55 protein-coding genes (1 of these 55 running past the window's edge) are annotated in these 57,089 nt (G+C 68.3%); 42 read left to right on the top strand and 13 right to left on the bottom strand.

Annotated features, from left to right (window positions below):
• On the top strand, window positions 1–995 hold a 995-nt coding region (locus MSZK_RS16990), incomplete at its 5' end, for an AAA family ATPase (protein ID WP_158230597.1).
• 21 nt (window positions 996–1,016) lie between these two features.
• On the opposite strand, the gene MSZK_RS16995 is transcribed toward MSZK_RS16990, so the two are convergent.
• Window positions 1,017–2,021 (bottom strand): B12-binding domain-containing protein, encoded by a 1,005-nt coding sequence (locus MSZK_RS16995; RefSeq protein WP_233211356.1) that lies wholly within the window; start codon window positions 2,019–2,021, stop codon window positions 1,017–1,019.
• Window positions 2,009–3,268 (bottom strand): PP2C family protein-serine/threonine phosphatase, encoded by a 1,260-nt coding sequence (locus MSZK_RS17000; RefSeq protein WP_099249983.1) that lies wholly within the window; start codon window positions 3,266–3,268, stop codon window positions 2,009–2,011. Before MSZK_RS17000 ends, MSZK_RS16995 begins: the two co-directional genes overlap by 13 nt.
• A 145-nt stretch (window positions 3,269–3,413) precedes the next feature.
• On the opposite strand from MSZK_RS17000, the gene MSZK_RS32645 reads away from it, so the two are divergent.
• The 13 genes from MSZK_RS32645 (at window position 3,414) to MSZK_RS17065 (ending at window position 19,280) form a co-directional block, all read left to right on the top strand.
• The gene (locus MSZK_RS32645; RefSeq protein ID WP_199203377.1) at window positions 3,414–3,755 is read left to right on the top strand and encodes an STAS domain-containing protein; all 342 of its coding nucleotides are present in this window, start codon (window positions 3,414–3,416) and stop codon (window positions 3,753–3,755) included.
• Between the two features lie 68 nt (window positions 3,756–3,823).
• Window positions 3,824–5,152: a signal recognition particle-docking protein FtsY gene (gene ftsY, locus MSZK_RS17010; RefSeq protein WP_099249855.1), complete on the top strand. Its 1,329-nt coding sequence runs from the start codon at window positions 3,824–3,826 to the stop codon at window positions 5,150–5,152.
• A gap of 236 nt (window positions 5,153–5,388) precedes the next feature.
• On the top strand, window positions 5,389–6,720 hold the full coding sequence (locus MSZK_RS17015) for an ammonium transporter (RefSeq protein WP_099249856.1): 1,332 nt from the start codon (window positions 5,389–5,391) through the stop codon (window positions 6,718–6,720).
• 36 nt (window positions 6,721–6,756) lie between these two features.
• Window positions 6,757–7,095: a P-II family nitrogen regulator gene (locus MSZK_RS17020; protein ID WP_005148837.1), complete on the top strand. Its 339-nt coding sequence runs from the start codon at window positions 6,757–6,759 to the stop codon at window positions 7,093–7,095.
• 74 nt (window positions 7,096–7,169) lie between these two features.
• Entirely contained in the window at window positions 7,170–9,653 is a 2,484-nt protein-coding gene (locus MSZK_RS17025) for a [protein-PII] uridylyltransferase (protein WP_099249858.1), read from the top strand.
• 443 nt (window positions 9,654–10,096) lie between these two features.
• Window positions 10,097–11,065: a CehA/McbA family metallohydrolase gene (locus tag MSZK_RS17030; protein WP_099249860.1), complete on the top strand. Its 969-nt coding sequence runs from the start codon at window positions 10,097–10,099 to the stop codon at window positions 11,063–11,065.
• Entirely contained in the window at window positions 11,062–12,735 is a 1,674-nt protein-coding gene (locus MSZK_RS17035; protein WP_099249862.1) for an ABC transporter substrate-binding protein, read from the top strand. Before MSZK_RS17030 ends, MSZK_RS17035 begins: the two co-directional genes overlap by 4 nt.
• Window positions 12,735–13,715 (top strand): ABC transporter permease, encoded by a 981-nt coding sequence (locus tag MSZK_RS17040; protein ID WP_099249863.1) that lies wholly within the window; start codon window positions 12,735–12,737, stop codon window positions 13,713–13,715. The genes MSZK_RS17035 and MSZK_RS17040 overlap by 1 nt, the downstream gene beginning before the upstream one ends.
• Window positions 13,693–14,634 (top strand): ABC transporter permease, encoded by a 942-nt coding sequence (locus MSZK_RS17045; protein WP_099249865.1) that lies wholly within the window; start codon window positions 13,693–13,695, stop codon window positions 14,632–14,634. Before MSZK_RS17040 ends, MSZK_RS17045 begins: the two co-directional genes overlap by 23 nt.
• Window positions 14,631–15,599 carry an ABC transporter ATP-binding protein gene (locus tag MSZK_RS33495; RefSeq protein WP_099249866.1) on the top strand — a complete coding sequence of 323 codons (969 nt, stop codon included), beginning with the start codon at window positions 14,631–14,633 and terminating at the stop codon, window positions 15,597–15,599. Before MSZK_RS17045 ends, MSZK_RS33495 begins: the two co-directional genes overlap by 4 nt.
• Window positions 15,596–16,582, top strand: a complete 987-nt coding sequence (locus MSZK_RS17055; RefSeq protein WP_099249867.1) for an ABC transporter ATP-binding protein — start codon at window positions 15,596–15,598, stop codon at window positions 16,580–16,582. Before MSZK_RS33495 ends, MSZK_RS17055 begins: the two co-directional genes overlap by 4 nt.
• A gap of 45 nt (window positions 16,583–16,627) precedes the next feature.
• A complete protein-coding gene (gene ffh / locus MSZK_RS17060; protein WP_099249868.1) occupies window positions 16,628–18,193 on the top strand; it encodes a signal recognition particle protein in 1,566 nt (521 codons plus the stop codon).
• Between the two features lies 1 nt (window position 18,194).
• Complete coding sequence (locus tag MSZK_RS17065; RefSeq protein ID WP_099249870.1) at window positions 18,195–19,280, top strand: amidohydrolase family protein; 1,086 nt, start codon at window positions 18,195–18,197, stop codon at window positions 19,278–19,280.
• A 21-nt stretch (window positions 19,281–19,301) separates the two neighbouring features.
• Here MSZK_RS17065 and MSZK_RS17070 read toward each other — a convergent pair whose 3' ends face one another.
• Both MSZK_RS17070 and MSZK_RS17075 read right to left on the bottom strand, forming a co-directional pair.
• Entirely contained in the window at window positions 19,302–20,648 is a 1,347-nt protein-coding gene (locus MSZK_RS17070; protein ID WP_142389947.1) for a hypothetical protein, read from the bottom strand.
• 290 nt (window positions 20,649–20,938) lie between these two features.
• On the bottom strand, window positions 20,939–21,739 hold the full coding sequence (locus tag MSZK_RS17075; protein ID WP_099249985.1) for a D-alanyl-D-alanine carboxypeptidase family protein: 801 nt from the start codon (window positions 21,737–21,739) through the stop codon (window positions 20,939–20,941).
• A gap of 198 nt (window positions 21,740–21,937) precedes the next feature.
• Between MSZK_RS17075 and MSZK_RS17080 the strand changes: the two genes are divergently transcribed.
• A complete protein-coding gene (locus tag MSZK_RS17080) occupies window positions 21,938–22,567 on the top strand; it encodes a DUF1942 domain-containing protein (RefSeq protein ID WP_099249873.1) in 630 nt (209 codons plus the stop codon).
• Between the two features lie 9 nt (window positions 22,568–22,576).
• Here the strand turns inward: MSZK_RS17080 and MSZK_RS17085 are convergent, their stop codons facing one another.
• Window positions 22,577–23,449 (bottom strand): D-alanyl-D-alanine carboxypeptidase family protein, encoded by an 873-nt coding sequence (locus MSZK_RS17085; protein WP_199203372.1) that lies wholly within the window; start codon window positions 23,447–23,449, stop codon window positions 22,577–22,579.
• Window positions 23,450–23,530: 81 nt separating this feature from the next.
• Window positions 23,531–25,150, bottom strand: a complete 1,620-nt coding sequence (locus MSZK_RS17090; RefSeq protein WP_371411351.1) for a sulfite reductase flavoprotein subunit alpha — start codon at window positions 25,148–25,150, stop codon at window positions 23,531–23,533.
• A gap of 106 nt (window positions 25,151–25,256) precedes the next feature.
• Here MSZK_RS17090 and MSZK_RS17095 point away from each other — a divergent pair, with 106 nt between their 5' ends.
• Entirely contained in the window at window positions 25,257–25,673 is a 417-nt protein-coding gene (locus MSZK_RS17095) for a nuclear transport factor 2 family protein (RefSeq protein WP_099249875.1), read from the top strand.
• 120 nt (window positions 25,674–25,793) lie between these two features.
• Here the strand turns inward: MSZK_RS17095 and MSZK_RS17100 are convergent, their stop codons facing one another.
• Window positions 25,794–26,327 carry a fasciclin domain-containing protein gene (locus MSZK_RS17100; protein WP_304528958.1) on the bottom strand — a complete coding sequence of 178 codons (534 nt, stop codon included), beginning with the start codon at window positions 26,325–26,327 and terminating at the stop codon, window positions 25,794–25,796.
• A gap of 360 nt (window positions 26,328–26,687) precedes the next feature.
• Here MSZK_RS17100 and MSZK_RS17105 point away from each other — a divergent pair, with 360 nt between their 5' ends.
• The 7 genes from MSZK_RS17105 to MSZK_RS17135 all read left to right on the top strand — a co-directional run bounded on the left by MSZK_RS17105 (window position 26,688) and on the right by MSZK_RS17135 (window position 32,591).
• Window positions 26,688–27,251, top strand: coding sequence for a sigma-70 family RNA polymerase sigma factor (locus MSZK_RS17105; protein ID WP_099249878.1), 564 nt, complete (start codon window positions 26,688–26,690; stop codon window positions 27,249–27,251).
• Window positions 27,248–27,949, top strand: coding sequence for an anti-sigma factor domain-containing protein (locus tag MSZK_RS17110; RefSeq protein WP_099249880.1), 702 nt, complete (start codon window positions 27,248–27,250; stop codon window positions 27,947–27,949). Before MSZK_RS17105 ends, MSZK_RS17110 begins: the two co-directional genes overlap by 4 nt.
• Before the next feature lie 445 nt (window positions 27,950–28,394).
• Window positions 28,395–28,871, top strand: a complete 477-nt coding sequence (gene rpsP, locus MSZK_RS17115) for a 30S ribosomal protein S16 (protein ID WP_099249882.1) — start codon at window positions 28,395–28,397, stop codon at window positions 28,869–28,871.
• The gene (locus MSZK_RS17120) at window positions 28,868–29,110 is read left to right on the top strand and encodes an RNA-binding protein (protein WP_005148848.1); all 243 of its coding nucleotides are present in this window, start codon (window positions 28,868–28,870) and stop codon (window positions 29,108–29,110) included. The genes rpsP and MSZK_RS17120 overlap by 4 nt, the downstream gene beginning before the upstream one ends.
• A gap of 37 nt (window positions 29,111–29,147) precedes the next feature.
• Window positions 29,148–29,678, top strand: coding sequence for a ribosome maturation factor RimM (gene rimM / locus MSZK_RS17125; protein WP_099249883.1), 531 nt, complete (start codon window positions 29,148–29,150; stop codon window positions 29,676–29,678).
• 1 nt (window position 29,679) lies between these two features.
• Window positions 29,680–30,369, top strand: a complete 690-nt coding sequence (gene trmD, locus MSZK_RS17130; RefSeq protein ID WP_099249885.1) for a tRNA (guanosine(37)-N1)-methyltransferase TrmD — start codon at window positions 29,680–29,682, stop codon at window positions 30,367–30,369.
• Window positions 30,370–30,422: 53 nt separating this feature from the next.
• Entirely contained in the window at window positions 30,423–32,591 is a 2,169-nt protein-coding gene (locus MSZK_RS17135) for an MDR family MFS transporter (protein WP_142389948.1), read from the top strand.
• A 5-nt stretch (window positions 32,592–32,596) separates the two neighbouring features.
• Here MSZK_RS17135 and MSZK_RS17140 read toward each other — a convergent pair whose 3' ends face one another.
• Window positions 32,597–33,529: a hypothetical protein gene (locus tag MSZK_RS17140; protein ID WP_099249886.1), complete on the bottom strand. Its 933-nt coding sequence runs from the start codon at window positions 33,527–33,529 to the stop codon at window positions 32,597–32,599.
• A gap of 315 nt (window positions 33,530–33,844) precedes the next feature.
• On the opposite strand from MSZK_RS17140, the gene rplS reads away from it, so the two are divergent.
• The 4 genes from rplS to MSZK_RS17160 all read left to right on the top strand — a co-directional run bounded on the left by rplS (window position 33,845) and on the right by MSZK_RS17160 (window position 36,201).
• Entirely contained in the window at window positions 33,845–34,186 is a 342-nt protein-coding gene (rplS, locus tag MSZK_RS17145) for a 50S ribosomal protein L19 (RefSeq protein ID WP_099249989.1), read from the top strand.
• 78 nt (window positions 34,187–34,264) lie between these two features.
• Complete coding sequence (gene lepB, locus MSZK_RS17150) at window positions 34,265–35,131, top strand: signal peptidase I (protein ID WP_099249888.1); 867 nt, start codon at window positions 34,265–34,267, stop codon at window positions 35,129–35,131.
• A gap of 11 nt (window positions 35,132–35,142) precedes the next feature.
• Entirely contained in the window at window positions 35,143–35,847 is a 705-nt protein-coding gene (locus MSZK_RS17155) for a ribonuclease HII (protein WP_199203373.1), read from the top strand.
• A gap of 48 nt (window positions 35,848–35,895) precedes the next feature.
• The gene (locus MSZK_RS17160) at window positions 35,896–36,201 is read left to right on the top strand and encodes a DUF2469 domain-containing protein (RefSeq protein WP_099249891.1); all 306 of its coding nucleotides are present in this window, start codon (window positions 35,896–35,898) and stop codon (window positions 36,199–36,201) included.
• 1 nt (window position 36,202) lies between these two features.
• Here the strand turns inward: MSZK_RS17160 and MSZK_RS17165 are convergent, their stop codons facing one another.
• Window positions 36,203–37,381, bottom strand: coding sequence for an ROK family protein (locus MSZK_RS17165; protein WP_099249892.1), 1,179 nt, complete (start codon window positions 37,379–37,381; stop codon window positions 36,203–36,205).
• A gap of 175 nt (window positions 37,382–37,556) precedes the next feature.
• On the opposite strand from MSZK_RS17165, the gene MSZK_RS17170 reads away from it, so the two are divergent.
• From MSZK_RS17170 to MSZK_RS17200, 7 genes are all read left to right on the top strand, one after another.
• Window positions 37,557–38,777, top strand: a complete 1,221-nt coding sequence (locus tag MSZK_RS17170; RefSeq protein WP_099249893.1) for an MFS transporter — start codon at window positions 37,557–37,559, stop codon at window positions 38,775–38,777.
• Between the two features lie 60 nt (window positions 38,778–38,837).
• The gene (locus tag MSZK_RS17175; RefSeq protein ID WP_099249894.1) at window positions 38,838–39,446 is read left to right on the top strand and encodes a hypothetical protein; all 609 of its coding nucleotides are present in this window, start codon (window positions 38,838–38,840) and stop codon (window positions 39,444–39,446) included.
• Between the two features lie 77 nt (window positions 39,447–39,523).
• On the top strand, window positions 39,524–40,297 hold the full coding sequence (locus MSZK_RS17180; RefSeq protein ID WP_099249895.1) for an HAD-IIA family hydrolase: 774 nt from the start codon (window positions 39,524–39,526) through the stop codon (window positions 40,295–40,297).
• 107 nt (window positions 40,298–40,404) lie between these two features.
• Window positions 40,405–40,770, top strand: coding sequence for a YraN family protein (locus MSZK_RS17185; RefSeq protein WP_099249896.1), 366 nt, complete (start codon window positions 40,405–40,407; stop codon window positions 40,768–40,770).
• On the top strand, window positions 40,770–42,281 hold the full coding sequence (locus MSZK_RS17190; protein WP_099249897.1) for a YifB family Mg chelatase-like AAA ATPase: 1,512 nt from the start codon (window positions 40,770–40,772) through the stop codon (window positions 42,279–42,281). Before MSZK_RS17185 ends, MSZK_RS17190 begins: the two co-directional genes overlap by 1 nt.
• The gene (gene dprA / locus MSZK_RS17195; protein WP_099249898.1) at window positions 42,278–43,411 is read left to right on the top strand and encodes a DNA-processing protein DprA; all 1,134 of its coding nucleotides are present in this window, start codon (window positions 42,278–42,280) and stop codon (window positions 43,409–43,411) included. Before MSZK_RS17190 ends, dprA begins: the two co-directional genes overlap by 4 nt.
• A 78-nt stretch (window positions 43,412–43,489) precedes the next feature.
• A complete protein-coding gene (locus MSZK_RS17200; protein WP_099249899.1) occupies window positions 43,490–44,338 on the top strand; it encodes a siderophore-interacting protein in 849 nt (282 codons plus the stop codon).
• On the opposite strand, the gene MSZK_RS17205 is transcribed toward MSZK_RS17200, so the two are convergent.
• A complete protein-coding gene (locus MSZK_RS17205; RefSeq protein WP_099249900.1) occupies window positions 44,335–47,307 on the bottom strand; it encodes an RND family transporter in 2,973 nt (990 codons plus the stop codon). The genes MSZK_RS17200 and MSZK_RS17205 overlap by 4 nt on opposite strands.
• Window positions 47,304–47,735, bottom strand: a complete 432-nt coding sequence (locus tag MSZK_RS17210) for an MmpS family transport accessory protein (RefSeq protein ID WP_233211357.1) — start codon at window positions 47,733–47,735, stop codon at window positions 47,304–47,306. Before MSZK_RS17210 ends, MSZK_RS17205 begins: the two co-directional genes overlap by 4 nt.
• 118 nt (window positions 47,736–47,853) lie before the next feature.
• Here MSZK_RS17210 and MSZK_RS17215 point away from each other — a divergent pair, with 118 nt between their 5' ends.
• From MSZK_RS17215 to MSZK_RS17230, 3 genes are all read left to right on the top strand, one after another.
• On the top strand, window positions 47,854–48,147 hold the full coding sequence (locus MSZK_RS17215) for a metal-sensitive transcriptional regulator (RefSeq protein WP_099249902.1): 294 nt from the start codon (window positions 47,854–47,856) through the stop codon (window positions 48,145–48,147).
• Between the two features lie 266 nt (window positions 48,148–48,413).
• The gene (locus MSZK_RS17225) at window positions 48,414–48,812 is read left to right on the top strand and encodes a DUF5078 domain-containing protein (protein ID WP_233211365.1); all 399 of its coding nucleotides are present in this window, start codon (window positions 48,414–48,416) and stop codon (window positions 48,810–48,812) included.
• Between the two features lie 63 nt (window positions 48,813–48,875).
• A complete protein-coding gene (locus MSZK_RS17230; protein ID WP_099249904.1) occupies window positions 48,876–49,796 on the top strand; it encodes a tyrosine recombinase XerC in 921 nt (306 codons plus the stop codon).
• 12 nt (window positions 49,797–49,808) lie between these two features.
• Here the strand turns inward: MSZK_RS17230 and MSZK_RS17235 are convergent, their stop codons facing one another.
• Together MSZK_RS17235 and MSZK_RS17240 are read right to left on the bottom strand one after the other, a co-directional pair.
• On the bottom strand, window positions 49,809–51,236 hold the full coding sequence (locus MSZK_RS17235) for a YdiU family protein (protein ID WP_099249905.1): 1,428 nt from the start codon (window positions 51,234–51,236) through the stop codon (window positions 49,809–49,811).
• An 11-nt stretch (window positions 51,237–51,247) separates the two neighbouring features.
• Window positions 51,248–51,763: a M23 family metallopeptidase gene (locus tag MSZK_RS17240; protein ID WP_099249906.1), complete on the bottom strand. Its 516-nt coding sequence runs from the start codon at window positions 51,761–51,763 to the stop codon at window positions 51,248–51,250.
• Window positions 51,764–52,059: 296 nt separating this feature from the next.
• Between MSZK_RS17240 and rpsB the strand changes: the two genes are divergently transcribed.
• The 5 genes from rpsB to MSZK_RS17265 form a co-directional block, all read left to right on the top strand.
• On the top strand, window positions 52,060–52,884 hold the full coding sequence (gene rpsB, locus MSZK_RS17245) for a 30S ribosomal protein S2 (protein WP_099249907.1): 825 nt from the start codon (window positions 52,060–52,062) through the stop codon (window positions 52,882–52,884).
• Window positions 52,885–52,905: 21 nt separating this feature from the next.
• On the top strand, window positions 52,906–53,721 hold the full coding sequence (tsf, locus tag MSZK_RS17250; protein ID WP_099249908.1) for a translation elongation factor Ts: 816 nt from the start codon (window positions 52,906–52,908) through the stop codon (window positions 53,719–53,721).
• A 131-nt stretch (window positions 53,722–53,852) separates the two neighbouring features.
• Window positions 53,853–54,716, top strand: coding sequence for an LLM class F420-dependent oxidoreductase (locus MSZK_RS17255; protein ID WP_099249991.1), 864 nt, complete (start codon window positions 53,853–53,855; stop codon window positions 54,714–54,716).
• 41 nt (window positions 54,717–54,757) lie between these two features.
• Complete coding sequence (locus tag MSZK_RS17260) at window positions 54,758–56,194, top strand: amidase (protein WP_099249909.1); 1,437 nt, start codon at window positions 54,758–54,760, stop codon at window positions 56,192–56,194.
• An 86-nt stretch (window positions 56,195–56,280) separates the two neighbouring features.
• On the top strand, window positions 56,281–57,089 hold the 5' portion of the coding sequence (locus tag MSZK_RS17265; RefSeq protein WP_099249910.1) for an ABC transporter permease. The gene runs 370 nt beyond the window's last position; 809 of the gene's 1,179 nt are visible here — the first part of the coding sequence; its start codon is at window positions 56,281–56,283; its stop codon lies off the right edge, out of view.

Below are 57,089 nucleotides of genomic sequence, written 5' to 3' on the forward strand. Positions count from 1 at the left end.
GCGACGCCCTGGCGGCCGAACGGCAGGAGCGGGCCACTGCGATGGCCGCGGCCCGCGAAGAGGTCGGCGCACTGAACGCCCGGATCACCGCGCTGACGGATTCGCTGCACCGCGACGAGGTGGCCAAGGCGCAGGCCGCGATGCGCATCGAACAGCTCGAGCAGATGGTGCTCGAGCAGTTCGGCATGGCCGCCGACGATCTGATCGCCGAGTACGGGCCGGAGGTGACGCTGCCGCCCTCGGAGTTGGAGATGGCCGAATACGAACAGGCCAAGGAGCGCGGCGAGCAGGTCACCGCGCCGGCGCCGATGGTGTTCGACCGTCCCACCCAAGAGCGGCGAGCCAAACGGGCCGAGCGGGAACTGGCCGAACTGGGCCGGGTGAACCCGCTGGCGCTGGAGGAGTTCGCGGCTCTCGAGGAGCGCTACAACTTCCTGGCCACCCAGCTCGAGGACGTCAAGGCCGCCCGCAAGGATCTGCTCGACGTGATCGCCGACGTGGACGCCCGGATCCTGCAGGTGTTCGCCGAGGCCTACGCCGACGTCGAGCGTGAATTCGAGCAAGTTTTCGCCGCCCTGTTCCCCGGGGGCGAGGGCCGTCTGCTGCTGACCGACCCCAATGACCTGCTGACCACCGGCGTCGAGGTCGAGGCCCGGCCGCCGGGAAAGAAGGTCAAACGACTCTCGCTGCTGTCCGGTGGGGAGAAATCACTGACCGCCGTGGCCATGTTGGTGGCCATCTTCCGGGCGCGCCCGTCGCCGTTCTACGTGATGGACGAGGTCGAGGCCGCCCTCGACGATGTGAACCTGCGCCGGCTGATCGGGCTGTTCGAGCAGCTGCGGTCGCAGTCGCAGCTGATCGTCATCACCCACCAGAAACCCACCATGGAGATCGCCGACGCGCTGTACGGCGTCACCATGCAGGGCGACGGCATCACCACGGTGATCTCCCAGCGGATGCGCGGCGAAGAGCTGGTGTCCACCGCTACGTCGTAGCGTCGTCGAACTGGTTGCCGCTCAGTCGGTTTCGGCTGTGAAATGCTGCTGCACCAGCTGGCGGGCCAGTGGGGAGTCGTCCAGCACGTCGACCAGCAGGCCGGCCAGTTCGTGCACCGCCGCGGTTTCGACGTCGCGAGCGGCCAAGACCGCGGCGATCCACTGGGCGGTCTCCGAGACCGGCCGGGTGTCGCCGGTGAGCAGCGCCGCGGACAGCGCATGCAGTGCCTGATTCAACGTGTCGGCGGCCAGCGCCGCCGGCGCCGGGGCCAAATCGGCGTGGCGGGTCACCGACCAGCGCTCGGCAAGGTTCGCCACGAGCGCGCCGTGATGCAGATCCAGTAGCGCCTGTTCGGTCACCGCTGCCGCGGGTAGGTCGGGGAGCGGACCCACGACCGGGGGCAGCGCCATCATCGTCACCACCGCGGCATGGGCGTCCGAGGCCCACGCGGTCGCGCCCAGGGCGTGCGCCCGGGTGGCGTCCGAGCCGAACGCCGGACCTCCCACCAGCGTCGGAACCCCAGCCGCGGCGGCCGCCTCGATGAACCGGCGGGTGGTCGGCAGCGCCCCGAGCACCGAACAACTGATCGCCACCGCGTCGGGACCCAGGTCGGCAATGTGCTGGCTGAGTCGCATCGGCGAGGTCGCCGCACCCAGCACGGTGGTGTCCCATCCGTTGGCGCGCAACGCGCACGCGATGATCATGGCCGGCAGTTCGTGCCATTCGCGCTCCGCGCACGCCACCAATACCGATCCGTTGCCGGCCGGCAGCGACTCGACGTGGTCGGCCACCGCGCGGGTCGCGGCGACCGAGATCGCCGTGCAGGCGTGCTCGTCGGCCACCGTCCACTCGTCGCGCTGCCAGCGCAGGCCCACGTCACGCTGGGCGGCGGCCACCACCTCGGTCAGAATCGACACCGGGTCGACGCCGTCGGTGAGTAGCCGGGTCACCACGCGGGTGGCCGCGGTGCGGTCCCTGGCGGCCAGCGCCTGCTGATACTCCGAAAGCCGGCTCAGGTCTCGCACGTCACCGCCAGCAGCGCCATGTCGTCGTGGGGATCACCGTCGAGATACTCCAGCACGTCGCGTTCGACCGCCTCGCAGATCACGTCGCCGCCGGCACCGGCATAGGCGGGCAGCATCGCCAGCAGCCGCGGAACGCCGTAGAGGCGGTCGTCGCGACGGGCCTCCTCGACACCGTCGGTGAACATCAGCATGGTGTCGCCGCGCTGGAGTCGGACCGCGGTGGGGTGGTACGGCACACCAGGTTTCACTCCCGCGGCAATCCCGGCGACGTCGACCTGCTCGACGTGGCCGCCGGCGCGCACGATGATCGGGCCGGGATGTCCGGCCGCGGCGACGTCGGTGTCGGCCCACTGGCCGTCCGGCCCCGTCCGCACCCGGACACAGAGTGCGGTGACGAAGCCGCTGGCATTCTGCTCGCACAGCACCGAATTCAGCGCGCCGAGTACGCGGTCTGGGCGGCGATCGAAATAGGCTGCGGTGTGGACGGTTTGGCGAGCTTGTAACGTCAAGGCGGCGGAGTCCACGCCCTTGCCACACACGTCGCCGAGAACGGCGAGCACGTCCTCGCCGTCGCCGACGACATCGTAGAAGTCGCCGCCGACCTCGAGGTGTTCTACCGCGGGCCGGTAGCGTGCGGCGATCTGGAAACCTTGGAGGCGGGGAAGTTTCGGCGGCCGCAGGGTGCGTTTGAGCACGGCGGCCAACTCGCCGCGCTCTTCGTAGATCCGCGCGGAGTCCAGCGCGACGGCGGCCGTCGCCACCAGCCGTTCGGCCTCGCCGATGGTGGCGGGGTCGAACCGTCGGCCCGCTGTGCGGGCCAGGACCATCGCGCCCAGCGTCGTGCCCCGCGCCGTCATCGCCAACACCAACACGTCGACGGGGCGCAGCGAGGCGAGTTCCTCGGCCAGCCCGGGATGCCGCAGCCGGGTGGCGATGTCGTGTGCGGATTCGTCCATGCCGATGATGCGGTGGACCCGCTGTCCGGTGCGCAACACCTGATCCAAACCCCGCTCGGTGGCCGACGACCGCGGGATGACGGTACCGAATGACACGTTGTCGCCGCCGTAGAGCGCCAGCCCGCCGGTGCGGTGCTCGGGCATGGCCACCAGCCCCCAGTCCGCGAGCCCAGGCCGGACGGAGCGCAGCAGCTGCAGCACGGTTCGTTTTAGGTTCAGCGATCCGTTCAGCGCAAACTCGACCTCGTCGGCGTCGCGGTGCAGCACACCAGGTGCGGGCTCGTTTGCCATCGACTCCACGCTAGCGGCCGCTGTGTGGGCGCGTGCGGACCCGGGGCGATCCCGTGCCGTCGGCTACTGTGGACAGGGGTTCAAGCAGCAGCCTTTTCCGACATGTTCCTCGCCCGCCGGGGCGAACTTTCGTCGAAGGGCAGCTGTGGACGCATACGAACCCCACCAGCGGTGGCTGGGTACAACGGCCGTTGTCAGCGCGTCGGGGGCCCTGGACCTGCTGACCTCGCCGGCTCTGGGGAAACTTCTGACCAGCACCCTCGAGCAGAAGCCGGGTGGGGTGATCGTCGATCTGACCGATGTCCGCTTTCTCGGCTCGGCGGGCATGCAGGTGCTGGTGGACGCCCATGAGATGGCGACCCCGGACATCGGGTTCGTGGTCGTCGCCGACGGGCCCGGCACCAGCCGGCCGCTCAAGCTCGTCGGTCTGACCGAGGTATTCGACGTCGTCGCGACCCTGCAGGCGGCGACCGAGCTGCTCAGCTGACGGCCACCGGGTCACCCGGTTGTCCAGGGGTGGCGCAGACCGGCCGCGCGCCCTGAAACAATGGCACGGTGTCAGAGGGTCTCTGGATCGCCATCGCGGTCATCGCCGTCCTGGTCGTCACTGCGCTCGTCGTCGGTCTGGTTCGATTCCGGCGGCGTCAGATCAGTCTGCGCCCCAGCTCCGAGACTCCCACGCCGATCGACCGATCTGGCGGCTACACGGCGTCGTCGGGCATCTCGTTCAGCCAGTCCACCAGCCAGTCCACGGTGGACACCACGGGATTGCCGGGCGTCGGCGACGACGCGGCCGTGCCCCGCGATTCGGTCAAGCGACCGATCGCCGATGTCCGGCTGCCCGAGCCCCCGGTCGTCGAGGAGTCGCCGGCCGAGGATGTCGAGGTCGCCGAGCCCGAGGCCCCCGCGCCGGTCGAGCCTGAAGCTCCAGCGCAACCGCCGGCACCGGCGATCGAGGCCATCGCACCGGCCGAAGGCCGCCTGGAGCGGCTGCGCGGACGGCTGGCCAAGTCACAGAACGCGCTGGGCCGCAGCATGCTCGGCCTGCTCGGCGGTGGCGACCTCGACGAGGCGTCCTGGGAAGAGGTCGAAGACACCCTGCTGATCGCCGACCTCGGTCCGGTGGTCACCGCCTCGGTGATCGAACAGCTGCGCAGCCGGTTGGCCAGCAGCACCGTTCGCACCGAAGCCGATGCCCGCGCGGTGCTGCGCGAGGTGCTGATCGCCGAACTCAACCCTGGTCTGGACCGGTCGATCAAGGCACTGCCGCACGCCGACAAGCCGTCGGTCCTTCTGGTCGTCGGGGTCAACGGAACCGGTAAGACCACCACCGTCGGCAAGCTGGCCCGCGTGCTGGTGGCCGACGGGCGCCGGGTCGTCCTCGGCGCGGCCGACACGTTCCGCGCGGCGGCCGCCGATCAACTGCAGAGCTGGGCATCGCGGGTCGGCGCCGAGGTGATCCGCGGCGCCGAGGGCGCCGATCCGGCCTCGGTGGCCTTCGACGCGGTGGACAAGGGCATCGCCGCCGGCGCCGACGTCGTGGTGATCGACACCGCCGGGCGACTGCACACCAAGACCGGTCTGATGGACGAGCTGGGCAAGGTCAAGCGGGTGGTGAGCAAACGCGCGGCAGTCGACGAGGTGCTGCTGGTGCTGGATGCCACGATCGGCCAGAACGGACTGGCGCAAGCGCGGGTGTTCGCCGACGTCGTCGACATCACCGGGGTGGTGCTGACCAAGCTCGACGGTACGGCCAAGGGCGGCATCGTGTTCCGCGTTCAACAAGAGCTCGGAGTGCCGGTCAAACTGGTCGGATTGGGCGAGGGCCCCGATGATCTGGCGCCGTTCGAGGCGGGCGCATTCGTCGACGCGCTACTGGGCTGAGGGACCTGCAGATCGCAAGATACACCGGTTTGCTGTGACCGAAAAGTCACGGTTATGCCTGGTGAAACACGAGCGTAACACCTCTGGTGCGTCCGTTCACTTCACTGAAACGAAACAGAATCCTCGACGAAACCGCTGCCCACGAACCTTCTCGTGATGCCGACTAGTTCGGCGCACTTCCCAAAGGAGGTTCACACAAAGTGCTCTCAGCCTTACCCCTTGGATTACCCGATGACGTGTTCAAGCCGTTTGGTCCGGATGGCCTGAGCGCGGGCGATACGGCGTGGGTGATCGCCGCGACGGCCATGGTGTTGTTCATGACACCGGGCCTGGCGTTCTTCTACGGCGGGCTCTCGCGCCAGAAGTCCGTCCTCAACATGATGATGATGTCGTTCGGCTCCCTCGGGCTGGTCAGCATCATCTACGTGTTGTGGGGCTACTCGATGTCGTTCTCGTCGGCACACACCGGAGAAAAAGACATCGCCGGCATCTTCGACAATCCCTTCTCGTTGTTCGGTGTCTATCAATTGATGGAGACCAAGGACCTCGGGAATGACTCGACCGGATATGTGTCGGGTGGATTCGGCACGGTTCCGGCGATCATCTGGGTCGCCTTCCAGCTGACCTTCGCCGTCATCACCGTCGCCCTGATCAGCGGCTCGGTGGCGGAGCGGATGAAGTTCGGCACGTGGCTGGTCTTTGGTGGACTCTGGGTCACCATCGTGTACTTCCCGCTGGCCCACATGGTTTGGGGCGGCGGCCTGCTGTCGGGCTCGGGTGAGGGCATCGCGGCCAAGATCTTCGGTGTGAACGAGGAAGGCACGGCCAACGTCGCGCCCATCGACTTCGCCGGTGGAACGGTCGTTCACATCAACGCCGGTATGGCCGGGTTCGTCCTGGCGATCCTGCTGGGTAAGCGCCTCGGCTTCGGCAAGACCGCTTTCCGCCCGCACAACGTCCCGTTCGTCCTGCTCGGTGCGGCCATCCTGTGGTTCGGCTGGTACGGCTTCAACGTCGGCTCCGAAGGTGCCGCCGATGCGCTGGCAGGTCTGGTGTTCGTCAACACCACCGCGGCCACCGCCGCGGCCATGATGGCGTGGCTGCTGGTGGAGCGGATCCGCGACGGCCACGCCACGAGCGTCGGCGCGGCCTCGGGTATCGTCGCCGGTCTGGTGGCCATCACGCCCGCTTGCGGTGCTCTCTCGCCGATCGGGTCGATCGGGCTGGGCGCGGTCGCGGGTATCCTCTCGGCGCTGGCCATCGGACTGAAGTACAAGTTCGGTTACGACGACTCACTCGACGTCGTCGGTGTGCACCTGGTCTCCGGCCTGTGGGGCACGATCGGTATCGGGTTCCTTTCGGTGGAGAGCGGCCTGTTCTATGGTCACGACTACAAGCAGCTCGTGGTGCAGATCGTCATCGCCTTGGCGGCAGTGATCTTCACCGCAGTCCTTACCGCGATCCTCGCCTTCGTCGTGAAGCCGCTGGGTTGGCGGATCTCCAAGGAGGACGAGGATGCCGGCATCGACTCGACCGAACATGCCGAAACTGCTTATGAACTCGTCTGATCGGGAACAATCGACCGTGTCTTGGAAGGGAACGAAATGAAACTGATCACGGCGATCGTCAAGCCGTTCACGCTGGAAGACGTCAAGACCGGGCTCGAACAGACGGGTATTCTCGGAATGACCGTCAGTGAGGTCCAGGGATATGGACGTCAGAAGGGTCACACCGAGGTGTACCGAGGCGCGGAGTATTCCGTCGACTTCGTGCCGAAGGTCCGCGTGGAGGTCGTTGTCGATGACTCCGCCGTCGACAAGGTCGTGGACGTCATCGTCCAGGCCGCACGGACCGGCAAGATCGGTGACGGCAAGGTGTGGGTCAGCCCGGTGGAGACCGTTGTACGGGTCCGCACGGGCGAGCGGGGGTCCGACGCTCTCTGACGCATCCGATGTGACGTCTTCTTGCGGCCACACCGAATGAGCGTTAGTTGGCGTCGGTGAGTGGGAGGACTGAGATGACAAACCAATCAAGAGATTCCGCCGCCGGCGCTTCCCGATGGGAGGCACCGGCGGCGGGCTCCTTCAAACCCGCCAAGGATCTGGCGCGGGCCTCCCAGCAGCTGTTGGAAGGTGGTCAGCGCCAACTCGATTCGGCCGCTCTGCGCGACGCCCTGCTTGATCTGCACGAATTCTGGCTGTCCACCAAGGCCACCGAGATCGGCATCACCGCGACCAGTGGTTTCGCGATCGTCGCCACCGGCGGACTGGGCCGCCGGGAGTTCGTCCCATACTCCGACCTCGACCTGATGCTGCTGCACGACAACATGCCAGCCGACATAGTCACGCAGGTCGCCGAATTGCTCTGGTACCCGTTGTGGGACGCCAATATTCGCCTCGACCACAGTGTTCGCACCGTGCCGGAGGCCCTCACCGTGGCCAGCGAGGACATCTCGGCCGGGCTGGCCATGCTCGAGGTCCGGCACATCGCCGGCGACTCCGAACTGTCGCAGCTGCTGATCGGCGGGGCCCGGCGCCAGTGGCGCACCGGAATCGCCTCCCGGTTCGACGAACTGGTCGAACACACCCAGGCGCGCTGGCAGCGCAGCGGCCAGATCGCGCACCGCGCCGAGCCGGACCTGAAATGCGGGCGCGGCGGGTTGCGGGACGTCCAGCTGCTCAACGCGCTGGCGATCGCCCAGCTGGCCGACGTGTATCCGAGCCAGTCCCTGGCATCCCCGACCGGATCGCTGGGCGGTGCGCATCTGGCGCTGCTCAACGTGCGGACCGAACTGCATCGGACCTCCAAACGCGGTCGCGATCAGCTACTGGCGCAGTACGCCGACGAGATCGGCGCGGCGCTGCGGATCGGCGACCGATTCGACCTGGCCCGGGTGCTCTCCGACGCGGCGCGCACCATCAGCTACTACGTCGATGCTGGGTTACGCACCGCCGGCAATGCCCTTCCCAAGCGCGGACTTTCGGTGTTGCGCCGGCCGGCGCGCCGACCGCTCGACGAAGGGGTGGTCGAGTTCGCCGGCGAGGTGATCCTGGCCCGCGACGCCCGCCCGGAGCGCGATCCGGGCCTGATCCTGCGGGTCGCCGCGGCCTCGGCCACCACCGGCTTGCCGATCTCGGGCTCGACGCTGAGCCGGCTGGCCGCCTCCGCGCCCGAGCTGCGCACACCCTGGCCCCGCGACGCGCTCAAGGACCTGCTGGTGTTGCTGGCGGCCGGACCGACCACGGTGGCATGCGTCGAGGCGCTGGACCGCACCGGACTGTGGGGGCGGCTGTTCCCGGAGTGGGGGGCCGTGCGCGACCTTCCGCCCCGCGACGTCGTCCACATCTGGACCGTCGACCGCCACCTTGTCGAGACCGTCTCGCGGGCAAGCGCTTTCACCACCCGCGTGTCGCGGCCGGACCTGCTCGTGCTCGGCGCCCTGCTGCACGACATCGGCAAGGGCCGCGGCGGCGACCACAGCGTGATCGGCGCCGACCTGGCCGTGCAGGTCGGCACTCGGCTGGGCCTGTGGCCGTCGGACATCGACATCCTGTCCGCGATCGTGCGCTACCACCTGTTGCTGCCGGATACCGCGACCCGGCGTGATCTGCAGGATCCGCAGACCATCGCCGGTGTCGTCGATGCACTGGGCGGTGACCCGGTGCTGCTCGAGCTGCTCGACGCCCTGGCCGAGGCGGATTCGCTGGCGACCGGGCCCGGGGTATGGGGTGACTGGAAAGCCTCACTCATCGGCGACCTGGTCCGGCGGGTCCGGCTGGTGCTGGCCGGCGAGCCGCTGCCGCACGCGGATCCAATTGACCCGCATCACCTCTCGCTGGCCACCGATGGTGGGGTACACGTCGAGATGACGCCGGGGGACAGCGCCCACACCTACAACGTGGCGATGATCGCCCCCGACCGGCGGGGCTTGCTGTCAAAAGCGGCCGGTGTGCTCGCGCTCAATTCACTGCGGGTGCATTCGGCCTCGGTCAACAGCGCCGAGGGATCGGCGATCAACACCTTCGTGGTGTCGCCGCATTTCGGCGCGCCGCCGGCTGCGGAGCTGCTGCGCCAGCAGTTCATCCTGGCGCTGGGCGGTGAACTCGACGTGATCGCCGCGCTGGAGAAACGCGAGCGGGACGCTGCGCAGCAGGGCGCCGGGCGGGTCGGGGAGCACAAGCCGGCGGTGCCGATCAACGCCGTGCCTGCGCCGCCACGCATTCTGTGGCACGACGGCAGCGGGGAGGGACAGCTGATCGTCGAGATCCGCACCACCGACCGCACCGGCCTGCTGGCGCTGCTCACCGGGGTGTTCGAACGGGCCGCGGCCGACATCGCCTGGGCCAAGATCACCACCCTGGGCTCGTCGGTGGTCGACGCGTTCGGGATCTCGGTGCAGGCGCCGAACTCCGTGGCCGACGTGCGCAAACAACTCGAGCGCGAACTCTATGCGGTGCTGCCCGCTCCGCCGCCGGCCAAGCCGGTCGAAGAGGCCAGTTAGTCCCTGCGTCGAGCGGCGCGACCCGATGGCGCACAAGTTCACCACGGGTTCACGCGGGTGAACGCCGGTCGTGCACCGGGAGAACGCCGACCCGTGGTTTGCGTGGCGTATCAACTGTGTTCACCTCGCGGGGCGCCACGCTGAGCATCGTGAGCAAACGACCGGTGCAGACGGGGCGGAAACCCTTCCCGGCCCCTCGGAGCGCGAAACATGTTCTGCGCGTGCAGGAGCGGAGCGTTTCGGACGAAGGCGAGCACCGGTGTGTCGGCGCTACTGGTAACGACGACGACCAAGGGAGCCGTCACCTCGAGTTGTCGCAACGATCGGTGATCGGGCGGTTCATCGAGGCATCGAAAGCGGCTTCCGAACGGTTTGAACGCCGATTCAGGCCCAGGTAATCTCCGGTCGTCCGGGGGGAGGCACGGCGAAAAAGTTGGATGTGAATGTTGGCAGAGCTCAATGTGTTCGAGCGCGACGGCGAATGGTTGCGATGCGCTCTGCACGCACACTCCACCGTCAGTGACGGTGACCTGCCACCCAAGGCGGTGGCCCGCCAGTACGCGACCGCGGGCTTCGATGTCTTGGCCCTCACCGACCATTGGCGGCTGGCGACGGTCGACGGTGTCCCGGAGATCCTGACGGTTCCGGCGGCCGAGCTCACCGCCGATCTGGGCCCGGTGGGCTGGACCGCCGATGTGCTGGTGTACGGCATCAGCGACATCCCCGACGATCCCGGCGGTGACCGCCGCAACTGGTTGGTCAACACCGAGGAACACTGGGAACAGCGCACTTTCCCGTCAGTCGAGGCGTGCGCGGCCTGGGCCCATGACCAGGGCGGAGTGGCCTACCTTGCCCATCCGTACTGGACGGGAGCGGGCTCGGATGCCTTCGACGACGCCCCGCATCTGGCCGGTGTGGAGATCTTCAACGGGAGTGCCGAGTACGAGGGTGGCCGGGGTGACTCCTCACTGCTGTGGGACGAGGCGTTGCAGCGCGGGCTTGCGCTGCACGCCATCGCCACCGACGACTCGCACATGCCGCTGTTCGACATCGGGCTGGCGTGGACGTGGGTGAAGGTGGCCGAACGCACCCCGGAAGCGGTGGTCCGGGCTCTTCGGGCCGGCGACTCGTATGCCTCCAGCGGACCGGCGATCCTCGAGGTCCACACCGACGACGGCGGCGTCGAGGTCAGGTGCTCGCCGGCGCGCTCGATCCACGTCACCACCAGCAGGGAGAACGGGGCCAGCATCACCGCGGGCCGCGGCGGCAGAAAGACCGGCAAAGTTTTCCAGACCGACGGGACAGGCATGATCACTCACGCACGAATCGAATACGACTTCGACACAGTCGAATATCTCCGGGTACGCGTCGTGGACGCCGCCGGCCATCAGGCTTGGACGAACGTCCTGTGAGCGCGCGCCTCACTGCCATCGGGCGTCGCGTCGTCGCGGTGCTGGCCACCGCCGCGGTGCTGGCGACCGGATGTTCGTCGAATTCCGCGAAGGGTACCGACAGCGTGCTGACCATCGGCACGACGTACTACATCTCGTCGCTGAACCCGTTCGTGGGCATCGAAACCCAGGACAGCACAGCGTATTCGATGCTCTACCCCCAGTTGGTCCAATACGGCCCCGGCCTCAAGCTGGAGGGGGATTGGGCCAAAGACTGGACCGAATCGCCGGACGGGCACACCATCACCTTCACGCTGAAGGAGGGCAAGTGGTCCGACGGTCAGCCGCTGACCGCCGATGACGCCGTGTGGACCATCGACACCATTCGCAAGTACTCCCAGGGCGCCACCGCGTCGATGGCCAAAGTCCTTGCCGGAGTGGCATCCGCCGACGCTCCCGACCCGCACACCCTGGTCATCCACTATGAGCAGCCGATGGGCCCGGCGATGGCCAACCTCGAGCAGATGTATGTGCTGCCCAAACACATCTGGCAGACCCATGCGACCGGAGACGGCGGTTCGGGCCTGACCGATTTCAAGCCCGAACAGCAGCTACCGGTGGTCGCGGGCGGTCCCTTCACGGTCACCAAGTACGAAGACAAGGGCACCACGGTCTTCACACCCAATCCGAACTTCTACGGTCCCAAGCCGCATGCCTCGGCAGTGGCGTTGACCTACTACACCAACCCGACCGCGCTGATCGCGGACTTGAAGGCCGGCCGACTCGGGTTCGTCGACAACATCCCGTTCAAGGATGCCGCCCAACTGAAATCCGTCCCGGGCATCACCGTCGCGAGCCAGCCCGGCAACGAGGTGACCAATCTTGGCTTCAACTCCAGCGACGCCAGGAAGCTCAACCGTGAACTGCTCAACCCCACCCTGCGGGAGGCGTTCGAATACGCGCTGCCCCGCGAGCAGATCGTCGGCACCGTCTTCGGCGGCGAGGCCAAGCCGTGGGCCAACATCCTGTCCGGCTGGTCCGGTGACTGGGTCAATCCCGATGTCAAGCCGCTGCCCAACGACGTCGACAAGGCCAACCAGATCCTGGACTCGCTGGGTTACAAGCGCGGTCCGGACGGCGTGCGGGTGGTGCCGGCGACCACCGGTGACAAAGCGCAACCCGAGCATCCGATGCGCTACTCCGTCATCGTTCCCAACGACACCGACTACGACGGCCACCTGCAGTTCACGCTGCTCAAGAGTGCTTTCGAGAAGGTCGGTGTCGACCTCACCGAGAAGTCCGGTGGTGACGGCACACAGGCCTATGCGCTGATCACCGGGCCTGACGGTAAGTACGAGGACACCGACATGTTCACCTGGTACTGGCATCCCTACATCGACCCGGACTTCAACCTCGGTGTGGTCACCACCAGCGAGCTGGGCAACAACAGCGACACCGGATGGAGCAATCCCGCCTACGACGCCCTCTACGAGCAGCAGCGCACCACGGTCGACCCCGCCGCACGCCGGGCGCTGGTGTGGCAGGCCGAGGCCGAGATCGCCGGCGCCAGGCCCTACATCCAGATCGTGGAGACCAACCTGGTCACCGCCAGTTCGAACGGCTGGAGCGGATTCGAGCCGGAGCTGTTCACCCTGGGTAAGGCCTACTACACCAGCCCGAAACGGGATTGATGGCCGCACTGAACCGTGCCTGGTTCGCCCTGGTCACCGTGTTCGTCGCCGCGACGATCAACTTCTTCCTGTTCCGGGTGATGCCGGGCAACGCGGTCTCGGCGTTGCGCTGCCGCAGCTGCACTCCCCAGCTGCGCCAGGCCTTACTGGAGCGGTACGGGCTCGACGAGCCATTGCCGGTGCAGTTCGTCCGGTATTTGGCCCAGCTGGCACGTGGCGATCTCGGTATCAGTCTGGCGACCGGAAAGCCGGTGTGGCAGGCCATCATCGGGCCCTTGGTCAACACCTTGCCGATGCTGGTCGCGGGCACGCTCATCGCGCTGATTCTCGGTGTGGTCAGCGGCGTGGTCTCGGCCTGGCGGCGCGGCACCGTCCTGGACTCCGCATCGCAGTGGACCGGCCTGGCCTGTTACGCGATGCCGACCCAGTGGATCGGCTTGCTGGTGGTGTTCTACGTCGCGGCGGCGGTGGGGCTTCCGGCGGTGGGTATCCAGAGCGCCACACTCGACGTCCTCGGTGAACCGTCCACCTGGGATCTGTTGGTGGACCGCACCCAGCACCTGATCCTGCCGGCGCTGACCCTGGGGATCGGATGTTATGGCCAGTACGCCATCGTCGTGCGCTCGGCGATGCTGGAAACCCTTGGGGAGGACTACATCCTCACCGCGCGTGCCAAGGGGTTGCGGGACTGGACCATCGTCCGCCGGCACGCATTCGGCAACGCGATGCTGCCGTTGGTGACGATCGTGGCGCTTTCGGCCGGCTCGATCGTCGCCGGCGCCATCGTCGTCGAAGACGTGTTCAGTTATCCCGGAATCGGATTCGCCGCCGTCGACGCCATCAACAAACGGGACTACCCGGTGCTGCAAGGCATCTTCCTGTTGCTGACGGTGGCGGTCGTCGTGGCGAATCTGGTCGCCGACCTCATCTATGTCCGTCTTGACCCGAGGATCGCCCATGGTCGCCTCGCTGCCCGCTGACCGCGCCGACGGTGTCCCGAAGCGGACTGGAACTCTGCGGCGTCTGGTCAGCGGTAACCGTCAGACCCTGGTCGGCCTGGGTGCCTTGGGGGTGTTCGCCGTCGTCGCGCTCACCGCCTCGCTCATCGCGCCAACCGGGATAAACACCCAGTTCTCCAACGGATTCGCCGCACCCAGCGGTGCTCACCCGCTCGGGCTGGACGGTGGCGGCTTCGACGTGCTGACCAGGCTGGTGCACGGCGCCCGTACCTCGCTGCTCGTCGGCTCGGTCGCGGCGCTGGTGGGCATGCTGATCGGTGGTGTGATCGGCGTGCTGGCAGGGTATTTCGGTGGCCGCACCGACGGGTTGCTGATGCGGATCACCGACTACTTCCTGGTCATCCCCGACATCCCGCTGATGATCGTCGCCGCGGCGGTGTTCGGCCAGAACCTGACCAACATCGTCATCGTCATCGGACTGGTGTACTGGGCGTCGACCGCACGGCTGATCCGGGCCCAGGTGATGTCGGTGCGGCAGCGCACCTTCGTGCGCCGGGTCGAGGCCATGGGTGCCTCGCCGCTGTCCGTGCTGACTCGCCACGTCGTCCCGCACGTGCTGCCGCTACTGGTCGCCAACACCGTTCTGATGGTGGCGAATGCGATCTTCGCGGAGACCTACATCAGCTTCCTCGGGCTGGGCGATCCCTCGGTGGTGTCATGGGGGCGGATGATCCAGGACGCGCTCGATCAGGGTGCGGTGCTGGCCGGAGCCTGGTGGGTGGTGTTGCCTCCGGGCCTGGCCGTGACGATGGTGGTGCTGGCAGCCACCGTGGCCGGGCAAGGCATGGAGGACACTCTCAACCCGCGGTTGAAGGTCGGACATCTGGCGGTGCGCCGGTTCCGGGTCCGGCCACTGCACGGCCGACTGGCGAACGCGTGAGACCGCCACTGTTGCAGGTGCGCGATCTGTGCGTCGAATTCGACTCGGGTACAGGGAAAGTTGCGGCTGTCCGCGGCGTCACGTTCACTCTCGCCGAACGAAGCAGGCTGGGCATCGTGGGCGAGTCGGGGTGCGGCAAGTCGACTGCGGTGCTCGCGGTGATGGGTCTGCTGCCCCCGAACGCCGAGGTGTCCGGGGAGGTGCTGCTCGACGGAGTCGACATCCTGGCCGGCGGCGATGCCGGCATGCGCCGGCATCGCTGGCGAGACATCGCGATGGTGTTCCAGGGCGCGATGAACGCCTTCAACCCGGTGCGCACGGTCGGTGAGCAGATCGCCGAACCGATTCGCCTGCACCAGAACAGCAGCCGTCGTCACGCTGCCGAGCGAGTGCGTGAACTGCTCGAACTGGTCGGCATCGGCGCCCGGCGGGCGACGCACTATCCGCACGAGTTCTCCGGCGGTATGCGGCAGCGGGCCGCGCTGGCGATGGCGTTGGCGTGCGGACCGAAGGTGCTGCTGGCCGACGAACCGACCACCGCGCTGGATGTGATCGTCCAGGCCGAGGTCTTGGAGCTGCTGCGCACAGTCACCGATCAGCTCGGGGTGGCGCTGGTGTTCATCAGCCACGACCTACCCGCGGTCGCGCAGGTCGCCGAGCGGGTGGCGGTGATGTACGGGGGCCGCATCGTGGAGGAGGGCCCGGTGGGCAGCCTGCTCACCGGCCCGCGACATCCGTACACCACCGCGTTGGTTTCAGCCATCCCGAACCCGATGTCGGATACCGGGATGCGCTCGATACCCGGTGAACCACCCAGGCTCGACACCCCGTTCACCGGGTGTGCCTATGCGCCCCGCTGTCCCCGCGCCGACGACCGTTGCCGAGAGCTCGAGCCCGCCGTCCGGTCGCACGGTGTCCACACTGTCGCATGCCATCTCGTGTCGCAGACCGAGGTGTCGCGATGAGCGCCCCGCTGCTGCAGCTGTCGGACGTGACCGTGCGCTATCCGGTGGGGGCAGCCGGGTTGTTCGGTCGCCGCCGCTCGGTGGTGCACGCCGTCGAACAGGTGTCGCTGAGCGTGGCCGCCGGCGAAATCGTGGCGCTGGTCGGCGAATCCGGTTGCGGCAAAAGCACGGTCGCACGCACGATTGCGGGTGTTCAACGGGTCAGCGGCGGACAGGTGTGTTTCGAGGGAACCGATCTGGCTCGACTGACCGGTTCCGCGTTGCAACCGTATCGCCGGGCGATTCAACTGGTGCATCAAGATCCCTACGATTCGCTGGACCCGCGGATGACGGTGCGTTCGATCGTCTCCGAAGGGCTGCGGATCCACCGGGTCCCGCGTGGTGACCGCGATGCCGTGGTGCGGCGGGCGCTGGAGCGGGTGGGACTGTCACCGGCGCGCTGGGTGCTCGACCGGTTCCCCCACGAATTGTCCGGCGGGCAGCGGCAGCGGGTGGCCATCGCGGCGGCGGTGGCTTTGACACCGCGGCTGCTGGTCGCCGACGAGCCGGTCTCGATGCTCGACGTCTCGGTGCGGGCCAGCGTGCTCAACCTCATCGACGATCTGCGCAGCGACGGCCTGGGCGTGCTGTTCATCACCCACGATCTGGCCAGTGCCGTCGTGCTGGCCGACCGCATTGCGGTGATGTACTTCGGGCGGATCGTGGAGGAGGGCCCGGCTCGGCAGGTGTTGCACCGGCCGGGCCATCCCTACACCCGGGCGCTGCTGTCGGCGATGCCGTCACCTGATCCGTCGGTGCGGACCCGCCCTGCTGTGGTGCGCGGTGAACGGCCCGATGCCCTCAATCCGCCGCCCGGGTGTGCGTTCGGCTCGCGGTGCCCGGTGGCTCAGCCCGAATGCGCGGCGCAGATCCCGCCGTTGTCCACCGTGGCTGCCGGGCAGCGGGTCGCCTGTGTCGTGGCGTCGGCGGGCAACGAGGGCTGACGGGCATCGCGCCGGCGGTGGCGTCGTACCAGATAGGCTTGCGCCGTGTTTGAATCCCTGTCCGACCGGTTGACCGGTGCGCTGGCCGGCCTGCGTGGCAAGGGCCGGCTGACCGACGCCGACATCGAAGCCACCACGCGCGAGATCCGCCTGGCGCTGCTCGAGGCCGACGTATCGCTGCCGGTGGTGCGCACGTTCGTCAACCGCATCAAAGAGCGGGCGCGCGGCGCGGAGGTGTCCGGCGCGCTCAACCCCGCCCAGCAGGTCGTCAAGATCGTCAACGAGGAGCTCATCGGCATCCTCGGTGGCGAGACCCGTCAGCTGGCGTTCGCCAAGAACCCGCCGACGGTGATCATGCTGGCCGGTCTGCAAGGCGCCGGTAAGACCACCCTGGCCGGCAAGCTCGCCAAATGGCTCAAGGGCCAGGGCCACACCCCGCTTTTGGTGGCCTGCGACCTGCAACGCCCCGGCGCAGTGAACCAGCTCAAGATTGTCGGTGAGCGCGCCGGCGTCACCGTGTTCGCGCCGCACCCGGGCACCGCACCCGACGCCGCCGACACCGAAGGCGCCGGCCCCGGCGACCCGGTCGCCGTCGCGGCCGCGGGCCTGGCCGAGGCGCAGAGCAAGCACTTCGACGTGGTGATCGTCGACACCGCGGGCCGCCTCGGCATCGACGACGTCCTGATGGCCCAGGCCGCTGCGATCCGCGACGCCGTGCACCCCGACGAGACGTTGTTCGTCCTCGACGCCATGATCGGCCAGGACGCGGTGGCCACCGCCGAGGCCTTCGGCGCCGGCGTCGGGTTCACCGGCGTGGTGCTGACCAAGCTCGACGGCGACGCCCGAGGCGGTGCGGCGCTGTCGGTGCGCGAGGTCACCGGCGTGCCGATCCTGTTCGCCTCGACCGGTGAGAAGCTCGAGGATTTCGACGTCTTCCACCCAGACCGGATGGCCAGCCGCATCCTGGGCATGGGCGATGTGCTGAGCCTCATCGAGCAGGCCGAGCAGGTCTTCGATGCGCAGAAGGCCGAGGAGGCCGCGGCCAAGATCGGCTCGGGTGAGCTCACGCTGGAGGACTTCCTCGAGCAGATGCTGGCGATTCGCAAGATGGGGCCGATCGGCAACCTGCTGGGCATGTTGCCCGGCGCCGGCCAGATGAAAGACGCCCTGGCCGCGGTCGACGACAAGCAACTCGACCGCTTGCAGGCCATCATCCGCGGGATGACCCCGCAGGAGCGGGCCGACCCGAAGATCATCAACGCCTCGCGCCGGCTGCGTATCGCCAACGGCTCCGGTGTCACGGTGTCCGAGGTCAACCAGCTCGTCGACCGTTTCTTCGAGGCGCGGAAGATGATGTCGCAGATGGCCGGTGCGATGGGCATGCCGTTCGGGCGGCGCTCGTCGAAGAAGGCGGCCAAGGGCAAGAACAAGCAGGCGGGCAAGAAGAAGGGTGGACGCGGGCCGACGCCGCCCAAGACCAATCCGTTGCTCGCCGGCGGTCTGCCGGGCGGGTTCCCGGATCTGTCCGGCATGCCGGAGGGGCTCAACGAGCTGCCGCCGGGTCTGGCCGATTTCGACCTGTCCAAGCTGAAGTTCCCGGGCAAGAACTAGCGTGCCGGGCGGGCCGTTCCACGTCCGGGGCCGCAGCCTGCCCGACGGCGAGCCCGTCGAGTGGTGGATCGCCGACGGCGTGCTGCGCGCCGAGCCGGTTGCCGGTGCGCAGACCGTCTTTGACGGCGGCTGGATCCTGCCCGGTCTGGTCGACGCGCACTGCCATGTCGGGCTGGGCGAGCACGGCGAGATCCCGTTGGCCGACGCGATTGCCCAGGCCGAGGTGGAACGCGGCGTCGGTGCCCTGCTGCTGCGTGATTGCGGCTCGCCGACCGACACCCGCAGCCTCGACGACCACCACGACCTGCCCCAGATCATCCGGGCCGGCAAGCATCTGGCCCGGCCCAAGCGCTATTCGCACGGCTTTGCCATCGAGCTCGAAGACGAGTGGCAGCTGCCCGAGGCCCTGGCCGAACAGGCCAGGCGCGGCGACGGATGGGTCAAGCTCGTCGGCGATTGGATCGACCGGTCGGTGGGGGACCTGGCACCGCTGTGGTCCGACGACGTGCTGCGGGCGGCGATCGCGGCCGTGCACGACGAGGGCGCCCGCGTCACCGCGCACGTGTTCAGCGAGGACGCGCTGCCGGGTCTGATCAACGCCGGTATCGATTGCATCGAGCACGGCACGGGGCTGACCGACGACACGATCGCGATGATGGTCGAGCACGGCACCGCCCTGGTGCCGACCCTGATCAACATCGAGAACTTTCCCGGATTCGCCGACGCCGCAGGCAAATACCCAACCTACGCCGCCCACATGCGGGCCCTCTATGCCAGCTGCTATCCGCGGATGGCCGCCGCCCGGGAAGCCGGCGTGCCGATCTATGCCGGCAGCGATGCGGGCAGCACGATCGCGCACGGCCGGATCGCCGACGAGGTCGACGCCCTCAAACGCATCGGGATGAGCCCGACCGAGGCGCTGGGGGCGGCATGCTGGGATGCCCGCCGGTGGCTGGGCCGACCGGTCCTCGACGACGGCGCCCCAGCCGACCTGGTGTGCTTCACCGAGGACCCGCGCGGCGGTGCCGACGTGCTGGCCGACCCGGACCTGGTGATCCTGCGCGGGCGGGTTTACCGAACTCGCTGAACCCGCCCGCGACAGGGCATCTCAGGCGGCGATGGCCACGGCCGGTGCAGCTGCCTTCGAGGCGACGATCACGCCGAAATCGCTTGCCTGCCACGACCACATGAACCCGGCCATCGAAATCGCCGTGCTGCCGGCCGGCAGGTTGCCGTCGTTGAGGTAGACCTTGCCGGTGGCGGTGTCCACGCCGGTCACCACGACCCAGTGGTTCGGCTCGGGGTCGGGGGTCGGGACGTTCTGCCCGTAGGCGTTCACGATCAGCGCGGAGTCGACGACCACGGCCACCGCCTTGCCGGCGGCCAGGGCAGCCTCGACGTCGGAGAGCGCCCGCTGGCCGTCGACCTGGGTGGCCTTGTTCGGGGCCTCGCCGGGCTCGGGGTCATCGACGTAGGACTTGTAGGTGGCATCGATTCCGTATTTCTTCAGCAGGGCCACACCGTCGGCGGTGTACACGCCTGCTACGCCGGTCTCTTCCTTGGTGCCCACATAGATGGGCTTGGTCGGATCGACCACACTCGGCGTGCTCTTGCCGATCGCGACGATCTCGGCCTCGGTGAACGTTTGTCCGGTGAGCTGGGCGATGATCGCGGCGTCGGCGATCAGCACGCAGTCGTTGTCGAGCGTCTGCTCCAGCCAGAACTGCTTCTGGGCGGCCTGGGTGCCGTAGATGCCGGTACCGGAAACCTTGACCACGATGTCTTTTTCGATGGTGTCGGGTTTGGCCACCCCCAGGGCGACCGCCATCGAGTGCAGCGCGAGCTGCAGCTGGCCGAGCAGCCCGGGCAGCTTGGCGGCGGCGCCGTTGCTGACGGTCACGGTGAACACGTCGTTGATGCCCGGGCCGATCAGCTCGTCGCGGGCGACGTAGGTGTACTCACCGGTCGTCGGGTCGAGCGTGACGGTGCCATATTTGGGCTGCTCGGTGACGGCGTAGGTCGGATCGAATCCGTTGTTGCTGCTGCCGTTGATGGCGCCGTCGATCTGCTTCTTGGGGCCGGCCTGTGCCTGCTGCGAAGGATCTGCCGTCGGTGCCTTGTTGAAGAAGATGTAGTTGATCTGGCGGCCGATGTCGGTGAGCACCGACTGCACGGTCGGCGGCTTCGGTGCCGCGGACGCCTTGGGCGTAGTGGCGGTGGTTGTCACCAGCACCAGCGACGGCTTCGAGGTCGGCGACGTCTGCGCGGTCGACAGCCCGGCAGCCGGGGCCGGATCGGCTACCTGCGCGCCGCCGGCGGCCTTGACTCGCGGAGCGGGCCTGCCAACGGACTTACGCGGTGAACTCGCCGAACCATCTTTTGTTCCAGTGGTTTTCGAACCGTCCGACGCGGAGCTCGACGCGGCACCGGACGAGCCGGTGTCTGCGTAGGCCACGGCGGTACCGCTCGCCATGGCCGCGCCGAGTCCTGCGGCGATCGTGCCTGCGGCCAACCAGGCCGCTAATCTCTGTGTCGTCTTGCGCCGTCGCGCCCGACCTGTGCCGTGATCCATCAACGAAGCTCCCCGTCCCTCAAGCGCGCGCTGCTATGACATGGCCCAGTCGGCCGCAACAAGCGTAGAGCTGATGTGGGCATTCGGCAGTCGATCACGAAATATCTTCGTGCCGTGGGTATTTGGCTGGCGAACTGGCGTGGTGAGGAGTGGGCCGATGGGTGGCGCGGTGGTCATTGCGAGTAGCGGCTGAAACCCCAGTCGAGCAGTCGAGCCGCCTGGTCCCACAGATCGTCGCTGCCGTACATCTGCACCACGATCAGTCGCCGCCCGTTGCGCTGGGCCATCCCGACGTAGGTTTCGCGAGCCAGGTCGGTGTAGCCGCTCTTGCCGCCGATGAAGCCGGGATAGCTGCGCAGCAGGCGATCCTGGTTGCGGATCTCCTTGTATCCCGACCGGCCCGGGAACAGTGCCGACGGCTGGTGCACGATCTGGGCGAACAGGGGATAGCGCAACGCCTCCCGGTAGATCACCGCCAAATCGTGCGGTGAGGTCACCGATTCCCAGCCCGGCCCGTCCAGGCCGGACGGCGATCCGGCCCGGGTGCTGCGCGCGGTGAGCTGGTAGGCCTTGGCGTTCATCTTCTGCACCGCCATCTGCTGGCCGCCCAGCATGTCGGCCAGCAGGTTGGCGGCATCGTTGCCCGACACCATCAGCAGCCCGTCGAGCAGCTGGCGCGCGGTGTACACCTGGCCGGGCACCAGACCCACGCACGAACATTCGACCTGGGTGTGCGCCGCGGTGGCCCGGACCGCGGCGTTGGGTGCCAGCTGGTCGAGCACGACCATCGCCAGCAACGCCTTGATGGTGCTGGCCGGGGCGTGCGCGCTGTAGGGCTCACGGCCGCCGAGGATCTGACCGCTGTCCAGGTCGGCGACCAGCCAGGCCTGCGCGGGACCGTCGGGCGGGGCGACCGCGCCGGCCGGCTGCGGACCCGGCTGCGCGGCCGCGGGAGCCACCAGCACCAGCGACATCACCAGGCTGAGCAGCGCGACGAAGGGGCGGGCCGGCACGAACGCCGAGACTAACCAGCGCGCACCTCGACGACGACGCGATCGAATCTCGAAAGCGTTGCGATGCGCCGGCCAAAAGCCGGTTTTGTTAGGTAGGTCACAGTAAAATCTGCGGATAGGCGGGCGGGGATGTTGGCACTGAACAGCTGGGGAGAGACTGTGAAGATCGCGAAAATGGCCGCAGTGGCGGCCACCGTTGTCACATTGGGCGTTGCCGGCGTCACCGCAGCGCCGGCGTGGGCGACCGACAGCGTGCGGGTGTTCGGCGAGCAGGAAACACTGAACGGGCCCAATGGCCTGCCCTACATCGGCTACGTCGTGGGCACGCTCAAGCCCAGTTCGGATCCGGTGCCACACAACGGCACGTTGTACTCGGCGAAGCTGACGATCGACGGGTTCGGCGGCAATTACCCGCCGTTCATCGAGCGCTTCGGTGCCCGGGCCGAGTCCGGCGAGTTCTACCCCTCCATCTGGGGGGCTTCGAATGGCGGGCGACTCTACTTCGACGTCGTCGGCCCCATCCCGAACAGCGTCGTCTTCAACGACGGCACCCGCGACCTGCTGGCCTGGGTGCCCGGTGATCCCGGGAGCACCGCGGCGCCTGTCGTCGTGCCGGACAGCGATGAGAATTTCCAGGTCGCTCCGGACAACCAGGCACCCGCCGGCGCACCGCCCTCGGAGGACAACTCGTCGATCGTGGCCACCCCGAACGACCTGGCCACCTCGCCGTACCAAATCACCGAGGGTGAGGCTGCTCAGCCAGGCTTCAACGGGGGCGGACGCCGCTAGCGCCGCGGGCTACAGCGCGGCGACGCTCTCCGAGCGGTTCTGCGCGAAGCCCCAGTCGAGCAGCATCGCGGCCTGATCCCAGTAGGTCGGTCCGCCCTCGTGGATGAGCCCGTACATCATCGCGATCACCAGCCGGCGGCCGTCACGGTCGGCGGCGCCGACGAACGTCTTGCGGGCGGCGTCGGTGAACCCGGTCTTGCCGCCGATCGCCCCGGGATAGCGCACCAGCAGTTCGTTCTGATTCACCAGCGGCTTGTCACCGGTGTCGGTGGGGAACATCGCCACCGGCTGGGCGGTGATCTGGGCGAACACCGGGTTTGCCATGGCGGCGCGGAAGATCGCGGCCAGATCGTGCGGGGTGGTCCACCCCGGCCCGTCGGGACCGTCCAGACCGGACGGCGTGGTCGCGTGGGTGTTGGTCGCCCCGATCGCGACGGCCTTGGTGTTCATCTTGTCGACCGCGGCGCCGAAGCCGCCGAGCATGTCGGCCAGCGTGTTCGCGGCGTCGTTGCCCGACACCAGCAGCAGCCCGTCGAGCAGTTGGCGTGCGGTGTAGGTGCGGCCGGGGCGAACCCCCGCGCAATTGCATTCGACCAAGGTGTCGGCGTTGTTGGCCACCACGGTGGCAGTCAGGTCGGGCAGTTCGTCGAGAACGGTCAGCGCGAGCAGCGTCTTGATCGTGCTGGCCGGGGGGTGGGCGGCATACATGTCCCGCCCGGCCAGCACCTGCCCGGTGTCCATGTCGGCGACGATCCACGCCGTTGCGGGCCCGTCCGGAATCGGTACCGAGCCCGCGGGCTGGTCGGTGTCGGAGTGGGCGACTCCTGCGGTGCAGGCCAGCAGGGTCAGCGCCGTCGTCACGCCGGCGAGAAGTCTGCGCATGGCCTCCGAGCCTAACGCCGCGGCGATTTCGGCGCGCAAATCGCCGCTGAGCGAACGAAAGCGCGCCGAAATCACGGAGAATCAGTAGACGTCGCGGACGTAGCGGTGGGCTTTGATCAGCTCGTTGATGTAGGCGTGCGCGGCCTCGGCGTCCATCCCGCCGGCATCGGCGACGATCTCGTGCAGAGTCCGATCGACATCTTTGGCCATCTTCTCGGCGTCGCCGCACACGTAGAGGTGCGCACCCTGCTCGAGCCAGCTGAAGAGCTCGCGCGCGTTGTCCTTCATGTGGTGCTGAACGTACGTCTTGGGTCCGGCGCGGTCCCGCGAGAACGCCAGGTCCAGGCGGGTGAGCGCGCCCGACTTCAGGAATCCGGTCAGCTCGTCGCCGTAGAGGAAGTCGGTGTCGCGACGGCGGTCGCCGAAGAACAGCCAGGCCTTGCCCATGGCCGCGCCGGCCTGCCGTTCGTGCAGGAAAGCTCGGAACGGGGCGATGCCGGTGCCGGGCCCGACCATGATGATCGGCACATCGGGACCGGGCAATCGAAAATTGTGGTTGGGGCGCAGGTGGATTCGGACGGTGTGTCCGCGATCGGCCAGGAAGCCGGACGCGACGCCGCCGCGGTCCCGCCCTCGGCAGTGGTACCGCACGGTGGCGACCGTCAGATGCAGCCGATCCGGATGCACCAACGGGCTGGAGGCGATCGAGTAGTCGCGGAACTGTAAGGGGCGCAACACGTCCAGCACCTCGTCAACGCTCAGATCGGCCAGCTCCAGCAGATCGAGTACGTCGCGGCCGTACAGCCATGACGACACCACTGCCGGGTCGGCGGAGCCGAGCGCGGCAGCAGCCTCGGCGTCGTCGGTACGCGCGGCGACCAAGGCCTGCAACGCCCGCGAGGGTGCGCAGATCTCGAGGTGATGGGTGAGCAGTTCCGCCAGCGGCAGCTCCGTGCCGGCGACCACGTCCGCACCGTCGACGCCCAGCCTGGCCAGCAGGGCCTGAACCAACTCGGGGGAGTTGACCGGGTGCACGGCCACCGAATCGCCGGCCTCGTAGGTGATCCCGGAATCGCCGAGATCGAGTTCGATGTGGCGGACCTCCTTGTCGGAAGCCGGTGACGTCAGCAGTCGATTCACCACGGCGGCAGCCGGATACGGGTTGGCATCCGTCCATGTGGTCGTCCGGCGGGGTGTCACCGCGCGTGGCGCCACCGATTCGGCGGGCCGGCCGCCCGCCGAACCGGCCTGGGCGATGATCGCGGCGACGCCGGCGATCCACTCGCGGGCGTCACCTTCGCGGTAGCAATCGAATTCGACGCGCTCGGCCAGTGGGCGCGCGCCCTGCTCGGCCAGCCGGGCATCGATGATCCGCCCGGCGTTGCAGAACAGGTCGTAGGAGCTGTCGCCGAGCGCGGCCACGGCGTAGGACAATCCGTCGAGGCGCGCGTCGCAGGCGGACAGTTCCTCCCAGAACACCGCGCCGTTGTCGGGCACCTCGCCGTCGCCGAATGTCGAGGCCACGATCACCAGATGGGTGGCCGCCGCCACGTCGGTCAGCGCGACGTCGTTGAGCTCGGTCTCGGTGACGTCGAATCCCAGCGCGGTGACGGCCTCGGCCAATTGCACGGCGAGGTACTCGGCGGTGCCCATATCGCTGGCATAGCCGATGATCAGGGACAACCCGGGGTGTTGCGGCACGCGTCCTCCGCTTCAGTTGGCTTTGGTTAGCCTGACCTTAGTCGGATTGTCCCGCTGGCGTGGACCTCCCCACCGGCGGCACGCACGAGCGTGTTGAATCACCCGAATGCTGAGTCTTGAAGAGATTTCGGATCGTTTGGAGATCCAGCAGCTGCTGGTGGACTACTCGACGGCGATCGACAGCCGCCGGTTCGACGACCTGGATCGCGTCTTCACACCCGACGCGCACATCGACTACACCGAACTCGGCGGGATCGCCGGCACCTTCCCCGACGTCAAGGCCTGGCTGGCCGAGGTATTGCCGAACTTCCCGGCCTACTTCCACATGCTCGGCAACTTCGACATCCGCCTCGACGGCGACACCGCGACCTCGCGCACCATCCTGTTCAACCCGATGGCGCTGGGCGACAACGGTCAGGTCATGTTCTGCGGGCTCTGGTACGACGACGCGTTCATCCGCACCCCCGAAGGCTGGCGGATGACGCGACGCGTGGAATCGAAGTGCATCCAGAAGATCGTCTGAACGGCCGAGGTGGCCGCGGCGCCAAACCTGTTGGGGCCGAACGATCGTTGCACCGTCACACCAGGGCTGATCCCGGCACCGCAGGGACCCCGGCCCGGAATCCCTGCGGCACCATCAGGATCAGCTGGCCGGCGGGGTCAGCACGGTGTCGATGAGGTACACCGTCGCGTTGGCGGTGCGGACGCCGCCACACACCACCGACGCCCCGTCCACCTTGAGGTCATTGCCCGAACCGGTCACGGTCACCGGCGCGCCCTGCACCGTGGGGTGTGAGCCGTCCACGTCCGCCGGGCTGAGCTGCCCGGGCACCACGTGATAGGTCAGGATGTTGGTCAAGGCGGCGGAATCGGACTTCAACGCCTCGACCGTCGACGCCGGCAGCTTGGCGAATGCCGCGTCCGTCGGCGCGAACACGGTGAACTGACCACCGTTCAGCGTGTCGACGAGGTTCACGTTCGGGTTGAGCTTGCCCGACACCGCGGCAGTCAACGTGGTCAGCAGCGGGTTGTTCGACGCGGCAACCGCGACCGGGTCGTGGGCCATACCGGCGACCGAGCCCGGACCGGTGGGCACCTGCGCGGCGTACGCCGCACACCCGGGGCCGACCAGGTTGTTGGTCATGTCGGCGCCGGCAACGCCGGTCGAGATCGTCATGACGGCAGCCGCACCCAGGGCCGTCGTCGCCACCGCCACCGCGAGTTCGCGTTGAATGTTCATTGACGTATTTCTCCTCCGTGTCGTCGACGGCCAGATGCCGCCTTCCTGATGTACGACTGTGATTCGGAGGCGGATGCGCGGCGGATTGGTCGACAGCAAGATTTGCTCGACATCGGCGTCTCGGCGGCGGTGAAACACCCTGGCCATCCGCGGCCGCACCGGTGCCGAATCTCTTGTGTGCCAGCAAGCCAGGCCCAGTCTCAGCTGCTCGCCTGCCCCCAGGATGTCGACGACCCGCAGCGGCGGATCGGCCAACTCGGGGCGGGCGGGGGACCGGACCCATTACGCTTCGCTTCGATGAGTGCACCGCCGCAATCCGGCAGCGACCTCGATGCGTTGCTGTGTCTGGTCGGCCGTGGTGATACCGACGCCTTCGCCACCTTCTACGACCGCACCCGGACCCGCGTGTACGGGTTGATCCTGCGGCTCCTGCGCGACCCGGGCTACAGCGAGGAGACCACCCAGGAGGTGTACCTCCAGGTATGGCGCAGCGCGGCGCAGTTCGATCCCGCCGCGGGCTCGGCGCTCGCGTGGCTGATGACGCTGGCCCATCGTCGCGCGGTGGACAGGGTGCGCAGCGAGGAGGCGGCCGCCCGCCGAGACCTGCGGTATGGCGCCGCCAGCGGTGAACCGTCGGCCGATGTCGTGGTCGACACGGCCATCCAGCGCGACGAGGCCCGGCAGGTGGCAGACTGCCTGCAGTCACTGACCGACCTGCAGCGTGAATGCATCGAATTGGCGTACTACCGCGGGCTGACCTATGCCGAGGTATCCCGGCAGTTGGCCGCGACCCTGCCGACAGTCAAGTCGCGGATGCGTGACGCGCTGCGTGGCTTGCGCACGTGTTTGGGGGTGTCATGACCGGTCCCGCGGACTTCGAATTGCTGGCGTTGGCCACCCCGTATGCCCTCGACGCCGTGTCCGACGACGAGCGCGCAGACATCGAGCGGCGTCTCGACGCCGCCCCTGCCGCCCTGGCCGCACAGTTCCACGAGGAAGTGCGCGCCGTGCGCGAGACGATGGCCGCGTTGTCGGCCGGCACGAGCGCCGAGCCGCCACCGGAGTTGCGTGAGCGGTTACTGGCTGCGGTCGCGCCGGTTCCGACCATCGGGAAGCGCAGGCGCACAACCCTGCTGCTGGCAGCGGCAAGTGCACTGGTGGTGGCTCTGACCGCGGTCAGCGTGGGGTTGGCGTTACGACCGCCGCCCCCGCGAACGACAGCCGAACAGGTGATCAACGCGCCCGACATCCACACGGTCAGCGCGCCGATCCCGTCCGGCGGCGTCGCGACCGTCGTGTATTCGCGCGACAAGAATGCGGCAGTCCTGGTGATGAACGACGTCAATCCGCCCCCGCCGGGCAGCGTCTATCAAATGTGGCTGCTGGGCGGCCAGGAACCGCGCTCGGCGGGCACCATGGGACGCGACGACGTCGGCCCGTCGACCACTGCGGTGCTGCCCGATCTGCGGGCCGCCCGCACGCTGGCGTTCACCGTCGAACCCGGCACCGGTTCGGCGCGGCCGACCACCGCGCCGTTCGCCGAACTGCCGCTGACCTGAGGCGCCCGCACCGCCGAGGTGCGACGAGCACCGATCCATCCCGTCGCCGGCTCCGAACTCCTTGGGTAGTCGCGGTCCGCACGCGGCTACCAGGGTGGAAGGGGTCGACATGGACGGTCTGCGGGTGACGGCGCGAGTGCTCACCCGGGCGGCGATGACGACGACCGCGATCTGCCGGGTCCTCGGGGCCTGTGGCCGCACCCTGTGCGGTGCTGACGGTGGGAGTCCACATGTCGACACCGGTGAAAACCCCGTCGGCCGCCCACCGCGGGCGCCATCGGCCCTGAACCGCACGATTAACACCTGACCAGGGCACTCTGGCACAATGGTCGGCTGTCCGCCCCGCGACCATGGTCGCCGGTCGGTCACGCACGCGAGGCAAAACCGGATCCGGCATTCCGCCGGCATCGCTGAATTGCAGCGTGATACCCACAGGAGTTAGTTCATGGCTGTCAAAATCAAGCTCACTCGGCTCGGCAAGATCCGCAATCCCCAGTACCGCATCGCCGTCGCCGACGCGCGCACCCGCCGCGACGGCCGCGCCATCGAGATCATCGGCCGCTACCACCCCAAGGAAGATCCGAGCCTGATCGAGATCGATTCCGAGCGCGCCCAGTACTGGCTGTCGGTCGGCGCCCAGCCCACCGAGCCGGTCCTCAACCTGCTGAAGATCACTGGTGACTGGCAGAAGTTCAAGGGTCTGCCGGGCGCCGAGGGCACGCTGAAGGTCAAGGAGCCCAAGCCCAGCAAGCTCGATCTGTTCAACGCTGCGCTGGCCGAGGCCGACGGCGCCCCCGGTGGCGAGGCCACCTCGCCCAAGAAGAAGAAGGCGCCCGCCAAGAAGGCCGAGGCCGAGGCCGAGTCGGCCGCCGAGCCGGCTGCTGCCGACGCCACCGAGACCGCTGAGGCCGCCGCAGAATGAGCTCGGTCGTCGTCGACGCCGTCGAGCACCTGGTCCGCGGGATCGTCGACAATCCCGACGACGTTCGCGTCGACATGGTCACCAACCGGCGGGGACGCACGGTTGAGGTTCACGTTCACCCCGAGGACCTCGGCAAGGTGATCGGCCGCGGCGGTCGCACCGCGACCGCGCTGCGCACCCTGGTCGCCGGTATCGGCGGCCGGGGTATCCGCGTCGACGTGGTCGACACCGACCAGTAGGCGCACAGGAGCGAAGCACCCGGGATAGGACTGCGGCATGGAGCTCGTCGTCGGTCGTGTGGCCAAAGCTCACGGGATCACCGGCGAACTGGTGGTCGACGTCCGCACGGACGACCCCGACGAGCGGTTCGCACCCGGTAACCGGTTGCACCTGCGGCCTTCCCGTGGTGGCAGCGGCCGCGACGTCGTCGTGACGGCCGCACGCCCGCACGGTGGGCGGTTGCTGGTTCGGCTCGACGGGGTGTCGGATCGCAACGCCGCTGATGCGTTGCGCGGCAACCTGTTCGTCGTCGACTCCGCCGACCTGCCGGCGATCGACGATCCCGACGAGTTCTACGACCATCAGCTCGAGGGGCTGGCGGTGCGCACCGTGGACGGCCGCGACGTGGGGACGATCGCCGAAGTGCTGCACACCGCGGGCGGTGAGCTGCTGGCGGTTCGGGATCCCGGCGGCGCCGAGGTGCTGGTGCCTTTCGTCGGCGCCATCGTGACCTCGGTGTCTCTGGCCGACGGTGTCGTCGAAATCGATCCACCCGACGGGCTTTTGGATCTGGACGGCGTCGACTGACATGCAGCTCGATGTCGTCTCGATCTTCCCCGAGTACCTCGCCCCGCTGCGACAATCCCTGCCCGGCAAGGCGATCGAGTCGGGCATCGTCGACCTCGCCGTGCACGATCTGCGCCGGTGGACCCACGATGTGCATCACTCCGTGGACGACTCGCCCTACGGCGGCGGCCCCGGCATGGTGATGAAAGCGCCGGTCTGGGGTGAAGCGCTGGACGAGATCTGCACCGAGGCAACCCTTCTGGTGATCCCGACCCCGGCGGGGCGATTGTTCACCCAGAGCGATGCCCAACGCTGGACGGGGGAGTCGCACCTGGTGTTCGCCTGCGGCCGTTACGAAGGCATCGACCAACGGGTCGCAGAAGATGCCCGTCGGCGGATGCGGGTCGAAGAGGTGTCCATCGGCGATTACGTGCTGGCCGGTGGCGAGGTGGCCGCGTTGGTGATGATCGAGGCGGTGGTTCGGCTGCTGCCCAATGTGATGGGCAATCCGCGCTCGCATCAGGATGATTCGCACTCACCGGAAAAGGACGGCCTGCTGGAGGGGCCGAGCTACACTCGCCCGCCGGTGTGGCGCGACCTGTCGGTGCCCGAGGTGCTGCTCTCCGGTGACCACGGCAAGGTGGCGGCCTGGCGGCACGAGCAGGCGCTGGCACGCACCCGCGAACGCCGCCCCGACCTGTTAGAGGGCTGAATACGCGGCGCGGCACTGGTTATTGACCGCCGCCGACGGGTATTGAGGAAGGCGTGACTCGTCCAACCAGCGGCGCTCCGCCAGAGCAGGCTGCTGCGCAGGTGACGGGTCGACAACGCAACCTGGTCTTCCTCGCCGTGGTGTTGGGCATGCTGCTGGCTGCCCTGGATCAGACGATCGTCGCCACCGCGCTGCCGACGGTGGTCGCCGATCTCGGCGGCGCCGGCCACCAATCGTGGGTGGTGACCAGCTACCTGCTGGCCTCGACGATCGTGACGGCGGTGGTCGGCAAGCTCGGCGACACGTTCGGCCGCAAAGTGGTCTTCCAGGCCGCCGTGCTGTTCTTCCTGGCCGGATCGGTCCTGTGCGGGCTGGCCGGCTCGATGACCATGCTGGTCGGCTCGCGCGCGCTACAGGGCATCGGCGGCGGCGCGATCACCGTCACCGCGGTCGCCGTCATCGGCGAGGTCATCCCACTGCGAGAACGCGGCCGCTACCAGGGCGCCCTGGGGGCGGTGTTCGGCGTCACCACGGTGGTCGGCCCGCTGCTCGGCGGACTGTTCACCGACCACCTCGGCTGGCGGTGGGCGTTCTGGGTCAATGTGCCGGTCGCGGTGGTGGTGCTGGCGGTGGCGGCGTGGGCGATCCCGCAACTCGGTCGCACTGCGCGGCCCGTCATCGACTATCCGGGCATCGTCCTGGTCGGCCTTGGTGCGGCCGGGCTGACGCTGGCGACCAGCTGGGGCGGCACCACCTACCCGTGGGGCTCGCCGATGATCATCGGGCTGTTCGTCGGCTCGGTGGTTGCGCTGGTGGCGTTCGTGATCGTCGAAACCCGGGCGGCGGAACCGATTCTGCCGATCCGGCTGTTCGCCGACCCGGTGTTCACGGTGTGCTGCGTGCTGTCGTTCGTCGTCGGGTTCGCGATGCTCGGCGCGCTCACCTTCCTGCCGACCTACATGCAGTTCGTGGACGGGGTGTCGGCGACGGTGTCCGGGCTGCACACGCTGCCGATGGTGGTGGGCCTGCTGGCGACGTCGTTGACCAGCGGTGTGATCGTGGGACGCACCGGGCGCTACAAGATCTTCCCGATCGCCGGCACGGCGATCATGGCGGTCGGATTCGTGCTGCTGTCCTTGATGGACGCCCACACCTCCACCCTGGTGCAGTCTCTGGACCTGCTGGTGCTGGGCGCCGGGATCGGGCTGAGCATGCAGGTGCTGGTGCTCACCGTGCAGAACACTGTCGACTTCACCGATCTGGGCGTGGCCACGTCGGGCGTCACGTTCTTCCGCACCATCGGCAGTTCGTTCGGCGCGGCGATCTTCGGCTCCCTGTTCAGCAACTTCCTGGCCGACCGGCTGCCTGCGGCGCTGGCCGCCAGCGGCGCCTCGCCGGCGGATGCGCAGTCACCGCAGGCGCTGCATCAGCTTCCGCGGGCGGTGGCCGCCCCGATCGTCGACGCCTACGCCGACTCGCTCAGCAAGGTGTTCCTGTTCGCCGCGCCGGTCGCCGTGGTCGGCTTCGTGCTGGCACTGTTCCTCAAGCAGGTCCCGCTGCGCGACGCCGCGGCCACCGGCAGCACCGACCTCGGCGAGGGCTTCGGGATGCCCACCACCGAACCCGCCGAGAAAGTGCTGGAAGTGGCGGTCAGCAGGCTGTTGCGGGAGACCCGAGGCATGCACCTGCCTGCGCTGGCCCGGTCGGGAGGCAGCCGCCTGGACACCCCGCGGCTGTGGGCGCTGCTGCAGATCTACCGGCATGCGCAGGTCTCCGGGGCGGCGGCGGTGGCCGATATCGCCGCCCAGCACCGGGTGCCGCCGGAGATTCTCGAGCCCACCTTCGACGGGTTGGTGGCAGCGGGATACGCGCAGCGCAGCGGCGATCACCTGTGGCTGACCGCCTCGGGTGCTGCGGAAGTGAATTACGCCCGCAACCAGATCGCCAGCTGGATCACCGACACGCTGACCCGCTCGCCGGCGTTCGCGGGACGACCCGACCGGATGCAGGTCCAGGGCGTGATGGAACGCATCGCCCGCAGCGTGCTCGCCGACAGTGACAGCACCGAGGAGGCCACCCGGCCGATGGTGATCGGACCGCCCCATGCCGCGACCGATTCGGCAGCGACCACCCGGCTTCGCTCAGCGGCGGCCGTGGCCGTCGGTAACGAACCGACCCGGCCGTTCCGGGCGCGCGCCGAATTCCGGCCGCCGCCGCGGTAGATCGATCAGATCCGGCCGCCGGGGAACATCGTCTTGACGGCCTGGGTCATGGTGGCGCGCGCGGTCGCATCGTCGACCGGTTGCAGCGAGGCCATCGCCATCACGAAGCGACGGTCGGTTCCGATCACCCCGGTGGTCATGTGCAGCCAGTTGCCGCCGTTCCAACAGCACATCCAACCCTGTTTGACGGCAACGGGTTCGGCGAACAACCCGTCGGGGATGCCGAACCGTTGCGGATAGCCGTCGATCCCGTTCGGGGTCGACATCGACAGGTCGCCGAGGATGACCGCGGCTTGATCGGCGGGCAGGCCGCCGGCACCGTCGAGCAGCATGTCGTAGTAGCGCACCAGATCGTTGGTGGTGCTCATGGTGTTCCACCAGTTGCCGTCATAGGGCGTGCTGGTCGACCGCAGTCCGTAGCGGGCGGTCACCCGGCTGACGATCGCACTGCCGCCGCTCTCGTCCCAGAAGACCTCGGCCGCGCTGTCGTCGGACGAGCGCAACATCACGTCGAAGGATTTCCGCTCGTCCGGGGTCAGCTGGCGTTGGCCCTTGGCCACCTGCAACAGCAGATCGTCGGCGATGAAGAGTTTGCTCACGGACGCGATCGGGAAGGGTGCGGTGTCGCCGCCGGTGACCGTCTGTCCGGTGTTGCGGTCCAGCACCGTGAAGCTGATGTCGGCGCCGTCCTGCGCCGCCTCGGACGCGGCTGCCTTGGCCCGCACATCGAGGCCGACCGTCGGGTCCGGGGGTGCCTCGGCCAGCGGCCCGAGGACAGGAGCTTGACCGATGGCGTTCGGATCGACCGAAAGCAGGCTCACCGGGCGGTTGGCACTGTCGCTGGGGCCGGCATTCACCTGCGCGGAGGATGCGGCGACCAGAACGCCGATCGCTGCCGCCGCGGTGCCGGTGACCAGCATCGACAGATGCCGTCGCATGACGATCTCCTCGAAAGTCTGGGGAAACGTGACCTGTGGGCTTGCCGCGACGTTGCCCGACCCAATTCAGGTTAGCCGTATCTTTTGTACACCGCGCGGTTAGCCAGCTGATACACGTCGGTGGCCGCGGCGGGTCGCGCGATTTCATTGCTCGCGGAGCATCTGGCACAATTGAGCAGTTGCCGCGCGGGCCGGACTCTTTTGCTTCCGCCTGCTGCGCCAAACACCACGTGCCCGAATCCATCGGCCCGGCTGCTGCCAGCGCGTTTGCGCAGGTGAGTGGGCTGCGCCGCGAACCGCAAGGAAGTGTCACCGATGAACACGCTGGACTTCGTCGACCAGGCGTCGCTGCGCGACGACATCCCGACCTTCAGCCCCGGGGACACCATCAATGTCCACGTGAAGGTCATCGAGGGCAACAAGCAGCGCGTGCAGGTCTTCAAGGGTGTCGTGCTGCGCCGGTCCGGCGGCGGCATCCGGGAGACCTTCACCGTGCGCAAGGAAAGCTACGGCGTCGGCGTCGAGCGCACCTTCCCGGTGCATTCGCCCAACATCGACCACATCGAGGTCGTCACCCGTGGTGACGTGCGGCGCGCCAAGCTGTACTACCTGCGTGAGCTGCGGGGCAAGAAGGCCAAGATCAAGGAGAAGCGCTGAGCTTCGACATGCGGCTTGGGCGAAGCGCAAGTGTGTGGGCCGCGCTGACGAGTCAGCTTGCCTGACTACGCTGACGACGTGACCGACAACACGGGCTCGGACGACTCCCCGCCGGAATCCGGCACCGCGACGGACGCTCCGGACGACACCACCACCACCGCCGACGACGCCCCCGCGCAGGACAGCTCTGCCGGTGATGCGGCCGAGGGCGAGAAGAAGCGCTCAGCGCTGCGCGAAGGCGCGATCCTGGTCGGCATCGCGCTGGTCCTCTACTACGTGATGCTGACGTTCATCGCGCGGCCGTACCTGATTCCCTCGGAATCGATGGAGCCCACCCTGCACGGGTGTGCCGGGTGCGTGGGCGACCGGATCATGGTGGACAAGATGACCTACCGGTTCGGTACCCCGAGCCCTGGTGACGTCGTCGTGTTCAAGGGTCCGCCGAACTGGAACGTCGGCTACAAGTCGATCCGGTCGGACAACGCGGCGATCCGGTTCGTCGAGAACGCCCTTTCGGTCGTCGGTTTCGTACCGCCGGACGAGAACGACCTGGTGAAGCGCGTCATCGCGGTCGGTGGCCAGACGGTGCAGTGCCGGGCCGACACCGGGCTGACCGTCGACGGCAAGCCGCTCAAGGAGCCGTACCTCAACGCGCAGACCATGAACGCCGACCCATTGGTGTACCCGTGCCTGGGCAACGAGTTCGGCCCGGTCAAGGTGCCCGACGGCCGGCTGTGGGTGATGGGCGACAACCGCACCCACTCGGCGGATTCGCGCGCACACTGCACCAGCACGCCCGAGGATGCCCAGCGGGGCATCCTGTGCACCGGCGACCCGATGGCCGGCACCGTCCCGGTGAGCAACGTCATCGGCAAGGCGCGGTTCATCGCCTGGCCGCCGTCTCGGTGGGGTGGTGTGTCCTCGGTCGACCCGCAGCAGGGCTGACCGTGCCGGCGATGACGTGGCCGCCGCGGACGGTGATCCGCAAGTCCTCGGGTCTGCGTACGCTCGAATCCGCGCTGTATCGCGGTGGTTTGGGACCGGTGGCCGGTGTCGACGAGGTGGGTCGCGGAGCCTGTGCCGGCCCGCTGGTGGTGGCGGCCTGCGTGCTGGGCCCGAATCGGTTCGAGAGCATGGCGGCCCTGGACGACTCCAAGAAACTGACCGAGAAAGCCCGCGAGGAGCTGTTCCCGCTGATCCGCCGCTACGCGCTGGCCTATCACGTGGTGTTCATCCCGGCCGCGGAGGTCGACCGGCGCGGTGTGCACGTGGCCAACATCGAGGGCATGCGACGGGCCGTGGCCGGCCTGTCCGTTCGCCCCGGCTATGTGCTGTCCGACGGCTTCCGGGTGCCGGGGCTGCCGATGCCGTCGCTGCCGGTGATCGGCGGGGACGCCGCGGCGGCGTGTATCGCCGCGGCCAGCGTGCTGGCCAAGGTCAGCCGGGACCGGCTGATGGTGGCGATGGACGATGACCATCCGGGATATGGGTTCGCCGAGCACAAGGGCTACAGCACACCGGCGCACAGCGCGGCCCTCAACCAGCGCGGGCCGTGCCGTGAACACCGGTTTTCCTACATCAATGTCCGGCGGGTGGCGGCGGTTGGTGGTACCGAGATGGTGGTCGAATGCCCACCACCGCAGCGCGAGGACCAGGTGTGAGTCAAGATGGATAACACTCCGATGAGACGACAAGAGGACCGCTGAGCGATGAGTGCCGAAGATCTCGAAAAGTACGAGACCGAGATGGAGCTCTCGCTCTACCGCGAATACAAGGACATCGTCGGGCAGTTCAGCTACGTGGTGGAGACCGAGCGGCGGTTCTACCTGGCCAACGGCGTGGAACTGGTTCCGCGCAACACCGACGGTGAGGTCTATTTCGAGCTGCGCCTCACCGATGCTTGGGTCTGGGACATGTACCGCCCGGCCCGGTTCGTCAAGCAGGTCCGGGTGATCACGTTCAAGGACGTCAACATCGAAGAGGTCGAGAAGCCCGAACTGCGGCTGCCGGAGTAGCTCAGCGCAGCGAGGCGTCGATGGCCGAGGCGGACAGGATCCGTTCCAGGACCAGCGCGGCGCTCCCGATGTTGCCCGCCTTGTCGCCGTAGGTGGACGGGACGACATGCAGGTGTCGGGTGGCCAGCGCAGTTGCATTGCCGTACAACGTTTCTCGTAGTCCGGCGACGAAGACGTCATAGGCCCCGGCCATGTCGCCGCCGACCACGAGGACCTCGGGGTTGAGCAGGTTCACCGCGGCGGCGATCACCTCTCCGACGTGCCGGCCGCTTTCGCGCAGCAGTCGGCGCACCTCACCGTCGCCGTGGTTGGCCAGTTCGACGACGTCGCGGATGTGGTTCACCGGGCGGCCCTGCTCCTGCAGCGTGCGCACCAGCGCCCAACCGCCGGCGATCGCCTCCAGGCAGCCGGTGTCGCCGCAGCGGCACGGGATGCCCGCGGCCGCGGCGGTCTTGTTGTGGCCGAATTCGCCCGCCGCGCCCAGTGCGCCGCGCTGTAGGACGCCGCCGGCCACGATGCCCGCCCCGAGCCCGGTGGACGCCTTGATCAGCAAGACGTCGTCGTGGACCTTCAGCGGGCTGCGGCGCTCGGAAAGGGCCAGGACGTTGGTGTCGTTGTCGAGGACGATGGGTGCCGAGGTCAGCTTGCGGAAGTAGGGCTCCAGCGGGACGCCGTCCCAGCCGCTCATCACCGGCGAGGCCAGGCTGCAGCCACGCTGCTGGTCGACGGTGCCGGGCAGGGACACGCCCACGCCGAGGACGTCGCGAGCGGTCCGGCCCGTTTCGTCGAGCAGCACCTCGAGCCGTTTGACGAGGTCGGGCATCAGATCGTCGGGCCCGATGCGGATCTCGGAGTCCATGTCGGACAGGGCGTCGATGTCGCCGGCGAGGTTGCAGACCGCGAGTCGGGTGCGGCTTCGGCCGATCGCCGCCGTCAGCACCATCCCGGCCTCGGCGTTGAACCGGACCAGCGCGGGCGGGCGGCCACCGGTGGATGGTCCTTCCTCACCTTCGGACACCAGCCCGCGGCGGCCCAGCGCGGCGATCCGGCTGCCGACCGCCGTCCGCGACAGTCCGGTGATTTCGCGGATCTCGGTGCGGGTGGTGGCCACCCCGTCGCGGATCAGGGCGAAAACCTCCCCGGCGGTAGCGGGGGCGGCAGAACGCCTGGTGACGGGCATCTTTCCATTGAACCAAGTTCTAACGAGCACGCATAGGGATGGAGATACCCATCACTTTTAACTTTTTCAGACGTAAGTCGCTTGGATGCGTGGTGAAAGTGGCGCTAGGGTCGGGGAAGGATCACGCGCTGCAATGCGGCAGCAACCGCCACCGCACAGAAAGTCGACAGCTCCTGTGACCGTCATTTCTCGGCCCGCCACGCCGGCGGCGTCGCCCGCCCTGTGCCCGACCAGAGCAGGGCTGGGCATCCTGGCCCTGGCGCTGGGCTCGTTCGGCATCGGCACCAACGAATTCGTCGCGATGGGGCTGCTGCCCGAGATCGCCGGCGGACTGCATATTTCCGAGCCGACCGCGGGCCACGTGATCTCTGCCTACGCGCTCGGCGTGGTGATCGGGGCCCCGGTCCTGGCCGCGCTGACCGCGAAGTTCAACCGCAAGATCGTGCTGATGAGCCTGATGGCGCTGTTCGCCATCGGCAACGTGGCGACCGTGGCAGCGCCCAACTATGCCGTCCTGATCGGGGCCCGCTTCCTGGCCGGTCTGCCGCACGGGGCGTTTTTCGGTGCCGCGGCGTTGGTGGCCGCGCAGCTGCTCGGCCCCGAGCGACGAGCCAAGGCCGTCGCGCAGGTGATGACCGGGCTGACGGTGGCGACGGTGATCGGGGTGCCACTGGCCTCATGGCTGGGGCAGGTGTTCGGCTGGCGGAGCGCGTTCGCCGTCGTCGTGGTGATCGGGGTCGCGACGCTGGTGGCGATCTGGACCTGGCTGCCGGACCTCGCAGCGGCCCGGATGACCAGTGCCCGAACCGAACTGGGCGCACTGCGGCGGCCGCAGGTGTGGCTGGCGCTGCTGATCGGCATGGTCGGCTTCGGTGGCATGTTCGCTGTGTACACCTACATCGCCACCACATTGACCGACGTCGCCGGGGTGTCACGATCGTGGGTTCCGTTGGGGCTGATGGTCTTCGGCATCGGGATGGTGGTCGGCAACTTCGCCGGCGGTCGGATGGCCGACCGCTCGGTGATCCGCGGACTGTATCTGTCGATGGCCTCGCTGGCGGTGGTGCTGGCGGTGTTCGTGGCCGCCGCGCACAACCCGTACACCGCGATGCTGCTGTTGTTCGGTATCGGAGCCAGCGGGGCGGCGATCGCGCCCGCCCTGCAGACCCGGTTGATGGACGTCGCGGCCGAGGCCCAGACGCTGGCCGCCGCGCTCAATCACTCCGCCCTCAACATCGCCAACGCGTCCGGGGCGTGGATCGGCGGGCTGGTGATCGCCGCGGGCTACGGCTACACCGCCCCGGCGGCGGCGGGCGCCGCACTGGCCGTCATCGGCTTGGTCATCCTGACCGCCTCGGTGGCGCTGCAGCGCCGTTCGCCGGTGGTGCCGGCATGATCCGCGCGGTGGCTGCGTTCGTCTTCCGGCGGCCCGGGCCGGGCGACGAAAGGACGGCTGATGACCGATCATGTGATCTTCCGCTACGACCCGCAGCGACAACCCGAGATCACCTACCGGGGTGTGCCGAGCGGGTGTAGCGGGGGTGCCAACACCATGACCGAGGCGCGGACGTCCTACCGGACGTGCCTGTCGGCCCGGCTGCATGTGGACCGGCGAGGGCTGCCGCCGGTCGTCGAGCACATCGAGGGCCGGGTGGGCGGCATGTGGGTTCGCACCAAGGTCGGTGCGGTGCATCGCGACGCGGCCAGCGACCGGATGCTGCTGCAGATCCTGCTGGGCGAACAGGTCGGGTTGCGCCGGGAAGTGGCCCGACTCGACGAGAGGGGAGCGCAACCCGTGGTCGTGCTCACCGAGCCGGACCATGATCTCGGGACGCTGCTGGATCAGATGTCGGCGTGGGACACGCTTGTGGTGGCGCATTCCGATGGGGCCGGTTCGGTGGCATGGGCCGGCCTATACGGGACAGAATCGCCTGTCGGCCAACATGTTCCGAACGTTGCCGACGACGACGAACTCCGTGCGACGCCGGTGGTGACGTTCACGCGGGCGAGCGCGGGCAGCGGCCGGGCGGTACGACGCCGGCCCGCCGCCGATCTGGCGTCATGACGATTGTGCTCGATGCCGGGATAGCAGCGCCGGCGTCGGGTAACACTGACTCAGACGATGTGGTCGAAGGGAGGACCGTGCGCGCGACCCCGCAGTGCTGGTTGACCGATATGGACGGTGTCCTGGTACGCGAGGAACATGCGCTGCCCGGGGCGGCGGAGTTCTTGGCCTGCCTGATCGACAAGCAGCGCCGGTTCCTGGTGCTGACCAACAACTCGATCTACACCCCGCGCGATCTGGCGGCCAGGCTGGCGCGCTCGGGACTCGACGTCCCCGAGTCGGCGATCTGGACGTCGGCACTGGCCACCGCGGCGTTCCTGCGCGACCAATTGCCGGGCGGGTCGGCGTATGTCATCGGCGAAGCCGGTCTGACCACCGCACTGCACGAGGCCGGCTACACGCTGACCGACACCGGCCCGGACTTCGTGGTGCTCGGGGAGACCCGCACCTATTCGTTCGAGGCGATCACCAAGGCGATCCGGCTGATCGGCAAGGGTGCGCGCTTCATCGCCACCAACCCCGATGTCACCGGACCGTCGGCGGAAGGGCCGCTGCCTGCGACCGGGTCGGTCGCGGCGATGATCACCAAGGCGACCGGCCGCGAACCGTATTTCGTCGGCAAGCCCAACCCGATGATGTTCCGCAGTGCGCTCAACCGGATCGAGGCGCACTCGGAGAGCACGGTGATGGTGGGCGACCGGATGGACACCGACGTGGTGGCGGGCATCGAGGCGGGGCTGGAGACGATTCTGGTGCTGACCGGGTCGACGACCGTCGAGGATGTGGAGCGCTATCCGTTTCGGCCGGCCCGGGTGCTGCCGTCGATCGCCGAGGCCATCGAACTGATCTGAGCACACCCTGGGGATGAGTGCGGATCTGGGGACAACTCCGCCTCGTGGTGGGCTTTTCCGCCGTCGCTGAGTCCCGGGTGTCGGTCGGATGCCCAAGGCTGCATTCCATGACGACGATGACGCGCAATCAGCTCGGCGCATGGGGCGAGCAACTGGCGGTCGACCATCTGACGGCACTGGGATTGCAGATCGTGGCGCGCAACTGGCGTTGCCGCTACGGCGAACTCGACGTGATCGCTGCCGCTCCCGACGGCGCCGTGGTGTTCGTGGAGGTCAAGACCCGCACCGGCGACGGGTTCGGCGGCTGGGAGCAGGCGGTCACCCCGGCCAAGGTGCGCCGCATCCGCCGGCTGGCCGGGATCTGGCTGGCCGGCCAGGACGGCGGCTGGTCGGCGATTCGCATCGACGTGATCGGGGTGCGCATCGGCCGGCAGCGCACCCCGGAACTCACCCATCTGCGCGGGGTCGGCTGATGGCGCTGGGACGGGCCTTCTCGGTCGCGGTGCGCGGCCTGGACGGCGAGATCGTCGAGATCGAAACCGACATCAGCTCGGGGCTGCCCGGGGTATACCTGGTCGGGCTGCCCGACGCCGCGTTGCGCGAATCCCGCGATCGGGTGCGGGCGGCAATCAGCAACTGCGGCAACGAATGGCCGCAGTCCCGGTTGACGCTGGCACTGTCGCCGGCGACGCTGCCCAAGACCGGCTCGCTGTACGACATCGCGATCGCGGCGGCGGTCTTGTCGGCCCGGCGAGACAGTTCGTGGGAGCGCCTGGAGAAGTCGGTGCTACTGGGGGAGTTGGCCCTCGACGGGCGGATCCGTCCGGTGCGCGGCGTGCTGCCCGCCGTGCTGGCCGCCAAGAAACAGGGCTGGCCCACCGCGGTGGTCCCGTCGGCGAACCTGGCTGAGGCGAGCCTGGTCGACGGGATCGAGGTCCTCGGGGTGGGGACGCTGCAGCAGTTGCAGGGCTGGCTCGACGGGAAGGTCGCACTCGACCCGCGGGTCGACTCGCCCGCGCCCCAGCCCGCGGCCGTCGCGGACCTGGCCGACGTGGTGGGCCAGACGCACGCCCGGTTCGCCGTCGAAGTCGCTGCCGCGGGCGCGCACCACCTGATGCTCACCGGACCGCCGGGAGTCGGTAAAACGATGCTGGCCCAACGTCTTCCGGGTTTGCTTCCCGACCTCACCGACAGTGAGGCATTGGAGGTCACGGCCGTCCATTCGGTCGTGGGTCTGCTCTCGGGGACCACTCCGCTGATCACCCGGCCGCCGTTCATCGCACCGCATCACTCATCGAGCGTGGCGGCCCTGGTCGGTGGCGGATCGGGCATGGCCCGCCCCGGTGCGGTCAGCCGGGCACACCGGGGTGTGCTCTTCCTCGACGAGTGCGCCGAAATCCGGGTCAGCGTCCTGGAATCCTTGCGAACACCACTGGAGGACGGCGAAATCCGGTTGGCCCGCCGTGACGGTGTGGCGTGCTACCCGGCCCGGTTCCAGCTCGTGATGGCAGCCAATCCGTGCGCGTGTGCGAAGACCGATCCCAAAGACTGCATCTGCACGGCCGTGGAGAAACGCCGCTACCTCGGGAAGTTGTCGGGACCGCTGATGGACCGGGTGGACCTGCGGGTGCAGATGCACACCGTGCGCGCCGGCGCGTTCACCCCCGATACGGCCGAACACACCGCCGCCGTGCGCGATCGGGTGGCCCGCGCACGCGCGGCGGCCGCCGAACGGTGGCGGCCCCACGGCTTCACCACCAACGCCGAGGTGACCGGCTCGCTGCTGCGCCGCAGGTTTCGGCTCGACGCCGCGGCGATGGCGCCACTGAAGACCGCTCTGGAACGCGGGGTGCTCAGCATCCGCGGCGTCGACCGGTCGCTGCGGGTGGCGTGGACGTTGGCCGATCTGGGCGGACGCACGATGCCCGGTGTCGACGACGTGGCGGTGGCGTTGAGTTTCCGGCAGGGAGCGGTGAAGTCATGAGCGCCGATGCCAGGATGCTGGCCTGGGCGTATCTGTCCCGGGTGGCGGAACCGCCCTGCGCGGAGATCGCCACCCTGGTCGCCGAGGTCGGCCCGGTGGAAGCGGCCCGTCGTGTCGTTGCCGGCGAGGTGAGCGCGGCGCTGGCCGACCGCACGGCCGCGCGGCGTGACATCCACTCCGCGCGTGCGGATCTGGATCTGCTGGAGCGGCGCGGCGGCCGGCTGATCACCCCCGATGACGACGAGTGGCCGACACTCGCGTTGGCGGCCTTCGGTGCAGCGGCGGTGCGCGAACGCCCGCAGGGCCGAGCACCGATCGTGCTGTGGGCAATCGGTCCCGCCCGGCTCGATGAGTGCACGGGGCGCGCCGCAGCGATCGTCGGAACTCGAGCCGCCTCGAGCTACGGCGAACATGTCGCGGCCGACATCGCCGCGGGACTGGCCGAGCACGAGGTCACCGTGGTCTCCGGTGGCGCCTACGGCATCGACGGCGTGGCGCATCGGGCGGCGCTGGCAGGCGAGGGGCAGACGGTGGCGGTGCTGGCCGGCGGTATCGACATCCTGTATCCGGCCGGGCACTCGTCGCTGCTGCACCGGATCAGCTGCTCGGGCCTGCTGCTGACCGAGTATCCACCCGGGGTGCGGCCGGCGCGGCACCGCTTCCTGACCCGCAACCGGCTGGTGGCCGCACTGGGCGCGGCCACGGTGGTGGTCGAGGCGGGGGTACGCAGCGGGGCCGCGAACACCGCGGCGTGGGCCAGGGCATTGGGCCGGGTGGTGTGCGCGGTTCCCGGCCCGGTGACCTCGGCGTCGTCGATGGGCTGTCACACCCTGTTGCGCGGCGGGGCCGAGCTGGTGACCCGCGCCGAGGACGTCGTCGAATTAGTCGGTCGCGCCGGCGAATTCGCTGACGAGCCGACTCGTCCGAGCGGGCCGCTCGACGGCCTGAGCGATGCCGAGAAGCAGGTCTACGAAGCGTTGCCCGCGCGTGGTGTGCGCAGCGCCGATGAGATCGCGGTGGCCTCCGGCCTACCGCCCACCGCCGTGCTCGGGCCGCTGGCGATGCTGGAGATCGCCGGCCTGGCCCGTCGGGAGGACGGCTGCTGGCGGCTGGTGCGCACGCCGGCCTGAGCCGACGTAGCCAGCCTGGGCGCGACACCGAAACGTATAGTCGAAAAGGTTGGCTAAGGATTCTCGTCGGGAGGCGATGTGGCGGGTCGACCGGTACACACATTTCAGGTCGTCAGCACCGAGCAGTTGGCGCCGCACATGGTGCGCGTCGTGCTCGGTGGTAGCGGGTTCGACACGTTCACCCCTGTCGAGTTCACCGACTCCTACGTGAAGTTCGTCTTCGTGCGCGACGACGTCGACGTGGCGTCGCTGCCGCATCCGCTCACCCTGGACAGCTTCGGTGCACTGCCCCCCGAGCAGCAGCCCACCGTGCGCACCTACACCGTGCGCCGGGTCGATCCCGAGGCCCGCCAGATCACTGTGGACTTCGTGGTGCACGGTGAGCACGGGGTGGCCGGGCCGTGGGCGGCGGCGGCGCAAGCGGGGGACACCATCTACCTGATGGGCCCCAGCGGTGCCTACTCGCCGGACCCCGCCGCCGACTGGCACCTGTTCGCCGGCGACGAGGCGGGCATCCCCGCGATCAGTGCGGCGCTGGAAGCGTTGCCGCCCAATGCGATCGGCAAGGTCTTCATCGAAGTTGCCGGGCCCGAGGACGAGATCGAACTGGCCGCACCGGAATCGGTCGACATCACCTGGATCTATCGCGGTGGGCGTGCCGACCTCGTCGGCGACGACCGGGCCGGCGATCACGCCCCACTGGTCGAGGCCGTCACCACCGCGCAGTGGCTGCCCGGCCAGGTCCAGGTGTTCATCCACGGCGAGGCCCAGGCCGTCATGCACAACCTGCGGCCCTACGTCCGCAAGGAACGCGGTGTCGACGCCAAGTGGGCGTCGATCTCCGGCTATTGGCGCCGCGGCCGCACCGAGGAGACCTTCCGGCAGTGGAAGCGCGAGCTGGCCGAGGCCGAAGCCAGGCAGAGTTAGGACTTGGCGAGCACCTCGGTGTCGTCGCCGGCCTCCGGCTCCCGACTGTCCTGCCGGGGTGAGAGCAGCCCCATCCGCTCGCTGTACGCCGGGCGCTGACGGACCCGCAGCGGCCACCAGAACCACGGCCCGAGGATCGCGGCGATCGACGGTGTCATCAGCGACCGCACGATCAGCGTGTCCAGCAACAACCCGATGCCGATGGTCATGCCACCCTGGCCGACGTTGAGCAGGTCGCCGGAGATCATGGAGCCCATCGTGAACGCGAACACCAGCCCGGCCGCCGTCACCACGGTGCCGGTGCTACCCATCGACCGGATGATGCCGGTGTTGATGCCCGCGCCGATCTCCTCCTTGAACCGTGACACCAGCAGCAGGTTGTAGTCGCTTCCGACGGCCATCAGGATGATCACCGCGAACGCCAGCACGATCCAGTTCAGCTCGATGCCCACGAGGCGCTCGAAGATGAACACCGACAGGCCGAACGCCGCACCCAGTGAGATCACCACCGTACCGACGATCACCATCGACGCCACCAGGGCGCGGGTGATGATCAGCATCACGATGAAGATCAGTGTCAGGGCGGCGAACGCCGCGATCATCGTGTCGTACTTCGCGCCCGCCTGCACGTCGCGATAGGTGGCTGCGGTGCCCGTCAGGTAGATGTCCGACCCGGCCAGCGAGGTGCCCTTGACCGCCTCGTGCGCAGCCGTCAGCTGATCGTCGACGACCGAGATGCCTTCTTCGGAAGCCGGATTCACATCATGGGTGACGATCAGCCGGGCGGCCTTGCCGTCCGGTGACAGGAACAGTTTGAGGCCCTTCTGGAAGTCGGGGTTGGCGAACACCTCCGGCGGCAGATAGAAGTAGTCGTCGCTCTTGGAGGCGTCGAATGCCTCACCCATCGCGGTCGCGGTGTCGGTCATCTGCTGCATCTGCGTGATGAGCCCGTCGAAACTGCTGTGGATGGTCTGCAGGGTGTTCTGCATCGTGGTGGCGGTCGCGATGATCGGGCCGAATTGCGCCACCATCTGCGGGGCCAGCGCGTCGATGTCGCCCATGCCGTTGACCATCTTGTCCATGCCGTCGACCATCGCGGTCATATCGGTCTGCAGCACGGCCATGTTGTCACTGAACGTGTTCACGCCGTCCATCGCGTCGAACGCCGACCGGATGCCCCAGCAGGCCGGGATGTTGAAACAGTGTTCGTCCCAGTAGAAGTAGTTGCGGAACGGCCGGACCTCGTCGTCGAAGTCGGCGATATGGTCCCGCATCTCGTCGAGGGTGGCCTTCATCGTGTTCATGTCGGCCACACTGCGGTGTGCGGACTCCACCATGCCGTCGGCCGAGCCGACCGTGGTGTGCATGGCGTCGGAGAACTTGACCATCAGCGCCTGCATCCGGGTCATCGACGCGATCATCGCACCCATGTCGTCACTCATCGTGCTGATGTCGCCCACCCGTTGCTTCAAGAACTGCAGGTTCTGGGTGATCGGCACCGAGGACATGCTGATCTGGTACGGAATGGAGCTGTGCGCGATGGGCGAACCCAGCGGACGGGTGATGCTCTGCACCATCGCGATGCCCTTGATCCGGAACAGTGCCTTGGCAATCCGGTCGAGCACGATCATGTCGGTGGGGTTGCGCATGTCGTGGTCGGACTCGATGGTCATGATGTCGGGGTTGAGTCGCGCTGTACTGAAGTGCTTTTCGGCTGCCGTGTAGCCGACGTTGGCGGGCACGTCGGCCGGGATGTAGCGCCGGTCGTCATAACTGGTCTTGTAACCGATCATCGCCAACAGGCCGAGCAGCACGACGCTGGTGGCTGCGGCGAGGATCGGCTTGGGCCAGCGGACCGTCGCCGTACCGACCTTGCGCCACCCCCTCGTCTTCATCATCCGCTTGGGATCCAGCAGTCCGAACCGGCTGCCCACCACCAGGATTGCCGGCGCAACGGTCATCGCGGCCGCGACGACGATGATCAGCGCCATGGCCGACGGGTAGGCCAGCGAGTTGAAGTAGGACAACCTGGTCAGGCGCAATGTCAGCATGGCGCCGGCGATCGTCAGGCCCGAACCGAGGATGACGTGTCCGACTCCGTGGAATGCGGTGTAGTAGGCAGATTCCGGGTCCTCGCCGTTCTGGCGGGCCTCGTGGTAGCGGCCGATCAGGAAGATCGCGTAGTCGGTCCCCGCGGCGATCGACAGAGCCGTCATCAGCGGAACCGAGAACGTCGAGAAGTCCATGATCCCGAGATGGCCGATCACCGCCACGGCTCCGCGCGCGGCACCCATCTCGATGCCGACGATTGCCAGGATCAGCAGCACGGTGCTCACCGAGCGGTACACCAAAGCCAGCATGATCGTGATGACGATCATCGTGACCACGGTCATCTTGATCATGCCGCGGTCGCTGGCCTCGAGTGAATCCGTGGTCAGCGGCGCCGGTCCGGTGACGTAAGCGTGCAGCCCTGCCGGCGGCGGAGTCTGGTCGATGATCGTGCGGACGGCGTCGACCGAATGGTTGCCCTCGGTGCTGCCCTGATCCCCTGCGAGGTTCAGTTGCACGTAGGCAGCCTTGCCGTCGCTGCTCTGCACACCCGCGGCGGTGATCATGTCGCCCCAGAAGTCGTGGACATGCTCCACGTGCTTCTTGTCGGCGTTGAACTTGCCGATCAAGGTGTCGTAATAGCGGTGTGCGGCCTCGCCGAGCGGTTGGTCGCCGACCAGCACGACCATGGCGATGCTGTCGGAGGAGGATTCGCCGAACTTCTGTCCCATTCGCTTGGCAGCGATCACCGACGGGGCGTCCTGGGGAGACATCGACACCGCGTTGGCCATGCCGACCTTTTCGACCTGGGGGACAAGCAGATTCACCGCCGCGGTGAAGGCCACCCAGGCCAGGATGATCGGGATCGCCAGCGCCCGAATGGTGCGGGGTAGGCGGGTGCGGGTGCCGTGCGCGCTCATGCGGCTTTGTCCAGACAGAAGGCCTGGGCGTCACGGCCTTCGGCGAAGTCCTCGGCGACCAGTTTGTCGTCGACGAGGATGCGGCAGCCCAGGGCGGCGGTGTCGCCCTGGGCGACCACGTTGGCCAGCACCCCGGGGTCGGTGGTGCTCACGGTGACCGACCACGGCAGTGTGGTGAAGCCCGCCTCGATGGTTTTGCCGTTGACGTCGAGGTAGCTGACCCGACCGGTTGCATCTGCGGGACCGACGATCTCGTAGGTCACCCGTTTGGTGTTGATCGGCTTGATGGCGTCCGCAGGCATCGGCGCGGCGATGTAGGGCTTGTCGGAGTCGAAGAAGGTCCGCAGCCGGCTGACCACACCGATCGATGCCACCAAGGCGACCACGATCACCGCGGCCACCCAGAACCGTTTCAGCAAGCCGGACATTGGCGGCATCTCCCTCTCGTGTGAGCGGATTCGGACCGCAGCGCGCGGTTTCGTCCACTCAGTAATACCATAGGGGGTATGGTATACAGGAAGGGTGGGAACCTCAAAAGTCGACGTCGTGGACGTTGAGAATCAACAGCCGCGCTGCGATGCCGCAGTCGCGGCAACCTTGAACCGGCTGCGCCGTGTGCACGGCCAGCTTGGCGGCGTGATCGGGATGATCGAAGACGGCCGCGGATGCAAAGATGTCGTCACCCAGCTCGCGGCGGTGTCAAAAGCCTTGAACCGCGCGGGCTTCACGATCATCGCCACCGGCCTGCGCGAGTGCATCGACCCGTCGGACGACGCCGGCTCGGCGACTCAGAAGCTGACCATCGACGAGCTGGAGAGATTGTTCTTGAGCCTGGCCTGATGCCGAGCTCCGTTGGAAAGGAAGAGACGCATGTGTCGAGCGGTGAACTGTCGGGTGTGCGGCAAGACGACGTGGGCGGGCTGCGGTATGCACGTCGACGCCGTGCGCCGCAGCGTGCCCGCCGGGCAATGGTGTGGGGGGCACGCCGCCAGCGAGATGCCACCCTCACGCTGGAATCCGTTCCGGCGCAGGAAGTAACCATGGCCATGGTGCGACGCGGCGCCGCCCTGCTGCGGAGTGTGGCGGTCGTTCTGGCGGCGGCGGCGATGCTGTCGGCGGGCTCCGCCGTCGCCGCGGCCGATGCCACCGACGACTATCCGATTCCGCAGCGCATCCTGCGGACCTCCTGCACGCCCGAGCAGATCATGGCCGCAGCGCGCGACGTGCGGCCGGTGTACTACGAGCGCTACCTGATCGACTACGCCAACAAGCCCGCCGACCTGCAGCAGGCGGTGCGGGATCGCATCCACTGGTTCTTCGCCCTGGATTACGCCGGCCGCCGACAGTACGCGCACGACACCGCCACCAACGCCTTCTACGAACCGTTGTCCTGGCAGTGGCCGAACTGGGCCAAGCTGTTCTTCAACAACAAGGGCGTCGCGGCCCGATCCACCGATGTGTGCGCCCGGTATCCGGCCGACGACCAATCCGTCTGGAGCTGGTAACAGCCAGGACACGGCCCCGTGTCGGTCGGCCGCGGTCCGGCAGACCGATGGGAACGTGGCGGGGTGCACGATCCCGGCGACTACGCGGCGATCCTCGACGACTACGCCGAGCATCTGGCGCTGGAGCGGGCCCGTTCCGAGCACACCCGCCGGGCCTATCTGACCGACCTGCGCTCGCTGTTCGCCTTCCTCGACGAGCGCGCACCCGGTGCCGGGCTGGCGGGTCTGACCCTGCCGGTCCTGCGGTCGTGGCTGGCCGCGCAGTCGGCCGCCGGGGCAGCGCGTACGACCCTGGCCCGGCGCACCTCGGCGGTCAAGACATTCACTGCCTGGGCGGTCCGCCGCGGCCTGCTCTCCGACGATCCGGCGGCTCGCCTGCAGCTGCCCAAAGCCCGCCGCACACTGCCCGCGGTGCTGCGTCAGGACCAGGCGCTTGCCGCGCTGGCCGCCGCCGATCTCGGCGCCGAAGAGGGTGATCCGCTGGCTCTGCGCGACCGGCTGATCGTCGAACTGCTCTACGCCACCGGGATCCGGGTCAGCGAGCTGTGCGGCCTGGACGTCGACGACGTCGACACCGGCCGCCGGCTGCTGCGGGTGCTCGGCAAGGGCAACAAGCAGCGCACGGTTCCGTTCGGAGCGCCCGCGCTGGCCGCGCTGACGGCCTGGCTGCGCGCCGGCCGGCCCGCTCTGGCCACCCCCGACTCCGGGCCCGCTCTGCTGCTGGGCCCCCGCGGCCGCCGGCTGGACCCGCGGCAGGCCCGCACTGTCGTGCACCAGACCGTGTCGGCTGTCGACGGGGCGCCCGACATCGGTCCGCACGGCCTGCGGCACAGCGCGGCAACCCATCTGCTGGAAGGCGGCGCCGACCTGCGCATCGTTCAGGAGATCCTGGGCCACTCGTCGCTGGCCACCACGCAGCTCTACACCCACGTGACCGTGGCGCGGCTACGGGCAGTGCATGATCAGGCCCACCCGCGGGCCTGATTCGGCGAAAATCTAGGTGCCGCAGAAGGTTTGAAAGCAACGCCCGAAGTCGTCCGGGGCGGGTTCGGCATACCGCCGCAAGCCCGGCCGCTCGTCATACGGCGAACTGACCACACCGAGCAACCGGTCGAAGGGTTCCAGATCGCCGGTCGTCGCGGCCGCCAACGCTTCCTCGACGAGGTGATTGCGCGGAATGTAGACGGGATTGATCCGCTGCATCGCCTCGACGTCCGGATCCAGGCTGCGCCAGCGGGCAACCCACGCCTCGAACGCCGGTCCGGCGTCGTCGCGCGCGAGCCGCCGGAAGAACGACGTGTAGTCGGCGCGCTCGCTGTCGAGCAGTTCGGGCAGCTCGTCGACGAGATCGGCAGCGGCCTCGTCGGCCGCGCCTGCCAGCCCGAGTTTGCGCCGCATGCCCGCCGACCATGCCGCCGTGTAGAGCTGGCCGAACTCCTGCACCGCGGCGGTCGCCGACTCCACGGCCCGCTCCTGGTCGCCGTCGATCAGCGGGAGCAAGGTCTCGGCGAAGCGCGCAAGGTTCCACGCGGCCACCGGCGGCTGGTTGCCAAAGGCGTAGCGGCCCCACGAATCAATCGAGCTGAACACCGTCTTCGGGTCGAAGGCGTCCATGAAGGCGCACGGCCCGTAGTCGATCGTCTCGCCCGAGATCGTCATGTTGTCGGTGTTCATCACGCCATGGATGAACCCGACCAGCATCCACTGCGCGACCAGGTTCGCCTGGGCGGCCACCACGGCATGGAGCAGCGCCAGATACGGATTGTCCGCCTGTGCGGCCGCCGGGTAGTGCCGGTTGATCGCGTGGTCGGCGAGGCGGCGCAGCAGCGCGAGGTCGCCTGCGGCGGCAACGTATTGGAAGCTGCCCACGCGCAGGTGGCTCGCTGCGACCCGGGCCAGTACGGCGCCGTCCAGCAGCGACTCGCGCTGCACGGGGCGGCCGGTCGCGGTGACCGCGAGCGCACGGGTGGTCGGAATACCCAGCGCGTGCATCGCTTCGCTGACGAGGTATTCGCGCAACATCGGGCCGACGGCCGCCAGCCCGTCACCGCCACGGGCGAACGGCGTCCGTCCCGAACCCTTCAGGTGGAGGTCGCGCAGATTCTGCTGCGGGTCGACCAGCTCGCCGAGCAGCAGGGCGCGGCCGTCGCCGAGTCGGGGGACCCAGCCACCGAACTGGTGGCCGGCATAGCCCTGCGCGACCGGTTGCGCGTGCGCCGGCAGCAGCGTGCCGGTGAGCAGACCGATCCCGTCGGGGTCGCGCAGCCACTCGGGATCGAGGCCCAGCTCGGTGGCCAGCGGCTCGTTGAGTACCAGCAGCCGGGGATCGGGAGTCGGTTCGGCCTGCCAGCGCACCGCGAGTTCGGGCAGCTCGGCGGCGAATCGATGGCCGAGCGCGACGGTGGGGCCGGGCGCGATGCTCATTGGTGTCCAGCCTACGGACGCGCACCAGGGCCGCCCGGCGCTGCGAGGGGTTTGAGGCGCACCGGCGTGGCGGCCAGCAGGCCCAGCGGGTCGACGTACTGAGCCCGTGACGCGGGACCCCACATCGCTCCCCAGTGCAGGCAGGCGGCGACCGGACACCCCTGGTGCCCGGCGGCCAGCCGGCCCAGCACGCTGGCGGAGTCGACCAGCTGCCCCACCGCGACCTGCGCTTCGACCGGCTCGTAGCTGGTGCGCAGGCCGCCGGGATGGGCCAGCGACACCACCGGACGCCCGGCCAGCGTGCCGGCGAACACCACGGTCGCCGATGCGGTGGCATACACCGGCTGCCCGGGCACCCCGGCCAGGTCCACCCCGCGATGGCCGCGCTGCCAGTCCGGTGACGGTGCATCGAACGCCCTGGTCATCACCGGGGGAGGGCGCAGCGGCCACGCCAGTCGCCCCGATTCGGCCCGGCCGACCCCGGCACCCAGCAGCGCGAGTACCGCAAGCACCGTGAGGACGCGCATCACCGCAGTTCAGCGGCTTCGCCGGCCCGCCGCCAGTCCCCACCGGCCGTCCTGGGGACCAGCGCGGCGCTGTGGACAAAGCACCCGTTGCGGCGGTGTAAACTTTGATCCGCAACTCGCGCGAGCGGGTTGACTTCGCGCGCCTGTCCCGCAAGTTCGCCACGTCGACTTGCACACGCATGCCGGTTGGTCCCGTCCGAGGGTTTACGACGACGGGTCGGCATGTCTCAGACGCCAGGGCTTGGCTCCACCCGGAGCCGGGCGACAACCGACAACCTAAAGAGGTATGGCCAATCATGGCTGTAGTAACCATGAAGCAGCTGCTCGACAGCGGCACGCACTTCGGGCATCAGACCCGGCGCTGGAACCCCAAGATGAAGCGGTTCATCTTCACCGACCGCAACGGCATCTACATCATCGATCTGCAGCAGACGCTGACCTACATCGATCAGGCCTACGAGTTCGTCAAGGAGACCGTCGCCCACGGCGGCAGCATCCTGTTCGTCGGCACCAAGAAGCAGGCTCAGGAGTCCATCGCGGACGAGGCCACCCGCGTCGGCATGCCCTACGTGAACCAGCGCTGGCTGGGCGGCATGCTCACCAACTTCTCCACCGTGCACAAGCGTCTGCAGCGCCTCAAGGAACTCGAGGCGATGGAGCAGACCGGTGGCTTCGAGGGTCGCACCAAGAAGGAAATCTTGATGCTGACCCGCGAGAAGAACAAGCTCGAGCGCAGCCTCGGCGGTATCAGGGACATGCAGAAGGTGCCCTCGGCGATCTGGGTCGTCGACACCAACAAGGAGCACCTCGCCGTCAGCGAGGCCATCAAGCTGGGTATCCCGGTTATCGCGATCCTGGACACCAACTGCGATCCCGACCAGGTCAACTACCCGATCCCGGGCAATGACGACGCGATCCGCTCGGCGGCGCTGCTGACCAAGGTGATCGCCTCCGCGGTGGCCGAGGGCCTGCAGGCCCGCTCGGGTGCCGGCAGCGACAAGCAAGAGGCCGCAGCCGAGCCGCTCGCCGAGTGGGAGCAGGAACTGCTGGCCAGCGCGACTGCGTCGACCTCCAATGACGCCGGGCCGGCCGCAGCTGAAACCACCACTGACGCTTCTTGATCTATTTCTAGGAAGGGCCACATGGCTAACTACACCGCTGCCGACGTCAAGCGGCTTCGGGAACTCACCGGTGCGGGCATGCTCGACTGCAAGAACGCGCTGGCTGAGAATGACGGCGATTTCGACAAGGCCGTCGAGGCGCTGCGCATCAAGGGCGCCAAGGACGTCGGCAAGCGCGCCGAGCGCGCCACCGCCGAAGGTCTGGTCGCCGCCAAGGGCGGCGCGCTGATCGAGATCAACTCCGAGACCGACTTCGTCGCCAAGAACGCCGAATTCCAGCAGCTGGCCAACGACGTGGTGGATGCTGCCGCGGCGGCCAAGGCAGCCGACGTGGAGGCCCTCAAGGCCGCCAAGATCGGCGACAAGACGGTCGAAGAGGCCGTCGCGGCGCTGTCGGCCAAGATCGGCGAGAAGCTCGAGCTGCGCCGTGCGGCGTACTTCGACGGCAACGTCGAGGCCTACCTGCACAAGCGGGCTGCCGACCTGCCGCCCGCCGTGGGTGTGCTCGTCGAGTACGAGGGCTCGGACAAGGACGCGGCGCACGCCGTGGCCCTGCAGATCGCCGCGCTCAAGGCCAAGTACCTCACCCGTGAGGACGTCCCCGCCGACATCGTGGCCAACGAGCGCCACATCGCCGAGGAGACCGCCAAGGCCGAGGGCAAGCCCGAGCAGGCACTGCCGAAGATCATCGAGGGTCGCGTGACCGGCTTCTACAAGGACGTCGTGCTGCTCGAGCAGCCGTCGGTGTCCGACAGCAAGAAGACCGTCAAGGCGCTGCTCGACGAGGCCGGCGTGACCGTCACGCGGTTCGTCCGGTTCGAGGTCGGTCAGGCCTAACCCGCCACAAGCTTGGGTCGCGCACCAACGACCCATTGGAAAACCCCGCGCCACATCCGGCGATCCCGGAGGCGCGGGGTTTTGCCATTCTCGGGCGCGGCCGCCCTGACGGCATGCGGTTGGATGAGACCATGCGCATCGGAGTCACGTTCCCGCAGACCGAGCTCGGCGGCGACGCCGGCGCCGTCCGCGCTTACGGCCAGCGGGTGGAGGAACTGGGGTTCACCCACATCCTGGCCTACGACCACGTCCTGGGCGCCGATCCCGCCGTACACCAGGGCTGGGCCGGACCGTACGACGTCGCGACCACCTTCCACGAACCGTTGGTGATGTTCGGCTATCTGGCGGCAGTGACGACGGCGCTGGAGCTGGTCACCGGCGTGATCATCCTGCCGCAGCGCCAGACCGCCCTGGTGGCCAAACAGGCAGCCGAGGTCGATCTGCTCAGCGGTGGACGGCTGCGCCTCGGTGTCGGGCTGGGCTGGAACGCCGTCGAGTACGAGGCGCTCGGCGAGGACTTCGCCACCCGTGGACGCCGCTGCCAGGAGCAGGTCGAGGTGATGCGCCGGCTGTGGACCGAACCCAGCGTCACGCTGACCGGCCGGTACCACACCATCACCGGTGCCGGTCTGGCGCCGCTGCCGGTCCAGCAACCCATTCCGGTGTGGTTCGGCGCCGCGTCGGCCCGGGCCTACGAGCGCGCGGGACGCCTCGGCGACGGCTGGTTCCCGATGATGATGCCGGGACCGGCACTCGATCAGGCACGCGATGCGGTGGAGCGGGCTGCGGTGGCCGCCGGCCGCGATCCGGCCGCGCTGGGCATGGAGGGTCGGGTCGACTGGGCGCGCAGCCGCGACCGGGTGGGCGAGCAGCTCGCGGCTTGGGAGGCGGCCGGGGCCACCCATGTCTCGATCAACACGATGGGCGCCGGTCTGGAGGGCGTCGACGCCCACCTGGCGGCCCTGGCGGCCGTGGCGGCTGATCTTCCTCGGTGAGCCGGGCGGTTATTGCACACGTGCCTGCTAGCGTCGGGTGAATGCAATATGTGCACGCCTTCGGCGACGACGCGCTCGGTGACCTGGATGCGGTAGCCCTGGTCGACGCCCTGCGGACCGGAAAGGTATCTGCCCCGGAGCTCGTCGAGGCCGCGATCGCCCGCACCGAGGCGGTCAACCCGCTCCTGAACGGTCTGGCGCACGCGACCTTCGACCGGGCGCTGGCTCGCGCCCGGGCCGGCGGCCGCGGCTACTTCGCCGGGGTGCCCACGTTCATCAAGGACAACGTCGACGTCGAGGGCATGCCGACGATGCAGGGCACCGACGCCTGGGATCCGCGTCCGCTACCGGCCCACGGGGAGTTCGCCGACTTCTTCCTGTCCACCGGCCTGGTGCCGCTGGGCAAGACCCAGCTCTCGGAGTTCGGGTTCAGCGCCTCGGCCGAGCATCCCCGCCTGGGTGCGGTGCGCAACCCGTGGGACACCGACTTCACCGCCGGGGCGTCATCGTCGGGCTCGGGGGCGTTCGTGGCCGCCGGTGTGGTGCCCATCGCGCACGCGAACGACGGTGGTGGCTCCATCCGCATCCCGGCTGCATGCAACGGCCTGGTCGGCCTCAAGCCGTCCCGCGGGCGGCTGCCGCTGGACAAGATGTCCCGCCAGATGCCGGTGCGCATCGTCAACGACGGTGTGCTGACCCGCACCGTGCGCGACACCGCGGCCTTCTACCGGGAAGCCGAACGCGTCTGGCGCAACCGTCGGCTGGAGCCGATCGGAGCGGTCACCGGCCCGGGCGCCGCTCGGCTGCGAGTCGCCGTCGTCACCCAGTCGGTGAACCGGCAGGCTGCCCCGAGTATTCGCGAGCGCACGCTGCAGACCGCCGAACTGCTTGCGGGCCTGGGTCACAACGTCGAATACCTCGACCGCAACCCGGTGCCGAGTTACTTCGTCGACGACTTCCTCTTGTATTGGGCACTTTTGGCGATGACGCTGGTGCGCACCGGTCAGCGGACCTTCGGGGAGAGCTTCGACAAGGCCAAGCTGGACAACCTCACGCTGGGACTCGACCGCCACGCCAGCCGGAACTTGCACAAGATGCCGGTGGCGATCACCCGGTTGCGCCGGCTGCGGCGAGTCACCGCACGGCTCTACAGCACCTACGACGTACTGCTGATGCCGACGCTGGCCGAGGAGACTCCGCGCATCGGACACCTGGACCCCACCGCGGACTATCGGCAGATCATCGACCGACTGGTCGACTGGGTCGCGTTCACGCCACTGCAGAATGTGACGGGGGAGCCGGCAATCTCGTTGCCGCTGGCCCGATCCGCGTCCGGGATGCCGGTGGGCATGATGTTGTCGGCCCCGATCGGGCATGAACGCCGGCTGCTGGAGCTCGCCTTCGAACTCGAGGCCGCCAATCCGTGGCCGCGCATCGACACCGCCCCACAGGTGTCGGAAGGTTCCCGCGAGCCCTGAGTGGATACCTTGATTTAACAGCGCGGGTGTTCACTTAACCGGCCCGACATCAGCGGCTTCGGTCCGCGAAACAGGGCAGCCGGAATATGTTCGGTGTGGAAACCTCTGCCTCCACAACGATTTCGCGACCATCGGCGATCGCCACCTCTTCGGGGAACAACACCATTGTGTGTCTTCTCCGGTTTGCGTGGGCGAACATTCGTCGGCGGCCCGAGCGATTTGTGTTGTCTGTTCTCGGTATCGCACTGGCCCTGACCTGTGTGACGGTGGTGCGCACGATCTCGTCGAGCTTCGCCATCACCGGCGCGGACTCGGTGACCGACGTGCTCGGTGGCGCCGCGCTGTGGGCGGTACCTGCCGCCGGCGTGCACTACGACAGCACCGTTCAGGCGCTTGTCGCCGATGGTCCGGCGCCCGCGATCGACCTCCCTGAGGGGTGGCGGGCGATCAAGACGCTGTCCGGAACCGCGGACATCGACGGCACGCCGGTGTCGGTGCGCGGGACTGATGAAACCCCAACTGGGAAAGCTGTTTTGGGTTCAGGAGTAGCGCAGCGGCTGGGCGTGCACGACGGCGACCGGATCACGGTCGGCGGGCAGGATCTCGCGGCGCAGGTGGCGGGTGACGGGCAATCGGTGACGGTGTCGTCACCGCTGGCCCAGCGCATCGTCGGCGACAACGGATGGTGGACGGTCTACCCGCCGGCCGGTCAGGAGAAGAGCCGCGCCCTGGGCAGCACGTTCGGCGCGGCAGTGGGCCTGCCCTCGACGCCGGACCCATCGGTCAAACCGGATCCCGCCGGAGCCGGTCTGATCTATGACACCGTCGGCGGCACCGGCCCGCTGACCTTCGACCAGAAATACTCAGCTCTGTTCTCCGGAAAGGTCACCAGCTC

This window comes from Mycobacterium sp. shizuoka-1 (assembly GCF_002723835.1).
GTDB lineage: Bacteria > Actinomycetota > Actinomycetes > Mycobacteriales > Mycobacteriaceae > Mycobacterium.

What these genes read in the sequence shown, in the direction of transcription:
- MSZK_RS17100 (WP_304528958.1), bottom strand. Translation starts at nt 26,327, where the DNA reads ATGACGATCTCGACCGGCGTTGCCGGCGCCGACATGACCAACAACCTG.
- MSZK_RS17025 (WP_099249858.1), top strand. Translation starts at nt 7,170, where the DNA reads ATGACAAACCAATCAAGAGATTCCGCCGCCGGCGCTTCCCGATGGGAG.
- dprA (WP_099249898.1), top strand. Translation starts at nt 42,278, where the DNA reads ATGAGCGCCGATGCCAGGATGCTGGCCTGGGCGTATCTGTCCCGGGTG.
- MSZK_RS17210 (WP_233211357.1), bottom strand. Translation starts at nt 47,735, where the DNA reads ATGTCCGGCTTGCTGAAACGGTTCTGGGTGGCCGCGGTGATCGTGGTC.
- trmD (WP_099249885.1), top strand. Translation starts at nt 29,680, where the DNA reads ATGCAGCTCGATGTCGTCTCGATCTTCCCCGAGTACCTCGCCCCGCTG.
- MSZK_RS17140 (WP_099249886.1), bottom strand. Translation starts at nt 33,529, where the DNA reads ATGCGACGGCATCTGTCGATGCTGGTCACCGGCACCGCGGCGGCAGCG.
- MSZK_RS17030 (WP_099249860.1), top strand. Translation starts at nt 10,097, where the DNA reads ATGTTGGCAGAGCTCAATGTGTTCGAGCGCGACGGCGAATGGTTGCGA.
- MSZK_RS17020 (WP_005148837.1), top strand. Translation starts at nt 6,757, where the DNA reads ATGAAACTGATCACGGCGATCGTCAAGCCGTTCACGCTGGAAGACGTC.
- MSZK_RS17240 (WP_099249906.1), bottom strand. Translation starts at nt 51,763, where the DNA reads ATGCGCGTCCTCACGGTGCTTGCGGTACTCGCGCTGCTGGGTGCCGGG.
- rplS (WP_099249989.1), top strand. Translation starts at nt 33,845, where the DNA reads ATGAACACGCTGGACTTCGTCGACCAGGCGTCGCTGCGCGACGACATC.
- MSZK_RS17255 (WP_099249991.1), top strand. Translation starts at nt 53,853, where the DNA reads ATGCGCATCGGAGTCACGTTCCCGCAGACCGAGCTCGGCGGCGACGCC.
- MSZK_RS17045 (WP_099249865.1), top strand. Translation starts at nt 13,693, where the DNA reads ATGGTCGCCTCGCTGCCCGCTGACCGCGCCGACGGTGTCCCGAAGCGG.
- MSZK_RS17085 (WP_199203372.1), bottom strand. Translation starts at nt 23,449, where the DNA reads ATGCGCAGACTTCTCGCCGGCGTGACGACGGCGCTGACCCTGCTGGCC.
- MSZK_RS17160 (WP_099249891.1), top strand. Translation starts at nt 35,896, where the DNA reads ATGAGTGCCGAAGATCTCGAAAAGTACGAGACCGAGATGGAGCTCTCG.
- MSZK_RS17095 (WP_099249875.1), top strand. Translation starts at nt 25,257, where the DNA reads ATGCTGAGTCTTGAAGAGATTTCGGATCGTTTGGAGATCCAGCAGCTG.
- MSZK_RS17185 (WP_099249896.1), top strand. Translation starts at nt 40,405, where the DNA reads ATGACGACGATGACGCGCAATCAGCTCGGCGCATGGGGCGAGCAACTG.
- tsf (WP_099249908.1), top strand. Translation starts at nt 52,906, where the DNA reads ATGGCTAACTACACCGCTGCCGACGTCAAGCGGCTTCGGGAACTCACC.
- MSZK_RS17040 (WP_099249863.1), top strand. Translation starts at nt 12,735, where the DNA reads ATGGCCGCACTGAACCGTGCCTGGTTCGCCCTGGTCACCGTGTTCGTC.
- MSZK_RS17155 (WP_199203373.1), top strand. Translation starts at nt 35,143, where the DNA reads ATGACGTGGCCGCCGCGGACGGTGATCCGCAAGTCCTCGGGTCTGCGT.
- MSZK_RS17105 (WP_099249878.1), top strand. Translation starts at nt 26,688, where the DNA reads ATGAGTGCACCGCCGCAATCCGGCAGCGACCTCGATGCGTTGCTGTGT.
- MSZK_RS17120 (WP_005148848.1), top strand. Translation starts at nt 28,868, where the DNA reads ATGAGCTCGGTCGTCGTCGACGCCGTCGAGCACCTGGTCCGCGGGATC.
- MSZK_RS17235 (WP_099249905.1), bottom strand. Translation starts at nt 51,236, where the DNA reads ATGAGCATCGCGCCCGGCCCCACCGTCGCGCTCGGCCATCGATTCGCC.
- MSZK_RS17205 (WP_099249900.1), bottom strand. Translation starts at nt 47,307, where the DNA reads ATGAGCGCGCACGGCACCCGCACCCGCCTACCCCGCACCATTCGGGCG.
- MSZK_RS17110 (WP_099249880.1), top strand. Translation starts at nt 27,248, where the DNA reads ATGACCGGTCCCGCGGACTTCGAATTGCTGGCGTTGGCCACCCCGTAT.
- MSZK_RS17225 (WP_233211365.1), top strand. Translation starts at nt 48,414, where the DNA reads ATGCTGTCGGCGGGCTCCGCCGTCGCCGCGGCCGATGCCACCGACGAC.
- rimM (WP_099249883.1), top strand. Translation starts at nt 29,148, where the DNA reads ATGGAGCTCGTCGTCGGTCGTGTGGCCAAAGCTCACGGGATCACCGGC.
- rpsB (WP_099249907.1), top strand. Translation starts at nt 52,060, where the DNA reads ATGGCTGTAGTAACCATGAAGCAGCTGCTCGACAGCGGCACGCACTTC.
- MSZK_RS17000 (WP_099249983.1), bottom strand. Translation starts at nt 3,268, where the DNA reads ATGGCAAACGAGCCCGCACCTGGTGTGCTGCACCGCGACGCCGACGAG.
- rpsP (WP_099249882.1), top strand. Translation starts at nt 28,395, where the DNA reads ATGGCTGTCAAAATCAAGCTCACTCGGCTCGGCAAGATCCGCAATCCC.
- MSZK_RS17260 (WP_099249909.1), top strand. Translation starts at nt 54,758, where the DNA reads ATGCAATATGTGCACGCCTTCGGCGACGACGCGCTCGGTGACCTGGAT.
- MSZK_RS17165 (WP_099249892.1), bottom strand. Translation starts at nt 37,381, where the DNA reads ATGCCCGTCACCAGGCGTTCTGCCGCCCCCGCTACCGCCGGGGAGGTT.
- MSZK_RS17175 (WP_099249894.1), top strand. Translation starts at nt 38,838, where the DNA reads ATGACCGATCATGTGATCTTCCGCTACGACCCGCAGCGACAACCCGAG.
- MSZK_RS17190 (WP_099249897.1), top strand. Translation starts at nt 40,770, where the DNA reads ATGGCGCTGGGACGGGCCTTCTCGGTCGCGGTGCGCGGCCTGGACGGC.
- MSZK_RS17075 (WP_099249985.1), bottom strand. Translation starts at nt 21,739, where the DNA reads ATGTCGCTGGTGCTGGTGGCTCCCGCGGCCGCGCAGCCGGGTCCGCAG.
- MSZK_RS17055 (WP_099249867.1), top strand. Translation starts at nt 15,596, where the DNA reads ATGAGCGCCCCGCTGCTGCAGCTGTCGGACGTGACCGTGCGCTATCCG.